Origin of the sequence: Tenacibaculum sp. Ill (genome assembly GCF_051938915.1) — a bacterium.
Classification (GTDB): Bacteria; Bacteroidota; Bacteroidia; order Flavobacteriales; family Flavobacteriaceae; genus Polaribacter; species Polaribacter larymnensis.
Genome location: NZ_JBPSCW010000002.1, coordinates 62,672 through 120,342, shown reverse-complemented (window position 1 = coordinate 120,342; position 57,671 = coordinate 62,672). Strand labels below are relative to the sequence as shown.

Here is a 57,671-nt window from a genome sequence, read left to right as displayed (position 1 = left end):
ATAACTTTAGTCTTAGGTTTAGGTTTTGTATGGTATCAATATGTAGGTTTTAATGAGTTAAAGGCTGTAGGGCTTTATTTTACAGGACCTGAAAGTACAGTGTCTACATCGTTTATTATAGGAATTACATTTATGCACATTTTGCACCTATTAGCAGGTGTAATAGTGCTTTTAGTCGTTATTTATAATCATTTTAAAAAGAAGTATTCTTCAGCCGATATGCTTGGGTTTGAACTCGGTGCAATCTTTTGGCATTTCGTTGATGTACTGTGGATTTATCTATTTTTCTTTTTCTATTTTATTAGATGATGAAAAATGCGTAATTTTGGCGCACTGATTTAACAAAAATTAACAATAAGAGATTTATGGGAGCAAATATTGCTGTAAATTCTGACAACAAGGAGACCTGGGGCGGAGGTGGTGTGAAACCATTTGGCGCTAGTTATGGTAAAATGATGATGTGGTTTTTCATCGTATCAGATGCATTAACTTTTTCGGGCTTTTTAGCAGCGTATGGTTTAACACGTTTTAAGTTTATCGATTCTTGGCCTATTGCTGATGAAGTATTTACACACTTTCCAGGATTGCACGGTGTACACGCACCGATGTACTATGTAGCATTAATGACTTTTATATTGATTGTATCATCGGTAACTATGGTGTTAGCGGTAGATGCAGGTCATAAAATGCAACAAAAAAAAGTAGCTTGGTATATGTTTGCTACGATAGTTTTCGGTTTGATTTTCGTTGGATCTCAGGCTTGGGAATGGAAAAACTTTATCAATGGTTCTTATGGAGCTGTTAAAACTACAGACAACCATATTTTACAATTTGTAAAAGACGGTCATCAAATAGCTTTAGCAGATTTTGTTCATAATGATAGAAAAGATGAAAGAGTTCAACATCAAAGAGAAAATGGATTGTGGTTTGAAAAAGAAGCAACGATTTCTCAATATTCAGTAGCTCAAGTACAGGAAGCTTTTAAAGCAGATCCATCTCTATTAATCAGAATTGAAAAAGTTAACCCTGAAACCAAACAAAAAATAATTTTATCAAGAGAAGAGAGTTTAGCTCAACTAGGAAAAGCTAAAATGGTTGTAGAAGGAGCAAACTTGCATGTAAACGAATATGGTAATCCAATTTTTGCAGACTTCTTTTTCTTTATTACAGGATTCCACGGGTTCCACGTATTCTCAGGGATAGTAATCAATATTATCATTTTCTTTAATGTTGTGTTAGGTACGTATGAGCGTAGAGGACACTATGAAATGGTAGAAAAAGTAGGTTTATATTGGCACTTTGTAGATTTAGTTTGGGTATTTGTATTTACCTTCTTCTACTTAGTATAATCAAAAAACAATAGTAAAAATGGGTCACGCACACGAATCAAATACAAAAAGAATTTGGATTGTTTTAGCAATCTTAACAATAGTAACAACAGTAGAGGTAGCTTTAGGTATTGTGAAGCCAGCAAGTTTACACTTGCATGGATGGGGTACTAGTTGGTTAAACTGGATATTTATTATCTTAACAATTGTAAAGGCATACTATATTGCATGGGCTTTTATGCACTTAGAAGGAGAAAAGCCTTGGTTTAGACGTGCTATCGTTTGGACAGCTGTCTTCCTAATATGTTACTTAGTAACCTTAGTGTTAATAGAAGGTGGTTACTTATACGATACATTAGCACCATTAGTAAAATGGTAATCATATAAAATAAAAATTAAAGGTGGTGTTATAACCACCTTTTTTTATACTTAAATTTATAATAAAATGGATAAAACAAAAAGAAATATAGTATTGTTTGCACTATTTATTGTGCCATTATTGTTTTATATATTTTTATCATTAGGAATCAATAACTTTGCAAAGTTACCTGTACTTACAGAAAATGTAATTGATATTTCTTCAATAAGTAAAAAGCATCAGTTTGATAAAAGAATATCAATAGTTACCTTTTTAGGAAGTAATGTAGGAGAGGCAAAAGGTGAATTGTTTAACCTTAATGAAAAGATTTACAAACCATTTTATGGATTTAAAGACTTCCAGTTAATTGTTATTGCTTCAAGTAAGTCTAAGGAAGATGTAGAGAAACTTCAGAAAGAAATAGGAGCTTTTACAAACATGATAAAATGGAACTTTGTTTATGCTAGTGATACAGAAATAGAAGTATTGTATGATAGCTTTAAAACAAATCAGTCTTTAGATAAAAACCTACATTCTTCAAAGGCTTTTATAATTGATAAAAGTGGGAGTTTAAGAGGAAGAACAGATGATGAGGATAGTACAGGAGGTAAGTTGTTTGGTTATAATATGAAGTCTGTAGCTGAATTAAACAATAAAATGAAAGATGATGTTAAGGTTGTATTGGCTGAATATCGTTTGGCATTAAAAAAGAATAACGCAGATAGAGAAATTTAAGGAAGACTCACATGAAAAAACAAAATTATTCATATATAGGTATTTCACTAATAGTATTGCTTTTTGGTATTTATGCAATTCCTAAAATTGTAGCACACTTCCAAACAGCTAATTTGCATAAATTCAATAAAGTACCAGACTTTGAATTTATCAATCAAGACGGTGAAACAATCACTAATAAGGACTACGAAGGAAAAGTGTATGTAGTTGAGTTCTTTTTTGCCACTTGTCCTACTATCTGTCCTTTAATGAATGCACAAATGGTGGAAATTCAAAATGAATTTATGGGAAATCCGAATTTTGGGATAGCATCATTTTCAATTACACCTGAAATTGATACACCACATCAATTGAAAGAATATGCAAAGAATAACGGAATAAATCATAAAAATTGGCATTTATTAACAGGGAAGTCAGAGGATGTTGTATATGATTTATCAAATGAAGGTTTCAAGCTATATGCTGGTAAAGGAGAAGCGAGCCATGGTGGTTTTGAGCATTCAGGATTATTTGCATTGGTAGATAAAGATGGATATATCCGTTCTCGATATGACGAACACGGAAACCCAATTATGTATTATCGTGCTTTAGATGAGCATAATTTTGGAAACCAAATTAGTGAGTTAAAAGAAGATATTAAGTTATTACTTAAAGAATAATATGAGTACAGCAGAAGAAAAAAAATATAAAAAGTTTATTACTATAGTTTCTATTGTAATTCCTATTGCAGTAGCTGCTTTATTTGGGATTAAAATACCTAATGTAGAGCCATTGTCTTTTTTACCTCCCATTTATGCTAGTATAAATGGATTAACAGCAGTATTGCTTGTTGCTTCGGTAGTGGCAATTAAAAACGGTAAGAGAAAATTGCATGAACAATTAAATACTACTGCTATAATTTGCTCAGCATTATTCTTAGTAATGTATGTAGCGTACCATATGACTTCAGATTCTACTAAATTTGGAGGAGAAGGGATAATTAAATATGTATACTTTTTTATTTTAATAACTCATATATTATTATCAATAATCATTATCCCATTTGTCTTAATAACCTTTATGAGAGCTCGTTTGGGTAACTTTCCAGAGCATAGGAAAATTGCTAAAATTACATTTCCGTTATGGTTATATGTAGCGGTTACAGGAGTAGTTGTTTATTTAATGATATCACCTTATTATGTTTAAAAAGATTATACTTTTAATGTTTATTGCATTTTCGTTTGATGCTTCTGCACAATGTGCAATGTGTAAGGCAGTGATTGAAGGTGGTAATGAAACTATTGCTGAAGGAGTAAATAATGGAATTACTTATTTAATGGTGTTTCCATATATATTAGTCGGACTTTTATTTTACTTTATTTACCGTCATAAAAAGAAAGCTCAAAACTAGTATTCTTAAGTTAAGAATATTTTTTGTAACATTTCTCAGTTTTAGTCGTCATATAGTCGCAGTAAAAAATAACTTATCGTTTTACACGCTAGGTTACAAAATTGTTTGCTAGTTTTTCTAATTAATAGAAAAGCAATATATTTCTACTTTTAGAAATATAAACTAACTGAGTTTAAATAAAAAAATATTGATCTTTTGAAAACTAAAATTGCATTATTTGCAGCTATTTTCAGTTCTATAGCTGTTTTTTCACAAAAACAATGGACACTTAAAGAGTGTGTAGATTACGCTCTAAAAAATAACATTACAGTTAAGCAAAACCGCTTAAGCGTTCAATTAGCTGAAAAGGACGTTGAAATATCTAAAGGAAATTTTTTACCTGATTTAAACGCTTCTTCAAGTGCTGGTTTTAGTTCTGGTTTATCACCAGATCAAACAGGAGTTTTAAAGAATACACAAAATTTTAATTCTTCATTCAGTCTGTCAAGTAGAGGAACTATTTTTAACGGTTTCAGAAATCTTAACCAAAAAAAACAGGCAGAATTGAGTGTTAAAGGAAGTGAGTTGGATTTAGCAAAAATAGAAAATGATATTTCTTTAAATGTAGTAAATGAATACTTAAATGTGTTGTTTGCTAAAGAAAATTTAGAGGTTGCAACAGTTCAAGCTGAGATTAGTAAAAAGCAAATAGAAAGAGCTAGAGCTCAGTTTGAAGGAGGAGTAATACCAAAAGGAGACTTATTAAATGTGGAGTCTACTGCTGCGAATGATGTTCAAAGTGTAGTATTACAAGAAAATACTTTGAGCATAGCTTTACTAAGGTTAAGTCAATTATTACAAATACCTTCTAAAGACTTTGATGTAGCTGATATTGAAGTTGGCTCACCTTCAGCAGCATTATTATATGATAACTCAGATGTAGTATATGAAAAAGCACTAACTGCTTGGCCAGATATAGAAAGAGCAAAGTTAGATGTAAGCAACGCTGACTTAAATATTAAGTTAGAAAAAGGAGCTTACTTACCCAACTTGTCTTATTCTATAGGAGCAAGTAGTTCTTATTTTCACCAGTTTAATAACCTATTCCCAGGCCAAACTAATGAGTACTTTTTTAAGCAAACAAAAGATAGAATTAGATATAATATAGGTTTATCACTAAATATTCCAATCTTTAATCGTTTTCAAACAAAAAATAAGGTTACTAAATCTGTAATAAATAAAGAGGTTTCTCAACTAGCTCTTGAAAATCAGAAATTACAATTACAACAAGAAATAGAAAGTGCTTATTTAGACGCAAAAGCAGCTGCTAAAACATATGAAGCAGCACAAGTATCATTAGAGGCTCAAAAGGAAGCCTTTAAAAATGCTCAAGTTAGCTATGACTATGGGTCAATGACTCAATTTGATTTCGATCAAGTACGTAATAGATTAGTGAATGCAGAAGGAGCAATGATTAGAGCTAAATACGATTATGTATTTAAAACGAAAGTATTGAAGTTTTACTACGGAGAGTCAATCGTTGACTAACTAAGAAAGATATATTTATTGTTCGAAGAGCCTTGTTAGAATTTTACTAATGAGGTTTTTCTTTATAATGTATCTTTGCCAAAAATAAATTTTCAGATTTGGCAACAATCTTACATATAGAAACTGCAACTAAAAACTGTTCGGTAAGCGTAGCAGATAAAGGTGAACTTTTAGCAATACAAGAGTTAAATGATGGAAATTATTCACATGCTGAAAAACTTCATCCATTTATTCAGCAAGTTATGGAAGAAGTAAAACTTTCTTTTAATGATATTGATGCTGTTGCAGTAAGTAAAGGTCCCGGTTCTTATACAGGATTACGTATAGGGGTTTCAGCAGCAAAAGGTTTGTGTTTTGCATTTGATAAACCTTTAATATCTATTGAAACCTTGCAATCTTTGGCTTATAAAGTTTCTATGGAAGAAGGAGTAATTATTCCAATGTTAGATGCTCGTCGTATGGAAGTATATGCAGCTGTATATAATTCTAAACACGAACGAGTAAGAGATATAAAAGCTGAAATTATAGACGAAAATTCTTTTCAAGAGTACTTGTTAAAAGGAAAAGTATATTTTTTAGGTGATGGAGCAGAAAAGTGCAAAGAAGTTATTACGCACGAAAATGCAGTTTTTATTGATGGAGAGTTTCCATCTGCGAAAGAAATGGTAAAATTGAGTTTTGATAAATACAAAAAAAACGACATCGAAGATGTCGCTTATTTTGAACCTTTTTATTTAAAAGATTTTGTGGTAACGTCTGAAAGAAAAAAATTATAAAATCTCGTAGAATTTTAAAACCTTTTTAACATCGTCCAGTTTTTTTATATTTAATCTGTTTTGTTTAATGTAATTTTTAATTTTAACAGAGTTGTTTCCAAATAAATTGATAAATTGTTTCTTGCTTTTAGGTAGTTCTGAAGCCGAATTATTTCTTTTAAAGTGGATAAAGAAAACATCTTTTTTTCTTTTAAAGTTAGCAGGTTTAAATTTATCATATCCAGTTTTTGGTTCAACAGCTTCTATTAATTCTACTTCTTCTTTCACCATAAGAGTTATTTTTTTTCCACTAAAAGTAATTAAAAAAAAGCCAATTTTTCCGTCACTGTGTTTAAAAGCTTTATATACTTTCTTGTTTAAGAAAACTTCTCTATTTAGCGCATTTTCATTAGGTAAAAATGATTTTATACTATTGCCTGTCCTTATTTCAAAATAATCCCTATGGGCATTATACCTACCAGTTAACAAATCGTCCTTAAAGTCTGAAATTTTAAGAGGTAAATATCCATCAGTTATAAAAGGAGTTCCTTTTATCTTGGAATAATCAAAACTATTGAAGGTGCTCAAAGTACTAACACCTCTGTTATTGTAGACGTCACCATCTTGCTGAGCAACAAGATTACAAGTGATAAAAAAACTAAATACTAAAAAAGAAAATTTTTTTTTAAATTTCATAATAATTTATTTAGATAAATAATAATAGATGTACAAAGTACAAATTATTTATGAATTTCCACAGAGTGAGGGTAAGGAATTTCAATTCCAGCTTTATCTAAGGCAATTTTAGTGTTTTCAGTTATATCAAAGTATACAGCCCAATAATCTTCTGTTTTAGACCAAGGTCTCACAGCAAAGTTCACAGAACTATCTGCTAATTCAGATACATTTACAGTAGGTGCAGGGTCTTTTAATACTTTAGGGTGAGATGTAATAACATTCATTAGTATTTCTTTAGTTTGTTTAATATCTGCATCATATGAAACACCAAAAGTTAAATCCACTCTACGAGTTCCTTCCGAAGAATAATTAACAATATTTCCATTAGATAAAGAACCGTTAGGAATAATTATTTCTTTATTAGATAATCCTGTAAGCTTGGTAGTAAAGATTTCAATCTCCTTTACAACACCGATCTCACCTTGAGCTTCAATTAAATCACCCACTTTAAAAGGTTTAAAAAGCATAATTAAAACACCGCCAGCAAAATTACCTAAAGAACCTTGTAAAGCTAAACCAACAGCTAAACCAGCTGAGGCTAAAATAGCAGCAAAAGAAGTAGTTTCAACACCCAGTTTTGCTATTACTGTAATAATTAAAAGAATTTTTAAAGACCAGTTTAAAAGATTGGCTAAGAACTTTTGTAACGTAATATCTACATCTCTTTTAGACATTACTTTTTTAGCTGCTCTAAGAATTAAGTTGATAATGTAAGAACCTACAATGTAAATAATAATAGCAACAATAGCTTTTGGAGCATATGTAACTATGAGGTCCTGAAATTTTTCTAAATACTTTTCCATTTCTTATGGTAAATTTTAGTTATTAATAAATGATTTTAGTTAGTAGTGGTTAGGTTTTATAGCATTAAACTAATCAATCCTAATAAAGCAGGTATAGACTGAATGACAAAAATACGAGGTTTTTTTGTAGAATAAGAACCATAAAGCCCTGCAATAAAAACACAGGTCATAAAAAATATCCCTACATCAATTTTTTGTGATACTATGGACCAAATTAAACCAGCAGCAAGAAAGCCATTGTATAAACCTTGATTGGCGGCCATAACTTTGGTTTCTTCAGCAAATGTTTTTGATTTTAGACCAAAAGTTTTCATTCCTTTAGGCTTGTTCCATAAGAGCATTTCTAGTACAAGAATGTATAAATGAATAAAAGCTACTAGAGCTAAAAGAGAATATTGTATAATGTTCATGATAATTAAAAGATAAAATATGCGGTTCAGGTAACTACCAAAACCGCACATAGTAAGTAGTTAGTTTATATTGAGGTTAATTTACTTCAAAAGTTACCTTTAGGTTTACTCTAAATTCAGTTATCTCATCATCATTAACAACCACACTTTGTGATTGTACAAAGGCGGATTTAATACCTTTAACTGATTTTGAAGCTTGTTTAATAGCTTTCCTTGTGGCATCTTCCCAACTTTTATCAGAATTAGCTAAAATTTCAATAACTTTCATTACTGCCATAATAATTTTTTTTAAAGATTAATACATGTAAATATAAGGTTTTTAAAAAGCTTTTAAATTGACAATTAGATCTTAAAAACTTCTAATGTTAATTTAATGTTATGTAAATGTTTCAAATATGTAAATTTTTTGTATATTTGTGTTAACAGGTATTAACTTTAAAAGATTTAGATTATGAAAAAATTAATAATAGTAGCTTGCGTGTTATCAGTATCGTTTTTACAAGCTCAAGATGTAGAACCAAAATATGAAGTTGAAGGTAATTTGGTGAAAGCCACTTATTTTTATGAAGATGGTACTATTAAAGAGCAAGGTTTTTTCAAAGATAAAAAGTTAACAGGTACTTGGACTTCTTTTGATAAGAAAGGAAACAAAGTGGCTATTGGTCATTATGAAGCAGGAAAAAAAGTAGGTAAGTGGTTTATGTGGAAAGAAGATGGATTGAAAGAAATCGATTTTAAAGATAATGCCATAGCAAGCGTACAAACTTGGAAGGAAGAGACCAAAATGGCAGTGAAATAAGTTAATATTTTGCAGAATAAGAGAATTAGACCGAGTGTTTTATATACTCGGTTTTTTATTTTCTGCCAAAATCAGCAGGAATTTCGCCCCAGGCTTTAGTTTCCCACTTTAACAAAGGGTTTTTAAATGAGTTTTGCTGTAACCAAGTTTCAGCACGTTTAATTAAGTCTAAAATCTCTTTATTAGAGCTATCAAATGTAATGTTAGTTCTACACTGTTTCTTTTTAACCCAACTCATAGCTATCTTAGAATCTGAATAAATAGGTAGAGAGTTCATATTTTTACTCTTCAACAAAGCAATTCCATGTACAAGAGCTAAGAACTCACCAATATTATTAGTACCATTCTTAAATGGTCCCATTTTAAATACCTCCTTCTTGTTATGAGTTAAAACACCTCGATATTCCATTAAGCCAGGGTTTCCAGCACAAGCTGCATCAACAGAAATACTTTCTAAAATAGGAGAGCCATATTTGGCTTTTTCTTCTGAAGAAAGACTTATTTTCTTAGTGTCTTTTCCTTTATAGTCATTATAGCTTTTCTTTAAAGCTAATTCAGCTTCGTTTTTATCAGCAAAAGCTTTGTATTGTGCACCTGTAAAACCATCAATTTGCTTTTTACAAGCATCCCAAGATGAAAAAACACCTGTTTTTTTTCCTTTCCAGACTACATAATATTTTTTCTTCTTACTCATTCTGTAATATTACCTCTTCAATAATCTTAGGAAAATGCTCATATTCTAGTTCGTGAACTTTTTGAGCTATAGTTTCTGGAGTATCATCAGAAGAAATTGAGGTTTTAGCTTGGAAAATAATAGCTCCTTCATCGTAATTTTCATTTACATAATGAATGGTAATACCAGTTTCAGTTTCATTGTTTTCTTTAACAGCATTGTGTACATTCATGCCATACATTCCTTTTCCTCCATATTTTGGTAATAGAGCAGGGTGTATGTTTATTATTTTATTAGGAAAAGCATCAACAATTTTAGAAGGAATACGCCATAAAAAACCCGCTAATACAATAATATCAGCTTCAGCGAGTAAAAAATTCAATACAGTATTATCTTTACTAAAGCTATCTCTATCAAATAATGATGCATCAACGTTTAGCTTTTCACAACGGTCAAAAACTTTGGCATGTTGGTTGTTAGAAAGCACATGAGTAACAATTGCAGTTTTAGTAGAATTGAAGTATTTTATGATGTTTTCGGCATTAGAACCAGAACCAGAAGCAAAAATTACGATGCGTTTCATGTTAAAATTTAGTTGTTTTGTTACTACAAAAAAAAGAATAATTATTAACAATGGTGGTGTTTGTAGCAAAATATTCAGGTATTTTTTTTATTTTAGACATCACATTTTTGAGCAAAAGTTAGAATTAATAACTAAGATTTGTATTTTTGCCTCGATTTTAAATTTTAAAACAAACAAATTATGTCAGACATTGCATCAAGAGTAAAAGCAATTATCGTAGACAAATTAGGAGTAGACGATAACGAAGTAACTAACGAAGCAAGCTTCACAAACGATTTAGGAGCAGATTCTTTAGATACAGTTGAGTTAATCATGGAATTCGAGAAAGAATTTGATATTCAAATTCCAGATGATCAAGCAGAAAACATTGGTACTGTAGGTCAAGCGATTAGCTATATTGAAGACGCAAAAAAATAAGATTATATGCAATTAAAACGAGTTGTAGTAACTGGACTTGGCGCATTAACGCCAATAGGAAACAATAAAGAAGAGTATTGGAATAGCTTGGTTAACGGAGTTAGCGGAGCAGCACCTATAACGTATTTTGATGCTGCCAAGTTCAAAACTCGTTTCGCATGTGAGCTTAAAGATTTCAACGCGACTGATTTTATTAACAGAAAAGAGGCGCGTAAAATGGATAGATTTACGCAGTATGCAATGGTTGCTTCTGATGAGGCAATTGCTGATGCTAAATTAAACCTTGATGACGTTAATAAATTAAGAGTTGGCGTTATTTGGGGAGCAGGTATTGGAGGCTTAGAAACATTTCAAAATGAGATGTTAAATTATGCTGAAGGAGATGGTTCTCCTCGTTTCAATCCGTTCTTTATCCCAAAAATGATTGCAGATATTGCTCCAGGAAATATTTCTATAAAAAATGGATTTATGGGGCCGAACTATACTACAGTATCTGCTTGTGCATCATCAGCTAATGCAATGATTGATGCTTTAAACTATATTCGACTAGGTCATTGTGATGTAGTTGTAACTGGTGGTAGTGAAGCTGCTGTTACAATTGCAGGTATGGGTGGTTTTAATGCTATGCATGCCTTATCAACTAGAAATGAAAGCCCAGAAACAGCTTCAAGACCTTTTGATGCTGAACGTGATGGATTTGTTTTAGGAGAAGGAGCAGGTGCAATAGTCTTAGAAGAATACGAACATGCAAAAGCTCGTGGAGCTAAAATTTATGCAGAAGTTATTGGTGGAGGGTTATCTTCAGATGCTTACCACATGACAGCACCACATCCTGATGGAATTGGTGTAATTGCAGTAATGAAAAACTGTCTTGAAAACGCTGGAATAAAACCAGAAGACGTAGACCATATCAACACTCACGGTACTTCAACCCCCCTAGGAGATGTTGCAGAATTAAAAGCAATCTCTGAGGTTTTTGGAGATCATGCTAAAAACATTAATATCAACTCAACAAAGTCTATGACAGGACATTTGTTAGGTGCTGCTGGTGCTATTGAAGCAATCGCTTCTTTATTAGCAATGGAGCACGGTGTTGTTCCCCCAACAATTAATCACACAAACGTTGATGAAAACATCAACCCAGAGTTAAACTTAACGTTAAACAAAGCTCAAAAAAGAGAGATTAAAGTTGCAATGAGCAATACATTTGGTTTTGGTGGTCATAATGCTTGTGTAGCCTTTAGAAAACTAGATTAATCTTTTATGAACTTTCTTCGTAGAATTGTTAAACCCCAAAACAAAGCGGATGAAAACTTCTACTACGAATTAAAAGAACTGCTTAATTTTAAACCAATTAAGTTATCGTATTATAAAAAAGCTTTTACGCATAGATCTTTAAAATTAGTAGATAGTAACGGTCGTCCTATTAACTACGAACGTTTAGAGTTTTTAGGAGATGCTATTTTAGGAACTGTAATTGCTTCTTATTTGTTTAAAAAAGTACCTGAGGGAGATGAAGGGTATTTAACTCAAATGCGATCTAAAATTGTAAGTAGAGAGCATTTAAATAACTTAGGAAAAGATTTAGAGTTAATAAGGTTTGTAAAAAGTAATATTTCTAAAGAGCATGTTAGTAATAACATTCATGGAAATATTTTTGAAGCTTTAATAGGAGCAATATACTTAGATAGAGGTTACAATTATTGTCATCAGTTTATTTATGAACAAGTAATAATGCCTTATGTAGATATCGAGCGATTAGAAGGTAAAATATCTAGCTACAAAGGTTTTGTTATAGAATGGTGTCAAAAGCAGAAGAAGAAGTACAAATTTGAATCATACGAGGATTCAGGTAACCAAAGTAAAAAGCACTTCAGTGTACGTGTTAGTATTGATGGAAACATCATAGCTAAAGGTAGAGCAACATCTAAGAAAAAGGCAGAAGAAATTGCTGCCAAAAGAGTATATTTTGCTATGCAAAATCAAATGCTAAAATCTTAACACGTAAACAAAAACGTTTTCGTAAATTTTACATAGAATTTTCTATACATTCATTAATTTAGCAAAAACAAATAATTGTTTAGATGCCAATTTATGAGGTGAATATAAATGAATTTTCCAATGATGATTATACATTGATTGGAATTCATACTACTTTAAACGAGTATAAATTAGCATACCTATTAAACGAACATTTACAAATTAAGTTTAATAGAGCAGGTTACGATTTAGACTTTATTAAAAAAGGTAGTCAATCATCTTATACAGTATACGAATATACTAATGCAAAACTATGTCAAGATTGGTTTTTAATAGCAAATGTATTTAAGTCAACTCTTGAAGCAGAATCAATAAGTCTTTTTAATCAAAGTGATTCAATTACACGTTTGATACCAGAAAAGAAAAAAGTTGATTTTTTTTTAAAGTTAGAAGGAGATTTTGATTACGAATCAATTGTAAAAATTATAGAAGTAATAAAACAAATCCCTCAAATAATAACCTCTTATGAAATAGAGGTAAACTCATTAAAATCGAAAGATTTTTTAATTTTTTAATTATATGCCACACAACAAGAAAACAAAAATTGTAGCAACATTAGGTCCAGCAACAAACACGAAAGAAATTTTAGCTGATATGGCCGCAGCTGGTGTAAATGTTTTTAGAATTAATTTTTCACATGCCGACTATGAAGTAGTTAAAGAGCGTGTACGTCAAATACGTGAAATAAATGAAGAAAGAGGTTATAATGTAGCCATTTTAGCCGATTTGCAAGGACCAAAACTAAGAGTAGGTGTAATGCAAGAAGGAGTAGAATTAAAAGCGGGAGATACTTTTACTTTTACTACAGAAAAATGTGAAGGAACACAAGAGAAAGCATATATGACTTACCAGCGTTTTCCAAAAGACGTAAAGGTAGGAGAGAAGATTTTAGTTGATGATGGCAAGTTACTATTTGAAGTAACAGCAACTGATAAAGAAAGTGAAGTTGTTACTAAAGTAGTTGTTGGTGGAGCTTTAAAGTCGAAAAAAGGAGTAAACCTACCAAATACTAAGATTTCATTACCAGCTTTAACTGAAAAAGATAAAAAGGATGTTGTTTTTGCGCTAGAGCAGGAGGTAGATTGGATTGCCCTTTCATTTGTAAGAACGCCTGAAGACTTACGTATTTTACGTGATATAATTAAACAGAAATCACGTTATAGAGTTCCTGTAATAGCAAAAATAGAAAAACCAGAAGCTGTTGAAAATATAGATGCTTTAATTCCGTATTGCGATGGATTAATGGTAGCTCGTGGAGATTTAGGAGTGGAGGTGCCTATGCAAGATGTACCTTTAATTCAAAAAAGTTTAGTTCGTAGAGCAAAGCAAGCAAGAATACCTGTTATAATTGCTACGCAGATGATGGAAACTATGATTGAAAACTCTGTACCAACAAGAGCAGAGGTAAATGATGTAGCAAACTCTATTATGGATGGAGCAGATGCTGTAATGCTTTCAGGAGAAACTTCTGTAGGGAAACATCCTGTAAGAGTTATTCAAAAAATGACTGAAATTATTGGTAGTGTTGAGTTTTCAGATTTAATTGAAGTTCCGCAAGAGCCACCTCACATACGTACTAAAAGATTTATAACAAAATCAGTATGTCATCATGCAGCTTTAATGGCTGATGATATTGATGCAGCTGCTATCTCAACTTTAACAAATAGTGGGTACACAGCCTTTCAAATTTCTGCATGGAGACCAAAATCACATGTATTAGCATTTTCATCAGAAAAGAGAATTCTAGGAAAGTTAAATCTTTTATGGGGTGTAAGAGCTTATTTCTACGACAGAGAATTAAGTACCGATGATACTATTGAAGATATTAACGAAATAGCTAAGGAAAAAGGATATGTAAAATCTGGAGATTTTATAATAAACCTTTCTTCAATGCCAGTAAAAGCAAAAGGTATGGTAAACACGTTACGTGTTTCTCATATTGACTAAATAAAGACAACAAAATATAAAAAAGCTCAACTTTTAAAGTTGAGCTTTTTTGTTTTATAGTTTAAGCTTTCGGGTACAAATAATAGCATCATTAACCACAAAAGGCATCGGCATCATTATTTCACTTCTAGGTCGTATAGTAAACTTAGGATGCGATAATAGATCGTTTGATATCTCATTAATCACAATATCAGGTTGTGTGTTTTTATCAATTGTAAAAGAGATAGTCAAGTCTTTATCGGTATTTGCCATTTGGTAAATTAATAAGGTTCCTTTATCAGCTGTAAAAGCTTCTCCGTTATCGTACAAAGTTCCGTTAACAGTAAAATTAGTTAACTCTATTTGAGTGTTTGTATATAACTCATATTTATCAATGTTACGAGTAGGAGTAATTGTAAATGAAATACTTCGCTGGTTATTAATAATTGTATCTTGATTAACTTTGATGTTAGAAATACGGATATTTTTATTTTCAGCTTTTTGATAATAATTAAAAGAAGTGTTGTATTTACTTTTTCCAGCCATTAAATCAGTACCACCTTGTTTAGAATCATCGCTAAAATACTGTTTTGTATACCCGTCCAATGTTTTATTGTGGCTTGCCCAATACGAAGTGTTTGTATCAGAATTTTGAATAAAAACTAAGCTATTAGGCTTTTTCTTCTCAATTGAAAAACCACTATTAAACGTTGCATATCCAAAAAATAATAATGCAAGAAAACCTGTCAATGTTTGCCATCCGTTTTTAGTTTTTTCCTGATAAAAAACAGGAAGCATTAACCCGAAAAGAAATACCAAAAGTATGGCAGAAATAAATAATGTTTTTAAACCTAAGGCTACAGGAAATAATTGAATCATAGGAGCAATCATATATACTGTTGGAATAGATATAATTGCAAATAACGTAGCTCTAGATGCTTTGTTAATATTCATGAAGAGTAAGATTGCTAAAATCAATAAAGAAGCAAAAACAGGAATAATAAAGAAACCTGCTCCTGGTAAATTCATGTAAATTATAATATTTATAACCAATCCAAAAGTTATAGGAGCGACTAGTAAATCTATAGCTTTAGCTTCTTTTAGTTTATTATATACTTTAAAAAGAATCCAAAGATTTAAAAGTACAAAAGCAATAATGTATTGATATCCATTATAGGTAAAACCATGAAGCATGTCGGTATATTGTGGATGGATAATCAACAATAATTGCCATAATCCGTATGAAATACTTATACATAATACTAAAGATAGTACGTAAGGAATAAAACCTTTTAATACACCTATTACTGTCATCTTCTTCTTATATATGCCTACTGCAATCAGCGCTATAAATAACAAAAAGGCAATGATAAGCATTGGTAACACCCAAGAAAACGGGTATGTTAGCAATTTAGTAAAAGGAAAGTTTACATAAATATAATCTGTATCGCTATTTAAGTTCGTTAGATCAGCATTAGCAAAGTAATTTAATGAAGTGGTAAAGTAATCAGCTTGATGTAATAATGTTTCCCTATTTAATCTTTCGTATGAATCTTGTTCAGTATGGTAATCAAAGTGATCATCAATAAAGGCAAAATTAAATCCGTTAATATTGCCTTTTTCTCTAAAAACAGTTAAATCGGTATCGTTAGGAAGCTTTTTATATACACCATACATTAAAGAGTTGGCTGCTGGGTAATTTGGGTTAGCATTTAAAAATTCGGTTAATAATGTTTTATTTTTTCCATTAGTCTCCATCAACATATAACTAGAACCACCGCTACCACGAGCTTCAAAGTTCAGTACTAAACTAATATCTTTAGCCCAAGGATGATTTTCAACAAAAGCCTGTGCTCCTAAAAGTCCTAGTTCTTCAGCATCCGAAAAAAGTATGATAATATCGTTTTTAGGTGTTTTATTTGCAGCCAAGTAAGCTCTTATACCCTCTAAAATAGTTACGACACCAGAACCCGCATCACTTGCTCCTAATGATGAATGTGGATTGGAATCGTAGTGAGTTAAAAGCAGTAAAGCTTTGCCGCTTTCAGTTCCTTTAATTTTAGCTATAATATTTTCAGTAGTAGTAGCTGCCCTCCACTTTTTATTAATAGCAGTTTGGTATTGAATTTCTGGCTCTAAATTTAGTTTTTGTAATTCTTGAACCAGATAATCTTGTACTTTTTTGTGTTCTTCAGATCCAGTATGATGTGGCTTTTGAGAAATGTTTTTTAAATGATACAGTGCATTATCAATTGAAAATTCAGTAGCACTAATTTCTTTTTTTGAAGAGGTTACACTTGGAAGTATATCGTTAAAGCTCCAATAAACAGTTAAAATAATGATGAGAACTGCAAGGTAATTTCTTGATGATTTCATAGTTGGATTTTAGTACTTATAAAAGTAAGTAATTTATTTTTTAAGAGGGGTTAATTGTAATCGGTTAAAAATCAGTATATTTAAAAGTAAAATTTAAGATTATGGCAATTAAAAGTTTTCAAGGAAAGAGGACGAATACTCCTCAAGAAGAGAATGTACCAATTTTGGTATCTGATTATATGACCAAAAAATTAATAACATTTAGAGAAGAACAACCTATTGAGGACGCAATAGATATACTTATTAAACATAAAATATCTGGTGGACCTGTTGTTAATGAAAAAAATGAATTAATAGGAATTATTTCTGAAGGTGATTGTATAAAACAAATATCAGAAAATAGGTATTATAACTCAACAATTGGTAAGAGTAACACGGTTGGAAAAGCGATGGTTAGAGAAGTTGAGACAATTGATGGAAATATGAATATTTTAGATGCTGCTAATAAATTTTTAAAATCACGTAGAAGACGTTTCCCAATAGTTCAAAATGGTAAGTTAGCAGGACAAATCAGTCAAAAAGATGTACTCATTGCAGCCATGAAGTTAAAAGGGAATACGTGGAAATAGTTAATCTTGTTTTACCAATAAATAAATTTCGATGTCTAGCTCTAAATATCCTTGGTCATACACATAAAAATAGGTGCTACCTGCTTTTGTGGTGTAGAAAGACGTGATGAATTTAAAGTCAAAACCTCTATCAAATAACTTACGACGAGTTACTTTAGTTTTACCAGAAGTATTTAACTCAGAAAGAATTTTATAATTCTTTCGTAAGCGGTTGTTGGTATTTCTAATTAGGTTTTTACTCTCTTTGTTAACTTTGTTATTATATGCATTTCTACAATAATCAGAACAAAATTTTTTGTCAACTCTACCAATAACCTTATCTCCACACTCCAAACATTTTTTATTGTTCATAATCTGATTTTTTAAGTTCGTACCAGTTTACATCAATTCCCTTATAATCAAATTCATTTATAAAGTGTAGCCCTATTTTTTGTAGAATTTTGTTAGAACCAATGTTTTCTACATCGGCAGCACCATAAATAAAATCATAATTCATTTTTTTAAAACCAAAATCTAAACAAGCAAAAGCAGATTCTGAAGCATAACCTTTGCCCCAAAAGCGTGGAATTAAACGATAACCAATATCAATAAAATTAGTAAAACCGTTTAAGGTCTCTTTTTCTCCTTGATTAAGCTTTAATCCAGACCAACCAATAAAGTCACCAGAAGCTTTTTCTATACAAGCAAACCTACCAATACCCCTTTCTTTATACTGTTCTTGTATAAAAGCGATACTGTCCTCGGCTTGTTTGTGCGTCGTAATAGGATTGTTCCCCAAATATTTATGAACCTCTGGATTTGAATCTAATTCAAACATACCTTCCAAATCACTTTCTTGGAATTCTCTTAAAATTAGACGTTCGGTTTCTAAATAAAATTTCATGCTATAGGAGTTTAAAATCAAAGATATTAAAAATAATTAAACGATTACATTCATTTACAAACGAAAACAAATGATTACTAACCGTTTTTAATTTGCATACTGTTTCATCTTTGCAGTGTCAATTCGATTGAATGACAAAGTCTTAACTGTTTAACAATAAAAATAAATATTATGAACGCACTAAAAAACAGAGTACAGTTAATTGGAAACTTAGGAAATACCCCAGAAATCATCACTTTAGAAAGTGGGAAAAAACTTGCAAAGTTTTCCATTGCAACTAATGAAACGTATAAAAATGCTCAAGGCGAAAAGGTAACTGATACACAATGGCACAATGTAGTTGCTTGGAATAAAACAGCAGAAATTATTGAAAAATATTTAGAAAAAGGAAAAGAAGTTATGATAGAAGGTAAGTTAACTTCTCGCTCTTTTGACGATAATGAAGGCAATAAACGTTATATAACAGAAGTAATTTGTAACGAATTACTAATGTTAGGAAACAAATAAGTGGGGATTTAGCTAAGAAAAAGATTTGAAAAAGAACGAGTTAATGTGTTAACTCGTTTTTTTTAATAATTATTTTCTATATGTTAAAATTTTTATAAATTCGCGCCACCAAACTTTTAACCTCAAACTAATTACTAGATAACTAAATTATACGTATATGAAAAATAATTTCTTTCTAGTAGTATTTTTATTTTACTTCTTTAATTCTTTTGCTCAGCAGGAAGTATGTGAATCTCCTGATGAGTCTGTATTAGATGTTAATAGTATAACAAAATGTACTATTGAGCCTGTAAAAAATTCAAAGAAAAAAGCAGATAGACAAATTAAAGTTAAAATATCTGCAAGTAAGAGGTATCTTAAGAAGAGAGTTGTCAAGAAAAAAGCAGCTCAAGCCTTAAGTTCAGTTAGTACTTTGAATGTTAACGATGTTTCAGCTTCTGAAGAGGTTAAGATAGAAAAAGTAAAAGAAGTTAAGGAAGAAATAGGTTATAAAGATAACTTAACAAGAATTACTGAGAAACTATCAAAAGAAGAACTATCAAAAGCAAAAAAGCTTTACTATGTAGAAAAAGTACCCTCTTTTGATAAATGTAAAAACTCAAAGAAAAAAGAAAGGCTTGATTGTTTTAACTTAGAAATGGTTAAGCATATTAATAAACATTTCCGTTATCCAGGAGAAGCAGTAAGAAATCATATTGAAGGAGAAGTATGGATTCGATTTGTGATAGACCGAGATGGTTATGTAACTAATATTAAAACTTTAGGTCCTGACGGAGGGGAAATCCTTAATGAAGAAGCTAGAAGAGTAGTATCTAAGCTACCACGCTTTGAGCCAGGTAAAAATAAAGGAAAACGAGTGCCTGTAAAGTATGGTTTTCCAATTAACTTTTCACTAGAAGAATAAAAATCAATTAAATTTAAAATGTTAAAAAAACAATTAGTAATGATTGTTTTTACCTTAGCTGCTATAACAAGTTATGCGCAGGTAAAAATATCAGGTTCTGTATACGATGAATATTTAGAGCCGTTTTACAATGCAAAAATTTCAAGTGGTGATAACTTTGCCGTTTCGGACGAGGAAGGAAATTTTACAATCGTTTTATCAAGCAATACGTTACCTCAAACATTAACAGTTTCTGCTTTTGGTTTTAAAACAGAAGAGGTATCGGTTATATCTTTTGAAAAAAGGGTAAACGTAGTTCTAAAAGAAAACTTGTTATTAGATCAAGTAATTATTTCTGCTTCAAGAGTTCCTGAAAGAATCATAGAATCTCCAGTAACAGTTGAAAGATTAGGTCTGGCTGATATAAGAAAGAACACTTCTAACTCTTTTTACGATGGGTTAACTAATTTAAAAGGAATTAATTCTAGAGAAGGTAGTTATGGTTTTAAATCAATAAATACTAGAGGGTTTGCTGATTTTGCTAACACACGTTTTGTGCAAATGATTGACGGAATGGATACAGCAGCACAAGCATTGAGTTATAGTACAGGGAATTTTTCTGGAGTTTCTGAACTGGATATCCAAAGTGTTGAAATTTTACCAGGAGCATCTTCTGCATTATATGGAGCCAATGCCTATAATGGTATCATGCTTATGAATACCAAAAACCCTTTTAATCATACAGGAATAACGACGATGTTTAAAAGTGGTTACACAAGTCAAGAGGCTGGAGGAAACAATCCTTTTTATGATGTTGCAGTAAGAATGGGATATAAGTTTAACGAGGTTTTTGCCGCAAAAGTTAACTTTTCATACTATGAAGCTGAAGAATGGCATGCTAATGATTTAAGAAATAAAGAAATTGATACCAATGAATTAATAGACGGGACAATAAACTCAACTGTTAATTATAATGGGGTTAATACTTATGGAGATGAGAGTTACCGTGACTTAAACTTCTATGACAGTGATAATATAGCTTGGGGTACACTTTTAAGAAGAACAGGGTATACAGAAGCTGAGCTTGTTAGAAATAATTTTAAATCTAAAAATGCTAGATTTTCTGGGTCTTTATATTTTAGACCTTTTAAAGATGAATCATTAGAGATTCAACTTACCTCAAGATTATCATTACGAGATAACCTTTTTCAAGGAACAAGTAGGTTAGTTCAACGTGATTACTTTATTGGACAACATAAATTAGAAGTAAAAGGTAATGATTTTTATATAAGAGGTTATTATACGAGTAATGATTCTGGGAATTCTTATGATTTAACAAGAACAGGAAATGCTTTAAATGATGCAGTTAAATCAATGGGAGTTTATACTGATGAGTTTTACGATCAGAGATATGTACAAGGAAAGTCATTAGAAGAAGCAAGAGCATATGTAGATAGGGATAGATTAATGCCAAATACTAGTGGGTTTAATAGAGAGTTTAACAGAATAACAGGAACATTGATATCTGATGGAGGAAGTAAACTTTACGAGAAAAGTTCTTATACCCATTTAGATGGTAACTATAATTTTAAAAGATTGTTAAACGATTGGGCAGATGTACAAATTGGAGCTTCTTACCGTGAATATAACCCAAACTCTAAAGGAACTTTATTTAATGATAAAGAAGAAAAAGTTAGTATAGAGGAGTATGGAATTTATACACAAATTCAAAAAAAGCTTTTTGAAGAAAGATTAAAGTTGACAGGGTCTATTCGTTATGATGAATCAGATAATTTTGAAGGGAATTACTCTCCTAGATTAGCTGTAAATTATGCGTTGGGAGAAGAGAAGAATCATGTGTTAAGAGCATCATACCAAACAGGTTTCCGTAACCCAAGTATACAAGAACAATATATGTTTTTTGATTCTCAAGTAAAAACTAATGTAGGAGCAATAGGAGATAATTTAAGTCGTATTTCTTATCCAGATAGTTTCTTTATAAGATGGGATGATCAACAAAACCAATACGTTTACGATACTAGAACAGTAACAGGAGAGGAGATTCTAGAAAACTCATTATTAACCAGAAGTGTTTATTATGATGAAGCTACATATAATGGAGACACCTATATAGAATCTCAATATGATGAGTTAGTACCAGAAGTAGTAAAAACAATTGAGTTAGGATATAGAAGTATGTTTCGTTTAAATAACGAAACAAATGTAGATGTAGATATAAATGCTTTTTACAGTACACATGATAATTTTGTGTTTTTACAAGACGTAACAGTACCTAATGCAGGTAAAGTATACCCTTATGGAAATAGAAAAGCAACGGAAGCTGAGTTAGAAGAACCACAAAACAAGTATGGATTTATTAGAGATGGTGTAGTTATACTAGATGAGGAAGCTAATCAGGCTTTTAGTTCAGGATTAGTAAGAGATTTCACAATAACAACAAATGCAAACTCACAAGTAGAATCATACGGTTTTGGTTTTGGAATGCATACAAAATTATTTAGCAATTTTGATTTTGGTCTTAACTATAACTTTATTGATTTTACATATGAGGATAAAGATTATGGTTTATTTGAGCCTAACTTTAATACACCAAAGCATACTGTAAAGGCTCAGTTTGGTAACGAAAACCTTTTTAATAATTTTGGTTTTGGAGTAAGTGCAAGATGGCAAGACAAATATAGATGGGTTTCAAATTTTGTAAAAGGAGATGTTGCTGAAAGAACAGTAATAGATGCTCAATTAAATTATAGAATTCCATCAATTAAATCTAGAATTAAAGTTGGAGGAACAAACTTATTTGGAAAAGACTATTATGTTGCACCTGGATCAGGAAAAGTAGGACAACTATACTATATATCTTGGGTAATTAATAACTAAGAAGTTATTCATATAAAACAAAAGCGAGCTAATAATTAATTAGCTCGCTTTTGTTATTTAATAATTCATACTTAATTGAATACGCTTCCTTGTAACATCAACCTCTAATACTTTAACTTGTACATGTTGATGCAAGCTTACATGCTCATTAACATCTTGTACGAATGTATTAGCAAGATTAGAAACATGTACTAAACCACTTTCTTTAATTCCAATATCAACAAAACAACCAAAATTGGTAATATTATTTACAATTCCGGGTAGTAGCATACCTGTACGTACATCATCAATCGTTTTAATATGTTCGTTAAAGCTAAAAGCTTTGGCTTTTTCTCGAGGGTCTAATCCTGGTTTTTCCAATTCTTTTACAATATCTTGGAGGGTAGGTAGTCCGTAAGAATCAGTTACGTATTGTTGTAATTTAATTTGTTTTAATACAGAAGAGTTTCCAATTAAATCATCCACTTTTTTACCTACATCTTTTGCTATTTGTTTTACTAAATTATAGCGTTCTGGGTGTACAGCTGAATCATCTAAAGGATTGTCTCCATTCTTAATTCGCAAAAATCCTGCAGATTGCTCAAAGGCTTTTCCGCCTAAACGAGGGACTTTCTTTACCGCTGTTCTATTGGTAAATGCCCCATTTTCGTTTCTATAATTCACAATATTTTCGGCTAACTTTGGACCAATTCCAGAAACATAACTCAGCAACGAGGCACTAGCAGTATTAATATTAACGCCTACTTTGTTTACACAGTGTTCTACTACAGTATCTAACGATTTTTTTAGTTGTGTTTGATCTACATCGTGTTGATATTGTCCAACTCCGATTGATTTTGCTTCAATCTTTACCAATTCAGCTAAAGGGTCAGCTAATCGACGTCCGATTGATACTGCACCACGAACCGTTACATCATAATTAGGAAATTCATCTCGTGCAATTTTTGAAGCAGAATAAATAGATGCTCCTGCTTCGCTTACTATAAATACTTCTACAGGGTTTTTAAAATACACACGTTTTACTAATTGCTCAGTCTCTCTAGAAGCAGTACCGTTACCAATCGCAATAGCTTCAATTTTATATGCATCAGCCAATGAGCTAAGTTTGTTCATTGCTTCTTTTGATTGATGCTGAGGTGCATGTGGAAAAATAGTTTCATTATGTAATAAATCTCCTTGTTCATTTAAACAAACTATTTTACATCCCGTTCTAAACCCCGGGTCGATAGCTAAAATTCGTTTCTCACCCAAAGGAGAACCTAATAGTAATTGTTGTAGGTTTTTAGCAAATACTTTAATGGCATTTTCATCTGCTTTTTCTTTGGCAATGGATAAAGCTTCGTTTGAAAGTGCAGGGAATAACAAACGTTTGTATGCATCAGAAATAGCCAGTTCAATTTGTTCAGCACATTCGTTATGTGAACGAATAATTCTGTCTTCCATTTTTTGAAGTGCTCGTTCGTCATCTATACTAATTTTGACGCGAATAATACCTTCTTTTTCTGCTCGTAAAATAGCTAATAATCGATGAGAGGGAATTCGACTTAGGTTTTCTTCCCAATCGAAGTAATCTTTAAATTTTTGTGCTGCTTCGTCTTCTTTTTTAGTTTTAACAACTTTAGTCGCAATCGTAGCAAAACGTTCTAATTGATAACGAATGTTATTTCTAATATCAGTTCGCTCATTAATCCATTCTGCAATAATATGGCGAGCACCCTCTAAAGCATCATCAACATGTTCTACTTCGTTTGAAAGGTATTTTGAAGCGGTAAATTCTAAATCGTTTACTCGCTGACTCATAATCATCTTCGCCAACGGTTCTAATCCATTTTTACGAGCCGTTTCTGCTTTGGTTTTACGTTTCTTTTTATACGGAAGATAAATATCTTCCAAAGTGGTTAAATCTTCGGTTTTTTCAATTTTAGCCATCAACTCATCGGTCAAGGCATCTTGTTCTTCAATAGCTTTTAAAATTGCTGCTTTTCGTTTTTCTAAGGCTTCAAATTGTTCTTTGAATTGTACAATTTGACCAATTTCAACTTCATCTAAATTTCCCGTTTTTTCTTTTCGGTAACGAGCAATAAAAGGAATGGTGCAATCTTTATTTAATAGTTCAATAGTACTTTGAATAGCGGTTGAAGAAAGGTTGGTATGAGAACCTATAAAGGATAGTAAATTCATAAAATAAAACAAATATAAATTTTTATTCGGGGGTATACAATCTATATGTTTTTAGACTATCTTTCGCGGTTAGTCTAATTGTAAATTTATTAATGCAAACAACTGTAAATGAATTGCATAAGCGACAGTATGAACGATTGATTACTGGCTTAATTTCCAACGATTTTGGAGTTTGTGATGATTTTTTTTCTGCTGATTTGATAGCAGGACTTCGGAATAATTTAATGAAACATTATGAAGAAGGAACCATGTATAGAGCGGGTATTGGAAAAGACTCCGATTATACAAAAGACAAAGAGATAAGACGGGATGTTATTTGTTGGATAAACGAAAAAACTGAAGATGATTTAGAAAAAAAGTTTATCCAAAAAATGAGTGAGTTTTCCGATTATTTGAACAAAACGTGTTATTCGAGTATCAATGCTTTTGAGTTTCATTATGCGTATTACGATATCGGTAGTTTTTACAAACGTCATATAGACCAATTCCAAACCGATAATGGAAGATTATTTTCATTCGTCATGTATTTAAATGACGAGTGGAATACTGATGACGGAGGAGAGTTAGTACTGTATACTAAAGAAAAGACAGAAACCATTTTACCAATTGGAGGAAGGGTTGCTTTTTTTAAGAGTGATGTAACCGAGCATGAGGTAAAAGTAGCGTTGACAAGACCTCGCTTAAGTATCGTAGGTTGGTTAAAGAATGTGTAAACTAAAAACCTCGCAATTTGCGAGGTTTTAAATATAGTAAAAGGTTAATTTATTTTGTGAATTTTCTTAAGTGATATGTTTTGTCACTAGGGGTATAATCACTTCTGATATAAAAATCTTTATATTTAAAAATAGTGTAACCAATATCACTTTTTTTAAGAGTGCTTTTTATTTTTTGACAAGTCTCTCTGTCTTATTTATTAGAATCAATATTTAATATTTTTTTAGCTACAATATATTTTCCATCTTGGGTAATCCCTTCTATAAAAAGAAGGATGTTTGTATTAGCAGGGTTGTGTATTTTAAAACTTAAATTTCCTTCATTGTCTAACATAACATTAGGAATCCAGTCTATTACACCATATTCTTTGTAAAAAGAAGTGTTGTAAGTCGTGTATTTAGGAGTGTAAAACTTTTTGTTACTTGAAAAGGTTAATGGAAAATCAAACTTCCTATTATTGTCAATTTTTCTTTTTATGTTTGAAGTTTTTCGAGTGTAAATTTTTAAAACTCCATTAGATCCACGCATGCCCTCACCAAATCCATGTCGATTTGCAACCAGATAATCTATGTCATCCATACTGAAATGATGTAAGAAGTCAAGATTTGACTGAATCACATCGTCTAAGTAAACGGTTGGAGGAGCGGAGCTGAAAGATGATTTTCCTGAACTTTTACTTAAAATAAATTGCCCCATATATTCAGTAACTGTAAAACCCATTACATATGAAGTGATATAGTTAGATAATCTTAAATTAAACCTTCTATGAGAGTCATCTATTAAATAAATATCACCCCAATTTTTAGATTGAATCTTATCGATTCTTTGTTGCTTTAAATTTACATTAATAATGGCTTCGTCTAGGTTTTGATATTCATCAAGATTAGAGTATGAAAAAGGGTTAGTCTTAAACTCATAAGAATAATAACCGTTTTTGGGAGGTAAAGATGTTTTTAAATAGTTATTAATTAAAGGAATTTTATTAGGAGAAAATTGAACATATAAATTAGGTTTAATTAGTTTTCCCTTTTTATTTAATACACTTAATTTTAAAGATTCTTCTTCTAATGGATACAAGCCGTCTTCAACAAAATATTTTTTATTTTCTTCGATATTTATAATACTTGGATTATTAAGCTTTAATGGAGAAATAAAAAATTCAGAGTTATTAATATTGTTTTTATTTACTTTAATGGTAATACCATTTTCAAAAGCAAATCGACTTGAAGTGTTGTTTTCAAAAATAGAGTTCCAATTATAACTACTCCAACCTTGGGTGAGGAGTAAATTGTCTAAATGATATTTCTTTTTTCTATTAATATTAGTGAAATAATACCCCGCATTTTCTACATATCCTTTAACATATGGTTGTAGGTGTGTATAAGAAATTATATTATGGTTTTTTTGATAAGATTTAGTTTCTTTTGGTAGTATAGATACACTAAGATGCATATTGTTTTTAAGGCTGTTCGAAAGTTGAGAAAAAGGAATGTCAACTTGCAAAGAATCTTCTTTTTTTAAAAGTTTAGCTTCCTCTAAACGTAATGTTTCAATACCTTTATAATTGAAAAAAAGACGTTCTAAAATAGGATTGTTGTTCTCGTCAAAAAGAGTAAAAATATTTATTCCAGGAAGTAAGTTTTTTTGATCAATTATTTTAATAAAACCAGTTTTGTTAAATTTAACTAGACCTTCTTTTATAATATCTCCATTATGTATAATTAATTTAAAAGGTTTGTTTTTGATGTTTTTTAATGTTTCTTGATTTGTATTTAATTCTACAAAAACTTTGTTGTTTACTTGGCTTAGTTTAATCGAAACCCCTTTGCTTTTAGTTCCTGTAATAATGTACTTATATTCTTTATCTAAATGAGTAATTTTAACTATGTAATTTTGTTTCGTCTTTGGAAGTAAAGAAAAACTACAAATACCTACAGAATTTGTTTTAAAAGAGGTAATAGAGGTGTTGTGGGAATCGTATACTTCGCCTACAACATTCGGAATTCCATATCCGTTATTATTCTTTATAGTAACTCCTACTTTGGTTTTTATATTATTAACAAAGTGACCTCCTTCGGGTAAAAATTGGACATCTATTGAGTTGGAAAGAATACTTCTTTTTAAGTAAGTTTTTTTTTCTGGATCTATAACTTTGAAAGATTCAATAAAAGCATTGGGCTCATCAAAGTTTTTCATCCAGTTTGTGTATGCTTTAAAAGTATATTTTCCACTAGAAAAAAGACTATCGATTTCAAACGAGTTATATGCAATTCCTCGATTAACTTTAATTAATTTACTCTTAATAATTTGGTTGTTTTCATCTGTAATAACACAATACAAGTTTTTAGTTAAGAGTGAAGGTGTTTTTTTAGCTTTATCGACTATATAACTACAAAATCCTAAAGTTTCTCCTTTTATGTAGGTAGATTTATTAAGTTGAGAATAGGCTAGTTCTCTATACTCAGAAGCATAGTTTTGAAAATTATTGATTATTAAATTGCTTTTTTGTTTTTGTGCAAAGGAGGAGGTTTTAATAAAAAGGAGATTAATAAATAAAAATAATTTAAAGATTTTGATTAGCTTTTTTTTGTAGAATAGGACTTCAGTTTTCATGTAATTTTTTTAGCAATGAATTCAGGATTCCTCAAAAATGATGCCTTAAATTAAGTTTGTTATAAGATAAAATTGAATTTAATTAAGCTGTAGCTTTAAAGTGCTTTATAATAGATAGTAAGGAGGTGAATTTTTTTTAACAAAGATATAAACTAAAAAACCTCGCAATATTATTGCGAGGTTGCGAATATAATAAATGTTTTATTTAAGCAATAAACTCTCCGTTATTCACCTTTTCAGAAGGCTGTACAAACGCTAATTTACCATCAGGAGTATCAGTCATTAAAATCATTCCTTGGCTTTCTACACCACGTAATTTTCTTGGAGCTAAATTACATAGTACAGATACTTGCTGACCTATGATATCTTCCGGTTTAAAGCTTTCAGCAATTCCAGAAACAATAGTACGTGTGTCAATGCCTACATCTACGGTAAGTTTTAGTAGTTTTTTTGTTTTAGCTACTTTTTCAGCAGCAACAATAGTTCCTACTCTAATATCCATTTTGGTGAAATCATCAAACTGAATAGTCTCTTTTTGAGGTTCTACTACTTTGTTAGCTGCTTCGTTTGCTTTCTTGGTAGCTTCTAGCTTATCTAATTGTGCTTGAATAGTTTTATCTTCAATTTTAGAAAATAGTAATTCAGCTTTATTAATTTGATGATCTGATGGTAATAAAATGTCTTTTTCAGCAACATCATTCCAAGAAAGATTGTTATCAATATTTAAAATTGACTTTAATTTACTTGAGGTAAACGGTAAAAAAGGTTCTGATACTACTGCTAAACCTGCTGCGATTTGTAAGGCAATATTCATAATGGTTTTGGTTCGCTCTTCATCTTCTTTAATTACTTTCCAAGGCTCTTCATCAGCTAAATATTTATTACCCAAACGAGCTAAATTCATCATTTCTTGAGAAGCTTCTCTAAAACGATAACGTTCTATAGATTTAGCAATTATATCAGGGAACTGTTTTAATTGCTCTAAAGTGTCTTTGTCAATTTCTGAGAATTCCCCTGTAGGTGGTACCTGCCCGTTGTAGTATTTGTTTGTTAATACTACCACACGGTTAATAAAATTCCCCAAAATAGCAACTAGCTCGTTATTGTTTTTTGCTTGAAAATCTTTCCAAGTAAAATCGTTGTCTTTATTTTCAGGAGCATTGGCTGTTAAGGTATAACGCAATACATCTTGCTGATTAGGAAACTCTTCTAAATATTCATGTAACCAAACCGCCCAGTTTTTAGAAGTCGATAGCTTATTTCCTTCTAAATTTAAGAACTCATTTGCTGGTACATTATCTGGTAGAATAAAGTCGCCATGCGCCTTTAGCATTGCAGGGAAAATAATACAGTGAAATACAATATTATCTTTACCAATAAAGTGGACTAATTTAGTGTCGTCTTTTTTCCAATAATCTTCCCAGTTTTTACCTTCTCGTTCTGCCCATTCTTTAGTAGAAGAGATGTAACCAATAGGAGCATCAAACCAAACATATAATACTTTTCCGTCAGCACCTTCAACTGGCACAGGAATTCCCCAATCTAAATCACGGGTTACCGCACGAGGACGTAAGCCGTCATCAATCCAAGATTTACATTGTCCTAATACATTTGGTTTCCAATCATTTTTATGACTTTCTAGTATCCATTCACGTAAAAAAGCTTCGTGTTTATCTAATGGTAAAAACCAGTGTTTAGTTTCTTTTAAGGTAGGAACATTTCCTGTAATGGCTGATTTAGGGTTAATTAAATCAGTAGCATTATGACTTGTACCACATTTTTCACATTGGTCTCCATAACTTTCTTCGTTTCCACATTTAGGGCATGTACCAATCACAAAACGATCTGCTAAAAACTGATTTGCCTCTTCGTCATATAGTTGTTGGGTAACTTCTTCAGTAAACTCACCATCATTGTATAACTTCGTGAAGAAATCAGAAGCCGTTTTATGATGAATTTCAGCTGAAGTACGAGAATAGTTATCGAAAGAAATACCGAAATCTTCAAATGATTTTTTGATGATTCCGTTATACTTATCAATAATATCTTGCGGAGTAACACCTTCTTTTTTAGCACGCATGGGTATTGCAACTCCGTGTTCATCAGAACCACAAATATAGGCTACGTCTTTTCCTTTTTGACGCAGGTAACGTGCATAAATATCTCCAGGAACATATACACCTGCTAAATGTCCAATATGAATTGGTCCATTTGTATAAGGTAATGCTGCTGTAATTGTATATCTTTTTGGTGTACTCATGTTTTTTTCTACTAAAATTAAAGCGCAAAAGTACGAAAAAGCAATTTTTTATACTGTTATAAATTAGGTACATTTGATGGATTTTAAACCTTTAAGATCAAAAAAAGAGACTTGTTTATGGAAAAAAGAATTTTCATCTTATTTTTTTTACTGATAATTACATCAGTCTACGCGCAAAATGAAACTATGAAGTTAACTACACCACCATATTTGCAAAAGGGAGATACTATTGCAATTGTTGCTCCTGCTGGAATTTTAAAGAATCGTAAGCCCACTATTGATAAAGCTAAAAAGTTAGCAGAAAGTTGGGGGCTGAAAGTGGTATATGGTAAACATATGTTTAATCAGAATGATCATTTTGCTGGTACTGATGAAGAACGATGTCAAGATTTTCAAGATGCGTTAGATAATCCTAGTATTAAGGCGATTTGGAGTGCACGTGGAGGATATGGTTCTGTGAGAATTTTAGATAAATTGGATTTTACTAAGTTTAAAAAACACCCTAAATGGGTTATTGGTTATTCTGATATTACGGCATTTCATAACCATATTCATAACTTAGGAGTAGAAACCTTACATGCTATGATGGGTACAAGTATGGAAGAGAGTTCTGATGATATAGTAGAAACCATTGCAACTTTTAAGAAAGCATTGTTTGGAGAAAAATTGCGTTATGAAGTTTCTCCTTCACAAGAGAATAGAGTAGGAGAGGTTTCAGGAGAGTTAGTTGGAGGTAATATTGCTATTTTGGCTTCTATGCTAGGGTCAGACAGTCAACTTTCTACAGATGGGAAAGTTTTATTTATAGAAGAAATAGGTGAATACAAGTATTCAATTGATAGAATGTTACAAAGCTTAAAACGTGCTGGATATTTCACAAAAGTTAAAGCGATTGTTGTTGGTGATATGACTAAAATTAAGAGAAATACAACTCCATGGGGAAGCTCTATAGAACAATTAATTTTAGAGGTTGTTCCTAAAGGTATTCCTGTATTGTTTGATTTTCCTGCAGGTCACGAACCAGATAATAGAGCATTGATAATGGGTAGAGAAGTTAAATTATCGATAAGTAAGAATAAGCAGTGCTTGTTAGAATTTAATTAATTGTTTTTTGTTTTACATGTGTTAATTCCTAATAACTTGTATAACGGGCAAAAATTTATCAAGCTAGTAACTAAAAGTATAATTGCTAGTACAAGTAAGATATTACCAAAAATTCCTGTAATAAATTCAAAGTAAGACAGCGCAGCTATAATTAGAGCGATTAAAGTTCTAATAGCTTTATCGGTGTTTCCCATGTTTTTTTTCATGATAAAAAGATTTAAGGTTACTCAAATATAAGTTTTTAAATGGCACAACACAATGAACTTGGTAAGAAAGGAGAGCAATTAGCAATAGATTCTCTTATAGAGAAAGGGTATACTATTGTTGAAAAAAATTACCGATTTCAAAAAGCTGAGGTTGATATTATTGCTCAAAAGGAAGAAACTTTAGCTGTTGTAGAAGTTAAAACAAGATCAACAGCTTACTTTGGAAACCCACAAGATTTTGTAAATCCGAAGAAAATAAAACTATTAGTAACTGCTATTGATGATTATGTTACAAAAAATGATTTAGATGTAGAGATTCGATTTGACATTATCGCAATTGTTAAACAAGGAAATGAGTTTGTAATAGAACATATTGAAGATGCATTTTTATATTTTTAAAAAGAAAAAGCCCAACAAATTTGTTGGGCTTTTTTTATGTTGTTTATACAAAGTAGTAAACTATTCGTTGTCACCATTAAAGTATTTTTCTACATCTTCTTCATGGTCAGGCATTGCGATAATGTTCTTGTCTTTGTCTAATACAAAATAAGAAGGTGTACCAAGTAAGTTATACTTTTTTACTGTTTCGTTATCAAATTTATACTCAGGATGCGTTCCGATAGCATTATGCCATCCAGGTAAGTTTTTAACAAACTCATCCCATTCGTTTTCTTCATTTTCAATACCAAAAGAAACTACAGATACTTCTTTATGAGTTTGCATAAACTTATAAAGTTCAGGAATTTCTTTTACACAGTGTGGACAACCAGTACTCCAGAATACTAGTAAATACTTATTACCATCGTTTAATGTTGATAATTTATATTCTTGACCATCTTCTTTCCAAGAAAAATCAGGAGCTACTCTACCTACAGTTGCAAGTAAGATGTCTAATTTTTCCTTTTTAAAATCAGCGTCTTGATCTTTAGCTGGAAGTTTGTCATAATATTCAGCAAACATCCAATCCACAGCTGGTCCGTTACGCTTATCAGTAAGTGCGCTAATTAAATAATCAATTACTGCTTTTTCTAATTTGTCAGAAGAAATTTTCTTCATAACGGTGGTAATAGATTCCTTAATAAGTTTTTGTTGAACTTTTTTATCTTCAGAATAGTTTAAATAGAAAACATAATCATTAATTCTATCAATTAAAAAAGAAGAGTTGTATAATTCATCACTTTTAAAGTCAACGTACTCAAAAAAGTTTTCACTAGTAGCAGATAAATAGTCTTGTAGATTATCATGAGGATTGTATGAATTATATCTGCGTGAAGCTTTTATAAAACTATTTACTAACATTCCTTGAGATTTGTTTTCATAAGTTTCTTGTACGTCTTCAAGTTCTTTAAGCTCTTTCTTATAAGCTTTTTTTGCATCTCTTGATTCAGTTTCTATATAAGAAGCTTGTAAAGAATCTATCTTTTTTTGTACAGCATTGTATGCTTGTAAGTATTCATTGTATAGTTTGTTTTCTCTAGAGCTAGTAAAAAGAACTGACTGATCAGGGTATTTTGGATTGAAAACGAACTCAACATTTTCTTTATTGAAGAAAAAATCAACAAAACCAGCACCCGTATTTCTATAGGTAGCTCTGTAGGCTCCAGAAGTTGCTGTGTTAGGTAGTTCAAAACTAAACTTTCCTAAAACTTGTTTTTCACCATTTATTGCAACAGTGTCAAATTTAATGGTAGTATTTGCAAGGAACTTTTGCTTTGCTCCTTCAATTTTATATAAAATAACCCAATCTCCTTTGTCTGGAGGGGTCATAGTACCTTTAACTGTGTACTGAGCATTTACAAGTGATGTGGTGAATATTAATAGAGCCAGTAATTTTTTCATCATAATATTTTAAAGGGTTATTAATAAGGTTTTAAAACTAGTCATTTACGAACTTCTATCCAAGAAGTGTACCACTTTTATTTTTTCTTATGTATTTTACAAACGATTTTTTAATTATTTGAAAACATGAACTTTAAAGAACAAATATTTTGGGTAACTGGCGCTTCTTCAGGAATTGGTAAATCTCTAGCTGTTGCGTTATCTAATTATGGAGCAAAGTTAATTATATCTTCAAGAAATGAAAGCTTTTTAAGAGAAGTGAAAAAACTTTGCAAAGTTCCTGAAAATGTTATGATTTTACCTTTAGATTTAGAAGATTATGAAAACCTACCAGAGAAGGTAACTAAAGCTATTTCATTTTTTGGAAGAGTTGATGTTTTGGTAAATAACGGAGGGATAAGTCAGCGATCATTAGTAAAAGATACATCAATAAAAGTAGATAAACGTTTAATGGATATTAATTATTTAGGAACAGTTTCATTAACAAAAGCTTTACTACCTCATTTTATTGAAAAGAAATCAGGACACTTTGTTGTAACTACAAGTATCGTTGGAAAAATAGGAACTCCATTACGTTCTACTTATGCTGCTACGAAACATGCTTTGCATGGTTTTTTTGATAGTTTGAGAGCAGAACATTATAAAGATAATATTGCTGTTACGTTAGTTTGCCCAGGTTTTGTAACTACGAATGTGTCAAAAAACGCATTAACAGGAAATGGTACTCCACAAAATACCATGGATACAGCCACAGCTAATGGAATACATCCAGATAGGTTTGCTGAATTTATGCTAAAAGCTATAAAAAATAGAAAAGAAGAAGTTTATATAGCAGGGGTGAAAGAAAAGCTAGGTGTATATACCAAGCGATTTTTCCCTAAGTTATTATCGAAAATGATCAGGAAGCTAAGTGTTACCTAATCAAAAAAGTTAATTACTTCAAAATAATTAATAATAGCTTCTTTCATTAAAACTGATTGTTCACCAGGTTTTAAATTAGGTAATTCAGTTAGAGTTTTATAATGAGGCCACCCATCATTATCAAAAAAATCGAATTCATAGTATCCGTAAGGTTCTAATAGCTTACAAATAGCAATATGCATAAGGTTTACCTTTTCGTCTTTTTTAAACTTACGATGTCCTTGTCCTAACTCTTGAACACCAATTAAATAAATAACTCCATCAATATTGAGATCATCTCCATCAGCAAATTGTTGTGATAATTGAGTTATTACAAAATCCCATTTTTCTTTTAAGTTGGCTTCTTTTGTCATTTGTGTTTTTTGAGAAAGCAAAGATACAAATGAGTTATGTATATTTGAGCATAGATTTTACAGTAGAACGCTTTTATATTTATGAATACTTTTGATATTATTATTGCTGCATTACTACTTTTTGGCTTTGTAAGAGGTTTAATGAAAGGGTTGTTTGTAGAGGTTGCTTCTTTGGTTGCTTTGGTTGCAGGAGTTTATGGAGCTATCCACTTTTCATACTTTATTGGAGATTGGTTAAAAGACAGTGTTACATGGGATGAAAAGTATATTTCTTTGGCGGCTTTTGCAGGAACTTTTGTGGTAATAATTGTAGCAATAGCACTATTAGGGAAAATTTTAACCAAAATAGCTGATTTTGCAGCTTTAGGAATTTTGAACAAAATTTTAGGAGGTGTTTTTGGGGTTTTAAAAATTGGATTAATTTTAAGCATAATTTTTATTTTCTTCGGAAAAATGAATGATACTATTCCGTTTGTAAAGGAGGAGAGTTTAGAAGAATCTATTTTATTTAAACCAGTAAAAAAGATTGCTCCAACAATTTTTCCGTCAATCATAAAAGATGAGGAAGAGCAAGAGAATGATAACAGCAAAGAGATACAACTAACAATATAAAAAAGCGGATAATTTTTTATCCGCTTTTTTTTAGTCTAAATGGTAAATCTCCATAATATCTTCTAAAATATGTTCAAAATCGATATTTAAATCGATGAGGTTTCCTGTTTTAATATCAAAAACCCAACCATGTACCTTTAAGCCTCTATCTCTGTAAGCTTTTTGCACAGCGGCAGTTTTAATAAGGTTGACACATTGTTCTTGCACGTTTAAATCTACCAAACGATCGTAACGAGCATCTTCGTCTTCTATTTTATTTAACTCATCTTTATGTAAGCGATATACATCTCTTATATAACGTAACCAAGGGTTTAACAAACCTAAATCGGCAGATTGCATTGCGGCTTTAACTCCACCACAAGAATAGTGGCCACAAACAACAATATGGTTTACTTTTAAATGTTCAACAGCATATTCAATTACTGAAGCAGAATTTAAGTCAATTGCAGGTACCATATTAGCAATGTTTCTATGTACAAAAACTTCACCAGGACTTGAACCCATCAAATCTTCTGCAGAAACTCTACTGTCAGAACAACCTATGTACAGCAAATCAGGACTTTGTCCTTCATTTAATTTTTTAAAATAATCTTTATTGGTAGAGAGTTTGTTTTTTACCCACTCTTTATTGTTTTCAAAAATTTTAGATAGATTCATTAATATATAAATTGTTTGTTGGAAGAATCTTTTACAGTTGCTTTCCGGATTAAGCAATATAATTACCGAAGTTAATAAAAAAAGAGAACCTAAAACTAGATTTAGATTCTCTTTATAATAATAATTATAGAGGATGTTTTTTATTCATAAAAAGTAACAGAGCCGTCTTTGATATCATACATAGCTCCAACAATCATAATTTCACCATTTTTATGCATTTCGGCTAATACATCGCTTTCATTTAATATTCTATCAATAGTTAACTGTACGTTTTTTTCTGCAACGTTATTTACAAATTCTAAATTAGATGAGTTTCTTAAACTTTCATCTTTAGGTTCTGTTACAGCTTCTACAGCTGGCTTAATTTTACTTAACATTTTAGTTAAGTTACCTAATTGAGCATTATCACAAGCTCCTTTAACTGCTCCACAGCTAGTATGCCCTAAGACAACAATTAATTTAGTACCAGCTAATTTACAAGCAAACTCCATACTACCTAAAATATCTTCATTTACAAAGTTACCAGCAATTCTTGCACTAAAAATGTCTCCTAAACCTTGGTCGAAAACTAATTCAGCAGAAACTCTTGAATCGATACAGCTTAAAATTGTAGCAAAAGGGAATTGCCCTTCTCTTGTATCGTTAACTTGTTCTAATAAATTACGATTAGCTTTTAAGTTGTTTTGAAATCTTTGGTTTCCTTCTTTTAAATATTGTAATGACTTTTCAGGAGTCATTGTAGCTTGAGTTTCTTTAGTGTGCGCTTTCATTGTATATATTTTTATAAGTTATTTATATCGTTTTTTATTATTACTAACAATACACATTTAAGAATATTGTTGGTAAAGTATTTTAAGGCTATGCCGCTTTTGGTCTAAGTTTAAAGAACTTAATAAAGCTTTCAGGGTTTTCTACAACACCGCGTTCTGAAATAAGTTTAATATTGATATTTTTTTCTTTTGCTTTGAATGCAAAATCCTCTAAAATTTCAACAATATCATTATCTAAGTACCTAGTTTTTCTTACATCTAATTCTAAATGAGTGTCTTCAGGTAAGCTATCTAACTCTTTTAAAATAGCTCCTTTGTTAAAGAAAGTAACTTCTTCAGCAAGTGTCATTTTTATTTTATGTATCCCGTTACTTTTATCTTCAATATGTAAGAAATGAGAGTTTTGATAACTCTTTATTAAAATAACAAAAACTCCTACTGCTAACCCTAAAGAAATCCCTGTAAGTAAATCGGTGAAAACAATACCTAATACAGTTACGATAAAAGGTACAAATTGTTTCCATCCTAAGGCAAACATTTGTTTAAATAAGCTTGGTTTAGCTAGTTTATAACCAACAACTAATAAAATTGCGGCTAATACAGATAATGGTATTTTATTTAATAGGGTAGGAATTAAAATAACAGATAATAGTAAGAATAACCCGTGAATAATTGCTGACATTTTAGATTTACCTCCTGATTGAATATTGGCAGAACTTCTTACAATTACTTGAGTAATTGGTAAACCTCCGATTAAACCAGATAAAATATTTCCTGTTCCTTGTGCTAATAATTCTCTATTTGTTGGAGTTACATTTTTATCTGGATCTAATTTATCTGTAGCTTCAACACAAAGTAAAGTTTCTAAACTAGCTACTAATGCAATTGTAAATGCAGTTACCCATACCTCGTAGTTGGTAATAGCACTAAAATTAGGGAATGTAAATTGTCCTAAGAAAGAATCAAAACTTTCAGGAATAGGTACACTTACTAAATGAGATGCTTGTATTGCGAATGTTTCATTTCCTTGTGTTAAGGTAAAAAAGATAATTCCCATTACTACAGCTACTAATGGACCTTGAATTAATTGAAATATTTTTCCTTTTTTACTTAAAACTCTATCCCAAAGAATTAAAATAGCTAACCCAATAAAACCGATAACCATTGACCCCATCGTAATATTATCAGTAATACTTAAAATAGCTGAAAAAGTATTTTCTCCTGAAGGCTCTATAAAGCTATCAGCTCCTTCTGGCTCTGCATCATATCCGAAGAAATGAGGAATTTGTTTTAAAATTATAATAATACCAATACCGGTAAGCATTCCTTTAATTACTGATGAAGGAAAGTAGTAACCAATAACTCCAGCTTTAAGAACTCCAAAAAGTATTTGAATAATACCTCCTAATACAACAGCTACTAAGAAGTTTTCATAGCCACCTAAAGCACCAATAGCAGTTAATACAATGGCAGCTAAACCGGCTGCAGGACCACTAACTCCGATTTTAGAACCACTTAAGGCTCCAACAACAGTACCTCCTATAATTCCTGCAATTACACCTGAAAAAAGAGGAGCTCCACTAGCTAAAGCAATACCTAAACATAAAGGTAAAGCAACAAAGAATACGACAATACTTGCGGGTAAGTCGCTTTTAATAGTTTTAAACATAATATATGCGTTTATTTAGACTCCAAATAAAAATTTAGAGCGTATTTAATTTAAATGATTGATTTACTAAGAGAAACTCAAAACGTCTCAATAAAGCAATAGTATTATTACTGCGTATTGAAATATTTTCCGGGTTTTCTATTCAGAACCTCTTGTAGGAGGTATTTACTTAAAAATTATTAAGCAGTAAAAAACTCGGGAGGTGGGGTAAGAATTTTTGGGTATTGTGAAACGTAGTTTTTAGATTGAAAACTAACATTTTTCTTTTTTTGGATTTTCTTATATAAAAAAGAAGTATAATCTTCGTTAGGATGAGCTTTTAGTTCAGCTACCTTAACATGTTTAGTGTTTTCTTCTTCTTCACTTAGATTTAAGAAAATAGTAATATCTTGATCTTTATCAACCAACGTAATCACCGAAGGCGTAACAATAATGCCCGCAAACAAAACGATAAAAAAGATGGCGATTTTAGATTTCAAGATAATTTTTTTATTCATTTAGTGGCAAATGTAATTAATTTTTTAAAGCTAAAATGTTATAGTTCTTTTAAAATTTTAGTTTTAACCCATCCAATTTTTCCATCAGCTAGTTTTATTTTTTTCCAATTGTCTACAGAATCTAATACATTAACCTTGGTTCCTTCATGTAATGTGAAAATTTCATTAGAGTTATCGGTAGGTTCATTGTTAACAGTAACTTCTTCAGTATAAATAATGGCTTCAATATTATTTTTAGCTTGGTTATATTGTGTGTATGTAATAACAAAAGAGGTTATTAAAAGTAAAAAGGATATAATGCTTGTTGTAAAGTAAATCCTTTTTTTACTTGGAGTATAGGCAAAATAAAACAGTAAAAATAAAATAGAAGCAATAAAAGAAAGAGCAATAGTAATTACAGCCCAAGTGTTATAAGTAAATTTTTGTAAGTAGTTTTCATTGAATTTTTGAAATACTGATTTAGGTAACGCTTCAATTCTATCAAGTGTTAAGCGTTTTGCTATAACTAAGTTGTTTTTAGCATCTTCATTCAAAGGGTCTAGTTGCAGTGCTTTTTCGTAATTATAAATAGTAGGAGCTACTTTATTAAGCTTATAGTAACAATTACCCAAGTTGTAATAGACTTCGGATGATGCTAGGTTTTCGTATTCTATTTGCTCATATAGTTTAATAGCTTCTTCGTAATTACCTTCTTTGTACAAAGAATTAGCGTTTGAAAATAAATCGTTGGCGTTTTGTGCTAACGTAATTGTTGACACAAATAAGAATAAATATATAACTAGCTTTCTCATTATAACTGTCTATCTAATTGCGTTATTACTTGTTTTGCTTTTTCATATTCCTCTTTCATTTGCACATTAGTAATTGGAGTATATCTAGCAAAATCACAATCATTAAATACTTCAATAAAACTATTAATGGTTTCCTTATTAACGTTTTTGTCAGCTAATAAATCAGTAATTTTTTCACGACTTATGTCAGATGTTTCCACACCCAGTTTTGCTTTTAAGTAATTGTGTAATGCTCTTTCTAAAGCCTCATAAAAAGCTTCTTTATTGCCTAATTGTTTTTGTGCTTCTGATAAGTATTTCTTAGCAAGTTTGTCTGCTTTTCGCAACTTATTACCCAATACATCACTATCACGTTCTTCTTTCTTTTTTTGAATAACAATTCCAACGGGAATAGCTAAAATAGGAAGTAATAAAAGAATATAAAATAGGGTTGACTTAAAGAAGTCACCTGTTTTTACAGGTTGTAAATTGGTGTTTGTTTGAATATATCTAAAATCGCTACCTGTAACTTTTACCTCTTGTTTGGCTACTGTATTAGCATCAGAGTTTGTTGGAATTTCTTTTCCTTCTAAAACATCAACGTATAAATCATCTGTAGTGATGGTTTGGTATACTTTTTCTTTAGGGTTAAAGTAAGAAAAGCTAGTTTTTGGAATTCTATATTTTCCTTTAAACTCAGGAACAACAGTGTAGTTATCAGTAACGGAACCAGATAATCCTGTTCCAGTAATACGAACGTTTTCTTTTCTTTCAGGTTGATAAACTTCTAGTTCTTTAGGAGTTTCAACTTTTGGTAGTTCAAAAAGTTTTAAATTTCCTTTACCATTTACCGAAACTTTAATTTGTGATGATTCATTTGCTTTTAAGGTATTTTTACTTAAAGAAACATCAAAAGAGAATTCACCAACAGCTCCTGTGAAGTCTTCTGGTTTGTTCTTGAGAGGTAAAGCCTGAGCGTTAACAATCTTCTTAGCAGAAGAAAACTCTTTACGAACTTGACGTGTGATTACGTTTCCGAAAAAGTCGGCTCTTCCGGTAGGAACTGCCACAATTATATCCATTTTCATAGGATCGATTGTCAGTTTACCAGAGGTTGTTGGAATTAACAGGGCTTTATGTAAAACAGCATAACGATAAGTTTCACCGTTGTAAGTGCCTGTTTTAACAGGCATTCCGTTACGTTTAATTTCTTGATTCCAGAAACCATTGTATTGTGGGGCTTCTGTTATGGCATTATCATAAATACCAACATTATCGCTAAAATATAAGCGATATTCTACATAAATTCCCTCGCCAACATAAGGCTTAGATTTAGAAATTTCGGCAACTAAATGAATATTCTGCTCAGCAATATAACTAGGGTCATTTGGGTTTTTAGGAATGTCAACAGCATCTAAAACAATAACTTTTATAGGGTTTGATTTTATTGTTTTTCCATCAATTTCAATACTAGCAGAGGGGATATTAAATTCTCCTTTTCTTTTAGGTTGTAGTATGTAGGTGTAGGATTGATTAAAAGAGACTTTACCGTTAATCCAGGATTGACTTACTGATTGACTAGGACCTCCAACTATTTTAAAATTAGTAAAATTAGGTTCTTTAAAATTATCGGCTCCTTGTTTGTTGATTGAAAACTCAATACGTAATCGTTGGTTTACACCTAACTTATTTTTACTAACGGTAGCCGTTAACGCAGCATCTTGTGCATTAATGGTAAATGTTATAAAACTAACTAATAACGATATGTATACTTTCAACTTCATGTTAATTTTCAAAAATGTCTAAAAATAAATAAGATTTTAAAAATGGTAAAATTACCAGTCTTTCTCTTGTTTTACTTTTCTTCCTTTTGATTTTTTCGCATTCATTTTTTTCTGCGTCTTGTTTTCCTCATTATTTAAACTCTCTAAAAGTTGTTTCATTTGTTCGGGAGTCATTTTACCTTGTTGAGGTTTAGGTTTTTGGTTTTGTTTGTCTTTTTGATCTTGATTAGGTTTTTGTTGATTTTTTTGATCGTCATTTTTCTGATCTTGTTTATCATCCTTTTTGTCCTTATCGTCGCCTTTTTGATCTTTATTTTTGTCGTTCTTTTTGTCTTTGTCGTTTTGTTTTTGTTGATCTTTATTTTTGTCGTTCTTCTTGTCTTTGTTTTTATCCTTATTATCCTTCTGGTTTTGTTGTTGCTTTTTAGCTTCTTTTTGAGCAACAGCTAAATTATAACGAGTTTCATCGTCATTCGGATTTCTACGTAAAGAATTTTTAAAGGCTTCAACAGCTTGTTCATACTGCTTTTGTTCCATCATAGCATTACCTATGTTGTGATAAGCTTCAGCCTGAGCCATTTTGTCTTTTGAAGTCTCAGTAGTTACTTTAAACTGTTCTACAGCTTCTTTGTATTTCTTTTCTTGGTATAAAGTATTACCAAAATTATAGCTTGCTTTTTCATACTTGCTGTTCTTACCTAAGGCTTTTCGGTAGGCAATAGCAGCATCACTAAACTTTTGTTTGTTATATAGTTTGTTTCCTTCTCGTAACAAAGCACGTGCTTCACGTTGTAGTTTAAGTGTGTCTTGTTGCGCATTTGCCATTGCAGAAACTGCAAAAACTAGAATGAATATTAAATTTTGTAAACTTTTCATACTACACTTTAAGATTCTTCGTTAAACAAATCTACTTTCTTCAACCATTTGGTTTTCTTGTCAAATAAAAACATATCTAAAATTAAAAACAACAGCCCAATACCTACAAACCATTGAAATTGGTCTTTATAATCAGAAAATTGTTTTGTCTCAAATTCATTTTTTTGTGCATTTCCAATAATCTTCTCAATGGCTTCTACTGGATTTTCAGTTTTATTACCATCAAAATATTGTCCGTCAGAAGCATCAGCAACACCTTGTAAAACATCAGGTTTCCTTTGAGTGATTACTGTTTCTCCCATTCTATCTTTTTTATAACCAATAAGCGCGCCATTTAATTTAATAGGAATTGGGCCTCCTTTTTCAGTTCCTACACCTACTGTATATACTTTAACACCTTCGTTGGCGATGTTTTGAGCAACTTGCTTAGTTTCTTCTTGATGATCTTCACCATCTGAAATAATGATTAAAAAACGATTAGTTTGCTCATCGTTGTCATAGTAAGTATTTGCCAAATTTAAAGCTTCATTGATGGCAGTACCTTGGCTAGAAACCATATCTGGATTAGCGTTTTGCAAAAACATTTTTGCTGCTGCATGATCAGTGGTAATAGGCAGTAAAGGATAAGCGTTACCTGCATAGATAATAATACCAACTCTATCACTTCCTAGCTTATCAATAGTTTTAGATATAATTTGTTTTGCTTTTTCTAATCTGTTAGGAGCAATATCTTCTGCTAACATACTTTTAGAAACATCTAAGGCAAACACTACATCAACACCTTCTCTTTTAACGGTTTTTAGTTTTGTTCCCATTTTAGGATTAACAAGAGACAGAATTAAAAATGATAATCCTACTAAAAAGAAAACAAGTTTTAATACTGATTTAAAAGTTGATGTGTTCGGTGCTATTTTAGATAAAAGAGATGGATTAGCAAACTTTTTTTGGGTTCGTTTTTTCCACCATAAAACTAATAGGAAAACCACAATTATTACAGGAATAATTGCAAAAAGATAAAAATATATTGGTTCTTCTAATTTGTACATCTTGCTTAAATAAAACTTTTAAATACTGTGTTTTTTAGGGTGAACTCTAAGAGTAAAAATATTCCTGCTAGAAGTACTAAAAAACGATATTTTTCAGAGTAATTATAATACTTAAACTCTTCGATTTTAGTTTTTTCTAACTTGTCAATCTCGTCGTAAATTTCTTTTAATTTGGTGTTGTTAGTTGCTCTAAAATATTTACCGCTAGTTTCATTGGCAATATGCTTTAGTAAATCTTCGTCAATTTCAACAGGTTGATTTTTAAAAGAAATTTTACCAGTTCTTGGGTCTTTAGCCCAAGGGAAAGGAGCCATTCCGTTTGTTCCAATACCAATAGTATAAACCTTAATTCCATTTCCTTTTGCCAAATCAGTAGCAGTCTTAGGGTCAACAAAACCAGCGTTATTTACACCGTCCGTCAATAAGATAATAACTTTACTTTTGGCTTTACTATCCTTAAGTCTGTTAACCGCAGAACCTAAACCCATGCCAATAGCTGTTCCTCCATCTAGTTGTCCCCATTTAATTTCTGAAATGGTTCTTTTTACAATAGATTTATCACTAGTTATTGGAGTTTGTGTAAAACTTTCTCCTGCATAAACTACAATACCAATACGATCATTTGGGCGTCGGTTTATAAAGTCAGTTGCAACTCTTTTTAAAGCTTCCAGGCGGTTTGGTTTAAGGTCTTTTGCTAACATACTGGCCGAAACATCAACAGCCATTACAATATCAATTCCTCTATTCGTCTTTGTTTTTTTACTAACAGCTACATTTCTAGGGCGTGCCAAAGCAACTATTAAGCAGGTTAATGCCAATAATCTTAAGAGTTGTAATAGGGGTTTTAGTTTAGGTAAAATTGAACCTTGCACTTTAAAACCTCTAGTGCTTGGTATTCTAAGCTGAGCACTATCTTTTTTTCGGGTATAAAAACTCCAAAAAGCTAACAAAGGAATTAATATTAGCAACCATAAAAACTCGGGACTATGAAACTCGAAATTATTCCACTTCATCATCTTCTTCTTGTTTTTTAGGTTTTAAATTGTCTATGATAAGCTTAGCATCTTTTCGGTCTTCCTCTATTTCGTGCGATAAAGGCTTAGACTTTGCAAATTTTACTAAGTCAGACTCTTGTAATAGTCCCTTTAATTTGTCAATAATTTCCCTAGAGGTTTCTATTGACTTTGTGTCATTGAAGTCTTTCAAAACATCAATTAATTCATCAGTAGTACTCTCTAAGGCTGGGACACGTAACTCTCGTTCAATATAACCTCTTACAATGTCTGTTAATTCACTGTAATATTTTTTAACCTGATTGTTTTGCCATAACAGTTTTTTGTCAAGTTCCTCCAGTTTTTGTATTGCTTCTTCATATGGAGGCAACAAAGGAATAACAACCTTTTCTTCTTGTTCTTTTTTCTTTTTGAAAACAAAGAAGTAGAGTAGTAGAGCTATAATAATAAAGGCTATTACAACCCACCAGATGTATTGTTTGAAATCGTCAAACTGATATGGTTCTCCCTTAATTCCTTTAATAGGGAACTTTTTAATTTTTGTAGTGTCGATAGGAACAGTAGTTACATTAACTAGTAAACTATCGGTTAAATAAGTTTGGTTTCTAATAAATATTTGTTGCTGAGGAATGTAAAAAGCACCGCTATCAAAACCTGTTAAAATATACTTTCGGATGAGCTTGTTTTCAATAGTGTCGATTTTGAGTGTATCGATAACTTCTAATCCTTTTAGGTTTTCTAGCTTAGGAATGATAACATTTTCAGTTTCATCAACAGATATTTTATATTGAAATTGTTCTCCAATTCTGATGTTTGTTGTATCAATTTCTGCTTTTACCTGAGGTTGTTGTGCAAAGGCAAAAGAAGTTAAAAACAAGCATATGTAAAGTAGTTTGTGTTTCATTGTTTGTTCTTATCCTTTTCGTTTAAAATAACCTAACAATTTTCGTACGTAACTTTCATCAACTCTAGTGCTAATAGTTCCAGCACCACTTTTGGTAAAAGAGGTCTCAAAATAATCAGTTAAACGCAAGGCGTTAGCCTTATAATGAGTTCTAACTGATTTTGAACTCGTATTAACCAATTGAGTTTTTCCTGTTTCAGCATCCATCATAGGAACCATTCCTAAATTAGGGATTTCCTCATCATGTCTGTCATATACACGTATACCGGTTACATCATGTTTATTGCCAACAATTTTTAACGTACGTTCATAACCATCATCCATAAAATCAGAAAGCATAAAAACAATTGCTTTCTTTTTCATGATGTTGGATAAAAATTTGAGAGCTTCACTGATATTAGTTTGTCTACTTTTTGGTTGAAACTCGATAAGCTCACGGATAATTCGTAATACGTGACTTTTCCCTTTTTTAGGAGGAATATACAGTTCAACTTGATCAGAAAACAGAATTAATCCGACTTTATCGTTATTTTGAATAGCAGAAAAAGCCAATGTTGCAGCAATTTCTGTTACAGTATCTTTTTTAAATTGCTCAGAAGTACCAAAAAACTCAGAACCAGAAATGTCTACTACCAACATCATGGTAAGTTCGCGTTCTTCTTCAAAAACTTTTACATAAGGTTCGTTGTAGCGAGCGGTAACGTTCCAATCAATGGCTCTGATATCATCTCCATATTGATATTGACGTACTTCAGAAAAAGTCATACCTCTACCTTTAAAGGTTGAGTGATATTCTCCTCCAAAAATATGATTAGACAGCCTACGTGTCTTTATTTCTATTTTTCGAACTTTTTTTAGTAACTCTTTTGTATCCATGTTTTCAATTGTCAGTTAACAGTTATCAATAATCAGTAAAGTTTTTTTGGCTGATAATTGCTCATTGATAATTGATTAAGGTACTTGTACTTCGTTAATAATAGAATTGATAATATCTATAGATGTAATGTTTTCAGCTTCTGCTTCATATGTAATACCAATTCTGTGGCGTAAAACATCATTTACTATTGCTCTAACATCTTCAGGAATCACGTATCCTCTTCGTTTGATGAAAGCATAACATTTTGCAGCTTTTGCTAAAGCGATACTACCACGAGGAGAAGACCCAAAACTGATAAGAGGTTTTAATTTTTCTAAATTATACTTTTCAGGATAACGAGTTGCGAAAACAATATCTAAGATATATTTTTCGATTTTTTCATCCATATAAACCTCATTAACAACGTTACGAGCTTTTATAATCTGGTCTATAGAAATTACAGGGTTTATTTTTTGAAAACTTCCGTTTAAGTTTTGACGCATAATAAGTTGCTCGTCTTGTAATTTTGGATAGTCAATTACAGTTTTTAACATAAAACGGTCTACCTGTGCTTCAGGAAGCGGGTAAGTTCCTTCTTGTTCTACTGGGTTTTGAGTGGCCATAACCAAGAATGGTTCATCCAATTTAAAAGTTTCATCTCCAATGGTAATTTGACGCTCTTGCATTGCTTCTAATAAAGCAGACTGTACTTTAGCAGGGGCACGGTTAATCTCATCAGCTAACACAAAGTTGGCAAAAATAGGTCCCTTTTTAATAGAGAAATCATTTTCTTTTACATTGTATATCATAGTACCTACCACATCAGCAGGTAATAAATCTGGAGTAAACTGAATACGACTAAAGCTTCCGTCAACTGCTTTTGAAAGTGTGTTAATTGCTAAGGTTTTTGCAAGCCCAGGTACACCTTCTAATAAGATATGTCCATTTCCTAAAAGTCCAATTAGTAATCGCTCAATCATGTGTTTTTGACCCACAATTACTTTGTTCATTTCTGTAGTTAATAAATCTACAAAAGCACTTTCTCTTTCTATTTTTTCATTGATGGCTCTTACATCTATATCCATAGTAATTGAAATAAATTAGAATTTATATGAAACAAAGCTACAATAATAGTGTTTTTTTAGTTGTTAAAAGTTGGTTAAACCTTGTATTTACAAGCAGCAAAGTATCCTTCTTTAAAGTTTAGTTTCTAGTGAGTGTGTTTATTTGGTTGAAAATAAGTTGTTTATAATTTGCTTTTGTAAATAAAAAAAATGAAATTTAGCTTCTACTAACTTTAAACTTAAATTTTATGAAAAAAATGTCATTTAGCAAGACACTGCTAATTAACGCACTTATTTTCTTGTTTTCTAGTTTTATTTACGGACAAACAATAAAAGGGAAAATAGTGGGCGTAAATGGAGAAAGTATTCCTTTTGCAAATATTATAGAAAAAGGAACAACAAATGGAACCACTTCCAATGAGAGTGGTGAATTTAGTTTAAATGTAAAAAAACTTCCGACGGTAGTTACAATATCTTCTTTAGGGTTTGTTACTATAGAAAAAAACGTAGTCAATACAGATACTTTCATACAAGTAACATTACGAGAAGATTCAGATGTTTTAGAAGAAGTAGTAATTTCAGGATTAGCAACAACGACAAAAAGATCTAATTTGGCTAACACAGTTTCGACAATTTCAGCTGCGGAGTTAACACAAGTTACATCGCAATCAGGATTTGATAGTGCACTGTCAGGGAAATTTACAGGAGCAGAAATTAAAGCAAATTCTGGAGCACCAGGAGGAGGGATTTCAATGAGACTTAGAGGGGTTACTTCTATTTTTGGAGATCAACAACCTTTATTTGTGGTAGATGGTGTATATGTTGATAACTCATCTATTTCTTCTGGAAATAATATTGTGAGTGAAGCAGCGGGTGGAGGAAACCCTTCTACAAACCAAGATGATGCTTCCAACAGGATAGCAGATATTGATCCAGAAGATATTGAAACTGTAGAAATATTAAAAGGAGCTTCAGCCGCAGCTCTCTATGGGTCGAGAGCAGCAGGAGGGGTTGTAATTATTACAACAAAAAGAGGAAAAGAAGGGAAACCAAGGATTTCTTTTTCACAAACGGTAGGTTTAAGGAGTCCTACTAGACTTTTAGGATTAAGAGACTGGGATGAAGCAGAAGTAATTGCTTTTGGTGGTCCTGCTAATGCTAAACTAAGAGATTACGAAGCAGAACTATTTGATCATACTAGAATTTCTACAACTACTCGATTTACTACTTCAGGAGGGTCAGAGAGAAGTGATTACTTTTTTGGTGTTACTTATAAAGATGAACCAGGTTTAGTTGAGAATACTGGTTATGAAAAAACTGCGGTTCGTTTGAATATTGGTCAAAAGTTTACTGATTGGATTGATATGTATGTTACATCAAACTACATAAATTCACAAGCAGATAGAGGTTTTTTTAATAATGGTAATGCTAATAGAACAGTAGGTTATGCACTGGCTTTTACATATCCTTGGGAAAATTTATCAGCTGTTGATGGAGTATATCCGTCAGGAGGTGCAGGTTCTAATGTGTTGGAAACAGTTGATTTAACTACGAATAGAGAGAATGTTAATCGTTTTATAGGGAGTGTAACCTCTAATGTTAAAATATTCGATAATGAAAGTAATAGGTTAAAACTAGTATTGCAAGGAGGTTTTGATCAGTATACTCTGAGAACAACAAGTATTTTTCCAAGATCATTATCATACTTCAGAGATCCTTCATCGTTAAGGGGGGCTTCAATTTCTGGAACAACAGTAAATACTAATTATAATTTATCTGCTTTCTTAGTTCATAATTTAAATTTAGAAAACGGTTTGAATTTTACAACTCAAGCAGGAAGCTTTTTCCAAAACTTTGACAGAAATACTGTAATAACAATTGCTACTGGGTTAAATGGGTCTCAAACAAACTTAGGACAGTCAGAAAGTGTATCTACTCAGCAAAATATAAGATTACAAAAAGATAAAGGTTTCTTTGTTCAAGAAGAAATTAATTATGATGATAAAATTATAGGAACCGTTGGTATTCGTGGAGATAAGTCAACAAATAATGGTGATGCTGATAAAATGTATTACTATCCTAAAGGTAACTTAGCTATTAATTTACATAAGTTTGATTTTTGGAAGATTAAAGAGATTAGTTCCTTTAAACCTAGAATTGCTTACGGTGAAGCAGGAAGATTTTCAAATTTTAGAGATAGGTTTACTGCAATGACAGGGCAATTAATCGATGGTAATTCAGGACTTGCACCTGGAAATTTTAAAGGTAATCCAAATATAGGTCCTGAACGTCAAAAAGAGTTAGAGTATGGAGTTGATTTTGGTTTGTTAGACAGCAAAATTAACTTTGAAGTTACTTTTTATAATAAAAAAGTTGAAGATTTATTAATTGAAACTAATAAACAAACTTCTTCAGGATATGTGACTGAGGTTCAAAATGCAGGAGAATTAGAGAATAATGGAATTGAAATAGGATTAAACGCAAGTATTTTTGAACAAGAAGATTTTTCTTGGAGTACAAACTTAAAGTGGTGGAAAAATAAATCAGAAATAACAAAATTAAATGTTCCTGCATTTACAGAGGGGGGATTTGCTTCTTCGTTAGGTACATTCTATATCCAAGAAGGGTTTAGTGCTACTCAAATAGTAGGTACATACAACCCAGCTGATTTTACTGCAGAAGAAATAGCAAGAAGAGATCCTGAAGGAGATGGCTTTTTTGTATATGGTAATGCAGAACCAGATTTTCAATTGTCATGGCAAAACCAATTTAGATATAAGAACTTTGATTTGTCATTTTTATGGCATTGGAAAAAAGGAGGAGATGGAATTAATTTAACAACTTTATTGTATGATTTAGCAGGTACAACTTGGGATTACGATGATACTGATTTAGATCCTTCAGGAACATTGTCTAATGGAGATTATAGGGCTAGTCAGGCATTTGTAAATCCAGAGCCACTTATTGAGGACGCAGGTTACTTGAGGCTGCGTGAAGTAGGGCTTTACTATACTTTTAATGAAGGAGTTTTTAAAGGGTTTGAAAAAGTAAAAGTAGGTATTTCGGGTAGAAATCTTATAAATATATTTGATTATAATAGTTATGATCCAGAAGCTTCGAATTTTGGAAATAATGTTTTAGCTAATAATGTGGAAGTAACCCCCTATCCAGCTTCAAAATTTATAAACTTCCACTTAAACATTAACTTTTAAAACATAGAATATTATGAAAAATATAATTTTAAAAACTATTTTATTATGTTCTGTTATTTTATTTTCTAATTGTGAATTAGAAGATATACCGAACCCTAATGCACCTACCGAGGAGAGTTTTTCTGATGGAGCGAGTCAAGCCGATGTTCAGTTGTTAGCTGTTGGTCTTGAAGCTGTCATGAGAAACGATTTAGAATTTCATTATAATACTGTAAGCCTTTTAGCAAGAGAGTACTATGATTTGTCAGGTACGGATCCTCGTTATACAGGAGAAATTTTAAAAGGCCCGTTAGATAATAATGGTTTTTTAACAACAAGATCATATGCTGCTTGGTATAGAGTTGTTAAATCAGCGAATGTTTTAATCACCGCTGTAGAAAACTCAAATGCAGGATTCTCAGATAGTGTAAAAAACTCTTATTACGGATATGCTAAAACATTAAAAGCATATGCTCTTTTAATGGTTGCTAATCGTCAATATGACAATGGGATTAGAATTGATGTTAATGATCCAGATAATTTAGGGCCATTTATAGGGTATGAAGAGTCTCTAATTTTTATTAAAGACTTATTAAATGAAGCAAGGAGTGATTTATCTAATTCACCAGATGAATTTGATTTTCCTTTAAGTAGTGGTTTTGACGATCTAAGAAAACCAGACCCAGATAAGCCGGGAGAGAAGCTTCCATTATCCCCTAGTGATTTTACAGAGTTTAATAGAGCATTAGTAGCTAGAGTAGCGTTGTATCAAGGGGATAATACATCTGTTTTAAATTTTTTAAATGAGTCTTTTTTTGATTTAAATGGAGGGTTGTTTTATGGAGTTACCCATGTGTTCGGAGCAACAGGGAATGATATTTTAAACAATCAGTTTCATGTATTAGGCCAATCTGGGCAAGAATATGTAATTCATAATTCTTGGATTAATGACGCTGAGTCTGGCGATAATCGGGTAGCTAATAAATCATTTTTACTTTCGACTCCAGCAGCATTTGATGGATTGTCTGCAACCCATCAGATAGCGATTTATAAGAGTAATACGGCACCTGTTTATTTGATAAGGAATGAAGAGCTAATTTTAATGTATGCTGAAGCTAACATTGGAACTAATAATACAGAAGCAATTAATGCAATTGATATTATAAGAAATGCTGCAGGGCTACCCAGTTATTCAGGAGGAACTTCTGATAATGAGTTAGTAGAAGAAGTTTTAAAACAAAGAAGGTATTCTTTATTAGGAGAAGGTCATCGTTGGGTTGATTTAAGACGTTTAAATAGGTTAAACGCAACCTATGTTCCTTTAGATAGAGCAGGAGATAATATTATTAATGCTTTTCCTACACCATTTAGTGAGAATGCTAATTAATAACATAGCTTGTTTTTATTGTGATATTTGATAACGAAAAAGCACCTTCTTGAGGTGCTTTTTTTATGGTCTATTTCTTTATTGGTATAAGTTTTTTGAATAAAACTAAATAAGTAAAACAACAATTCAATAATTAAAAATTATGCATAGAATCATATGATTACAATGAGTTTGTCAAGTCTTCACAATAGAGTGTTATGAAGTATTGAAAGAATAATATGCTTAAAATAGTTGTAAGTAAATGTGTTTAGAAGAATAGAGTATGAAGAGGTTTTAGATATAAGATACTTTTAAGAGGTCTAATTTTTTTATGAAGTACATAAGATTGTTTTGCTGGTATTGATAAATAGTAGTTTTTGTGTTAATGTGTTGGGCGTGATTTAATTACGAATATGTTTGTTATGAGATTTAAATATTAGTATGTTTATAGTAAATTAACTTTTTTAACATAAAAAATAAAATAGCAATATGATTATGGAACAAAAAACGAAATTATTTGTTTGTGTTTTATTGATGTCGTTCACATCAATGATTGGTCAGACGATAAAAGGGAAAATTACAGATACGAATGGAGTGCCTCTGCCTTTTGTAAATGTAATAGAGAAAGGTACTACTAATGGTGTAACAACTGATGATAATGGAGAATACTTTTTAAAAGTAGGTCAGTTACCTGTTACGGTTATAGTTTCTTCAGTGGGGTTTAGAACGAAAGAAGTAGAAGTAACTGATAGTTCTTATCTTACAATAGTAATTGAAGAATCAAGTGAGTCCTTAGAAGAGGTGGTAATTGTAGGTTCTCGTAATAAAGGTAGAGTCGCAATAGATTCTCCTGTAGCTATTGATGTGTTAGATGTTTCTGAGCTAACTGAGTCAGCACCTCAAGTTACAGTGACAGAAATTTTAAATTATGCAGCGCCGTCTTTTAATTCCAACCCTCAATCAATTTCAGATGGTACGGATCATATCGCACCAGCTGCTTTAAGAGGATTAGGTCCAGATCAAGTATTAGTGTTAATCAATGGGAAAAGACGTCATAAAACTGCTTTGGTAAACGTAAATGGTACTTTTGGTAGAGGTTCAGTGGGAACAGATATGACAACAATTCCATCAATTGCTATTGAAAGAATTGAAATTCTTAGAGATGGTGCAGCTGCTCAATATGGTTCTGATGCTATTGCAGGAATCATAAATATTGTCTTAAAGAAATCTACAAATAAGTTAGAAGTTAACTTAACAACAGGTGCTAATTTTACAAGTAAAAGTAGCCCAGAGAGAGATATAGATGGAGAAAAATTAAATTTAGGGTTAAATTATGGATTACCAATTGGCAAAGATGGAGGGTTTATAAATTTTACTGGAAATTTTGACTTTAGAGGATGGACTAATAGAATGCAAGAATGGGAAGGTTCAATATTTAATGCTTACAACTCTATTGAAAGAGTTGCAGCAGCAGATGGGTACAATATTTCAAATCTATTAGATGATGATTTAGATGATATTTTTAATTACGCAGGTGATGCAGGAATTACATTGAATGGTACTGAAACAAAAGAAGAATTGCGAACAATTTTAGGAGCTGATGTTACCGAAGCAGAATTGTTAGCTCGTGGTTTGAAAAGAAGTGATTTTAATATGAGAGTGGGGCAATCTAGGGTAAGAGGAGCGCAGTTTTTTGCAAACATGGAAATTCCGTTAGGAAATGAAACCTTTATTTATGGGAATGCTGGTTTAAGTTATAAGAATGGTAATGCGGCAGGTTTCTATAGATTGCCAAATCAATCTAGAGCATACACACCAGCATATATGAACGGATTCTTACCAGAGATAAACTCTAATATTCAAGACAAATCGTATGCGATTGGAATAAAAGGAAAGTTAGGTGATTGGAATGTAGATTTTTCAAATACATTTGGTAGAAATGAGTTTACTTATTTGATAAGTAATTCAAGCAATGCATCTTTAGGTAATTCAACGCCTTTTGAAGCGAATTCAGGAGGGTTTTATTCAAGCGAAAACACAACAAATATTGATCTTAGTAAGTTTTACGAAGATGTAATGTCTGGTTTAAATATCGCTTTTGGTGCTGAATATCGTTTAGAAAATTATGGTATTGTAGCAGGAGAGGAAGCGTCGTATGCGAGATATAATACATTGGGTAATGTACATGATCCAACAGATCCTGATTCAATGGTTCCTGAAGATTTTTTTGGTGAACCAAGACCAGGAGGTATTCAAGTGTTTCCTGGGTTTAAACCAGAAAATGAAGTAAACTCATTCAGAAACTCTATAGCTGGTTACATAGATGTAGAAGCAGATTTTACAGAGTCTTTTTTATTAAGTGGAGCTGTACGTTATGAGAATTTCTCAGATTTTGGAGGTACTTTAAATGTAAAAGTAGCATCTAGGGTAAAAGCTTCTAAAAACTTTAATTTAAGAACTAGTTTACAAACAGGGTTTAGAGCACCATCATTGCATCAAATATCTTACAGTTCAACCAGTACCTTGTTTGTAGATGGTATACCAAATGAAGTTGGGGTATTTTCAAACACTTCGAGAGTTGCAAGGATTTTAGGAATAGGTAAATTAAAAGAAGAAACTTCTTTTGGGTTTTCTGCAGGATTTACAGCAAAAGTGCCAAGTGCAAACTTAAAGTTTACGGTTGATGGATATCTTATAAATATTGATGACAGAGTAATATTAACAGGGAGTTTTGATGATAATGGAGATGCTGAGTTGGAAAGATTGTTCCAACAAGCAAATGCTACACAAGCAGCATTTTTTGCAAATGCTGTAGATACTCAAACAAAAGGAGTAGATATTGTTGTAGATCACAAAGCAAATTTTTCTGACAAGATGAGGTTAACTAACACTTTAGCGTTTACATTTTCGAAAACGGATGTAGAAGGTGTGAATATTCCAACAGCTGTAAAAAATGCAGGATTGTCTGATACTTACTTTGACCCAACAAGTAGAATTTATTTAGAGTCTTCGGTTCCTACAACAAAAGGGAATTTATCACACAATTTAAGTGTTAATGACAAATGGAGTATCTTTTTAAGAAATAGTTATTTTGGAGAAGTTGAAGAAGCAACTAACAGTAACGATCCTTCTATAGATACTACTTTTGGAGGAAAAGTAATTACAGATCTTTCTTTTGGATACAACTTTAATAAGAGCTTAAGTTTAACATTAGGAGCAAATAATTTATTTGATGTTTATCCAGATGAGAACGATCCCGCTTTTAGATCTAGTGGACGTTTTATCTACTCAAGACGTTCTGTACAGTTTGGAACTAATGGTAGGCATTTATTTGCAAGATTACGTTTTGTATTAGATTAACATTGGAATAATTCATAAAAAAGCACCTTTTTGAGGTGCTTTTTTTATTGTTTATATTCTTTTAAAAATAGTTTATCGTTTTCAAAAACCGCATAGGTATAATACTGAATCCAATCCCCCGTATTAAGATAAACACTGTTTTCTTTAAGTTGAATTTCTAAAGGAAGATGTCTGTGTCCAAAAACAAAATAATCGTAGTGTTTAGCTTCTAATTTACGTTTACAATATTGTACAAGCCATTCATTGTCTTCGCCTAAAAATTTAGCATCCTCATCACCAGAAATCAATTTGTTTTTAACTGATATGTATTGTCCTAATCGAACACCCAAATCTGGATGTAGCCAACGAAACATCCATTGAAATAACGGGAATGTAAACACTTTTTTCATGCGTTTATATCCTTTATCTCCAGGGCCTAATCCATCACCATGACCTATTAAAAATAATTTATCGTTGATTTTAAATTCTTGAGGTGAATGAAATACAGGGATATCTAATTCCTTTTCAAAATAATCATGCATCCATAAATCATGATTTCCAACAAAAAAGTAAATCGGAATACCACTATCTTTTATTTCAGCAAGTTTACCTAAAACACGAACAAAACCTTTAGGAACAACAGTTTTATATTCAAACCAAAAATCGAATAAATCACCTAGAATAAAAATTGCTTCAGCATCTTTTTTAACTTCGTTTAACCATGTAACAAACTTTTGTTCACGAGGAAAACTAGCTTCAGAAGTTGGAGCTCCTAAATGTTGGTCAGAAGCAAAATAGATTTTTTTATTCTCAGAAGTATTGATTGAAATCAAATCGTAAATTTTGGTAAAAATAAGTATTTTACCTAGAGTTTACACAAACAAATTTTGGCTACATTTGTTTTCGTATTTACAAAAACTCTTGTTGATGAATCCATTTGATGATGCCTACTTTATGAGAAAAGCTTTACAAGAAGCTGAGTTAGCTTTTGATAAAGGAGAGGTTCCTGTTGGTGCAGTTATTGTTTTTAAAGATCAAATAATAGCAAGAGCACATAACTTAACAGAGTTGTTAAATGATGTTACCGCACATGCAGAAATGCAAGCGTTTACTGCAGCAGCAGATTTTTTAGGTGGAAAGTATTTAAAAGACTGTACTTTATATGTTACGCTAGAGCCTTGTCAAATGTGTGCGGGAGCGAGTTACTGGACGCAAATAGGTAAAATAGTGTACGGAGCTAGTGAACCTAAACTTGGTTTTTCTGTTTTACAAACTAAAATACATCCAAAAACAAAAGTAATATCAGGGGTTTTGGAAGAAGAGTGTGGCTTTTTGTTGAAGAAATTCTTTATTGAAAAACGCAACTTAAATTGACGATAGTCATTCCGAACTTGTTTCGAAACCTTATAAAAAGAAATTAAAACAAAGTCTGTTGTTTGGCTCCACTTTCGTGTTCTAATAACCATTTTTTACGCCATACACCACCAGCATATCCTGTTAATGAACCATCAGAACCAATAACTCTATGACATGGAATTACAATCCAAATCGGGTTTTTACCATTGGCAGAAGCTACAGCTCTAATAGCCTTCACGTCGCCTAATTGTTTGGTCTGTTCTAAATAGGTTCTGGTACTTCCAAAAGATATGTTTAATAATTCTTTCCAAACAGATTGTTGAAAAGTTGTTCCTTGTGGGTTCAATTTTAGGTTGAATTCTTTTCTAGTACCAGCAAAATACTCATTTAGTTGGGTAATACATTCTTGTAAGCAAGCTGGAATTTCCTTTGAGGAGCTGATTGTGGTTGAGGTATCATCATCCAATACAGAAATCGATTGGATTCCATTTTCATCGCCATCAATTTTGGCAATTCCTATAGGAGTTTTATAATATGTGGTCTGTAGGTTAGACACCAAAAATGTCTTTAGAGTTCTGTGTTGTAATTTCCGAAATTTCATCGAAAGTCAATCCATAAATATCTACTAACTTACCCACAACATTAGTAATGTAACTACTCTCATTACGTTTTCCTCGGTATGGAGTAGGGGCTAGGTAAGGAGAATCGGTTTCTAAGACAATGTGTTTGATATCAATTTGATTTAAAAACTTGTCAATCTTTCCATTTTTAAAAGTCGCTACACCACCAATCCCTAATTTCATGTTATAAGAAATTGCTTTTTCAGCTTGTTCTAAGGTTCCTGTAAAACAGTGGAAAATTCCGTATAAATCGTCTCCCTTTTCAGTTTCTAAAACTTCAAAAATTTCATCAAAGGCATCACGACAATGAATAACAATCGGTAGTTTTTTCTCTTTTGCCCACTGAATTTGCGTACGAAAAGCTTCTTGTTGTTGCGATAAAAAAGTTTTGTCCCAATACAAATCGATACCAATTTCACCAATCGCATAAAAATCACGCTTGTCTAACCACTCTTTTACATGTGCTAATTCATCTTGATAGTTTTCTTTTAC

The 57,671-nt window shown here is 31.4% G+C and carries 58 protein-coding genes (2 of these 58 running past the window's edge); 28 read left to right on the top strand and 30 right to left on the bottom strand.

All coding sequences use genetic code 11. From position 1 onward, the window contains the following. The 9 genes from ACTPNM_RS00585 to tsaB all read left to right on the top strand — a co-directional run. Positions 1–309: the 3' portion of a cytochrome c oxidase subunit 3 gene (locus tag ACTPNM_RS00585; protein ID WP_330487897.1), read on the top strand. The gene continues 276 nt to the left of window position 1, outside the view; 309 of the gene's 585 nt are visible here — the last part of the coding sequence; its start codon lies beyond the left edge, outside the window; it ends in the stop codon at positions 307–309. A gap of 56 nt (positions 310–365) precedes the next feature. After that, positions 366–1,349: a cytochrome c oxidase subunit 3 gene (locus ACTPNM_RS00580; RefSeq protein ID WP_274638676.1), complete on the top strand. Its 984-nt coding sequence runs from the start codon at positions 366–368 to the stop codon at positions 1,347–1,349. 19 nt (positions 1,350–1,368) lie between these two features. Beyond that, positions 1,369–1,707: a cytochrome C oxidase subunit IV family protein gene (locus ACTPNM_RS00575; protein ID WP_125066519.1), complete on the top strand. Its 339-nt coding sequence runs from the start codon at positions 1,369–1,371 to the stop codon at positions 1,705–1,707. A 66-nt stretch (positions 1,708–1,773) separates the two neighbouring features. Beyond that, entirely contained in the window at positions 1,774–2,421 is a 648-nt protein-coding gene (locus ACTPNM_RS00570) for a hypothetical protein (RefSeq protein WP_440120173.1), read from the top strand. Positions 2,422–2,432: 11 nt separating this feature from the next. Beyond that, positions 2,433–3,080 carry an SCO family protein gene (locus ACTPNM_RS00565; RefSeq protein ID WP_274638674.1) on the top strand — a complete coding sequence of 216 codons (648 nt, stop codon included), beginning with the start codon at positions 2,433–2,435 and terminating at the stop codon, positions 3,078–3,080. A 1-nt stretch (position 3,081) separates the two neighbouring features. Beyond that, on the top strand, positions 3,082–3,606 hold the full coding sequence (locus ACTPNM_RS00560; RefSeq protein ID WP_274638673.1) for a DUF420 domain-containing protein: 525 nt from the start codon (positions 3,082–3,084) through the stop codon (positions 3,604–3,606). A 16-nt stretch (positions 3,607–3,622) separates the two neighbouring features. After that, positions 3,623–3,811, top strand: a complete 189-nt coding sequence (locus tag ACTPNM_RS00555) for a hypothetical protein (RefSeq protein WP_274638672.1) — start codon at positions 3,623–3,625, stop codon at positions 3,809–3,811. 195 nt (positions 3,812–4,006) lie between these two features. After that, positions 4,007–5,338 (top strand): TolC family protein, encoded by a 1,332-nt coding sequence (locus ACTPNM_RS00550; protein WP_440120172.1) that lies wholly within the window; start codon positions 4,007–4,009, stop codon positions 5,336–5,338. A gap of 98 nt (positions 5,339–5,436) precedes the next feature. Continuing rightward, positions 5,437–6,114, top strand: a complete 678-nt coding sequence (tsaB, locus tag ACTPNM_RS00545; protein ID WP_440120171.1) for a tRNA (adenosine(37)-N6)-threonylcarbamoyltransferase complex dimerization subunit type 1 TsaB — start codon at positions 5,437–5,439, stop codon at positions 6,112–6,114. Here tsaB and ACTPNM_RS00540 read toward each other — a convergent pair. The 4 genes from ACTPNM_RS00540 to ACTPNM_RS00525 all read right to left on the bottom strand — a co-directional run bounded on the left by ACTPNM_RS00540 (position 6,109) and on the right by ACTPNM_RS00525 (position 8,321). Continuing rightward, positions 6,109–6,789 carry a hypothetical protein gene (locus ACTPNM_RS00540; RefSeq protein ID WP_440120170.1) on the bottom strand — a complete coding sequence of 227 codons (681 nt, stop codon included), beginning with the start codon at positions 6,787–6,789 and terminating at the stop codon, positions 6,109–6,111. The two genes, tsaB and ACTPNM_RS00540, sit on opposite strands and share 6 nt — an antisense overlap. Positions 6,790–6,833: 44 nt before the next feature. After that, positions 6,834–7,634: a mechanosensitive ion channel family protein gene (locus tag ACTPNM_RS00535; RefSeq protein ID WP_440120169.1), complete on the bottom strand. Its 801-nt coding sequence runs from the start codon at positions 7,632–7,634 to the stop codon at positions 6,834–6,836. Between the two features lie 56 nt (positions 7,635–7,690). After that, complete coding sequence (locus ACTPNM_RS00530; protein ID WP_440120168.1) at positions 7,691–8,044, bottom strand: DUF1304 domain-containing protein; 354 nt, start codon at positions 8,042–8,044, stop codon at positions 7,691–7,693. A gap of 76 nt (positions 8,045–8,120) precedes the next feature. Next, the gene (locus tag ACTPNM_RS00525; RefSeq protein WP_440120167.1) at positions 8,121–8,321 is read right to left on the bottom strand and encodes a dodecin family protein; all 201 of its coding nucleotides are present in this window, start codon (positions 8,319–8,321) and stop codon (positions 8,121–8,123) included. Between the two features lie 174 nt (positions 8,322–8,495). Here ACTPNM_RS00525 and ACTPNM_RS00520 point away from each other — a divergent pair, with 174 nt between their 5' ends. After that, positions 8,496–8,843 carry a toxin-antitoxin system YwqK family antitoxin gene (locus tag ACTPNM_RS00520; protein ID WP_440120166.1) on the top strand — a complete coding sequence of 116 codons (348 nt, stop codon included), beginning with the start codon at positions 8,496–8,498 and terminating at the stop codon, positions 8,841–8,843. Positions 8,844–8,898: 55 nt separating this feature from the next. On the opposite strand, the gene ACTPNM_RS00515 is transcribed toward ACTPNM_RS00520, so the two are convergent. Continuing rightward, positions 8,899–9,537 (bottom strand): ribonuclease H1 domain-containing protein, encoded by a 639-nt coding sequence (locus ACTPNM_RS00515; RefSeq protein ID WP_440120165.1) that lies wholly within the window; start codon positions 9,535–9,537, stop codon positions 8,899–8,901. Continuing rightward, positions 9,530–10,099 carry a phosphoribosylglycinamide formyltransferase gene (gene purN, locus ACTPNM_RS00510; protein WP_440120164.1) on the bottom strand — a complete coding sequence of 190 codons (570 nt, stop codon included), beginning with the start codon at positions 10,097–10,099 and terminating at the stop codon, positions 9,530–9,532. The genes ACTPNM_RS00515 and purN overlap by 8 nt, the downstream gene beginning before the upstream one ends. 180 nt (positions 10,100–10,279) lie before the next feature. Here purN and ACTPNM_RS00505 point away from each other — a divergent pair, with 180 nt between their 5' ends. The 5 genes from ACTPNM_RS00505 (at position 10,280) to pyk (ending at position 14,503) form a co-directional block, all read left to right on the top strand. After that, complete coding sequence (locus tag ACTPNM_RS00505) at positions 10,280–10,516, top strand: acyl carrier protein (protein ID WP_028891431.1); 237 nt, start codon at positions 10,280–10,282, stop codon at positions 10,514–10,516. A gap of 6 nt (positions 10,517–10,522) precedes the next feature. After that, positions 10,523–11,773 carry a beta-ketoacyl-ACP synthase II gene (fabF, locus tag ACTPNM_RS00500; protein WP_274638664.1) on the top strand — a complete coding sequence of 417 codons (1,251 nt, stop codon included), beginning with the start codon at positions 10,523–10,525 and terminating at the stop codon, positions 11,771–11,773. A gap of 6 nt (positions 11,774–11,779) precedes the next feature. After that, positions 11,780–12,517: a ribonuclease III gene (gene rnc, locus ACTPNM_RS00495; protein WP_099215130.1), complete on the top strand. Its 738-nt coding sequence runs from the start codon at positions 11,780–11,782 to the stop codon at positions 12,515–12,517. Between the two features lie 83 nt (positions 12,518–12,600). Beyond that, on the top strand, positions 12,601–13,071 hold the full coding sequence (locus ACTPNM_RS00490; protein WP_099215131.1) for an IPExxxVDY family protein: 471 nt from the start codon (positions 12,601–12,603) through the stop codon (positions 13,069–13,071). A gap of 4 nt (positions 13,072–13,075) precedes the next feature. Beyond that, positions 13,076–14,503, top strand: a complete 1,428-nt coding sequence (pyk, locus tag ACTPNM_RS00485) for a pyruvate kinase (protein ID WP_274638663.1) — start codon at positions 13,076–13,078, stop codon at positions 14,501–14,503. 54 nt (positions 14,504–14,557) lie between these two features. On the opposite strand, the gene ACTPNM_RS00480 is transcribed toward pyk, so the two are convergent. Continuing rightward, positions 14,558–16,858, bottom strand: a complete 2,301-nt coding sequence (locus ACTPNM_RS00480) for a M20/M25/M40 family metallo-hydrolase (protein WP_440120163.1) — start codon at positions 16,856–16,858, stop codon at positions 14,558–14,560. Positions 16,859–16,959: 101 nt separating this feature from the next. On the opposite strand from ACTPNM_RS00480, the gene ACTPNM_RS00475 reads away from it, so the two are divergent. After that, positions 16,960–17,427 (top strand): CBS domain-containing protein, encoded by a 468-nt coding sequence (locus ACTPNM_RS00475; protein ID WP_440120162.1) that lies wholly within the window; start codon positions 16,960–16,962, stop codon positions 17,425–17,427. Here the strand turns inward: ACTPNM_RS00475 and ACTPNM_RS00470 are convergent, their stop codons facing one another. Then, on the bottom strand, positions 17,428–17,778 hold the full coding sequence (locus tag ACTPNM_RS00470; protein ID WP_440120161.1) for a hypothetical protein: 351 nt from the start codon (positions 17,776–17,778) through the stop codon (positions 17,428–17,430). Beyond that, positions 17,768–18,310 carry a GNAT family N-acetyltransferase gene (locus tag ACTPNM_RS00465; RefSeq protein WP_440120160.1) on the bottom strand — a complete coding sequence of 181 codons (543 nt, stop codon included), beginning with the start codon at positions 18,308–18,310 and terminating at the stop codon, positions 17,768–17,770. The genes ACTPNM_RS00470 and ACTPNM_RS00465 overlap by 11 nt, the downstream gene beginning before the upstream one ends. A 171-nt stretch (positions 18,311–18,481) precedes the next feature. On the opposite strand from ACTPNM_RS00465, the gene ACTPNM_RS00460 reads away from it, so the two are divergent. The 3 genes from ACTPNM_RS00460 (at position 18,482) to ACTPNM_RS00450 (ending at position 22,598) form a co-directional block, all read left to right on the top strand. Next, entirely contained in the window at positions 18,482–18,817 is a 336-nt protein-coding gene (locus tag ACTPNM_RS00460) for a single-stranded DNA-binding protein (RefSeq protein ID WP_440120159.1), read from the top strand. A gap of 157 nt (positions 18,818–18,974) precedes the next feature. Next, positions 18,975–19,721: an energy transducer TonB gene (locus ACTPNM_RS00455; protein WP_440120158.1), complete on the top strand. Its 747-nt coding sequence runs from the start codon at positions 18,975–18,977 to the stop codon at positions 19,719–19,721. An 18-nt stretch (positions 19,722–19,739) separates the two neighbouring features. After that, complete coding sequence (locus tag ACTPNM_RS00450) at positions 19,740–22,598, top strand: TonB-dependent receptor domain-containing protein (RefSeq protein WP_440120157.1); 2,859 nt, start codon at positions 19,740–19,742, stop codon at positions 22,596–22,598. Between the two features lie 57 nt (positions 22,599–22,655). Here ACTPNM_RS00450 and ACTPNM_RS00445 read toward each other — a convergent pair whose 3' ends face one another. Then, positions 22,656–24,779: a Tex family protein gene (locus ACTPNM_RS00445; protein WP_440120156.1), complete on the bottom strand. Its 2,124-nt coding sequence runs from the start codon at positions 24,777–24,779 to the stop codon at positions 22,656–22,658. A 92-nt stretch (positions 24,780–24,871) separates the two neighbouring features. On the opposite strand from ACTPNM_RS00445, the gene ACTPNM_RS00440 reads away from it, so the two are divergent. Beyond that, complete coding sequence (locus ACTPNM_RS00440) at positions 24,872–25,492, top strand: 2OG-Fe(II) oxygenase (RefSeq protein WP_440120155.1); 621 nt, start codon at positions 24,872–24,874, stop codon at positions 25,490–25,492. 193 nt (positions 25,493–25,685) lie between these two features. On the opposite strand, the gene ACTPNM_RS00435 is transcribed toward ACTPNM_RS00440, so the two are convergent. Beyond that, a complete protein-coding gene (locus tag ACTPNM_RS00435) occupies positions 25,686–28,106 on the bottom strand; it encodes a hypothetical protein (RefSeq protein ID WP_440120154.1) in 2,421 nt (806 codons plus the stop codon). Positions 28,107–28,311: 205 nt separating this feature from the next. After that, positions 28,312–30,366, bottom strand: coding sequence for a methionine--tRNA ligase (gene metG, locus ACTPNM_RS00430; protein WP_440120153.1), 2,055 nt, complete (start codon positions 30,364–30,366; stop codon positions 28,312–28,314). Between the two features lie 117 nt (positions 30,367–30,483). Between metG and ACTPNM_RS00425 the strand changes: the two genes are divergently transcribed. Beyond that, on the top strand, positions 30,484–31,470 hold the full coding sequence (locus ACTPNM_RS00425; protein ID WP_440120152.1) for a S66 peptidase family protein: 987 nt from the start codon (positions 30,484–30,486) through the stop codon (positions 31,468–31,470). Here the strand turns inward: ACTPNM_RS00425 and ACTPNM_RS00420 are convergent. Beyond that, positions 31,467–31,676, bottom strand: a complete 210-nt coding sequence (locus tag ACTPNM_RS00420; RefSeq protein WP_274638652.1) for a YgaP family membrane protein — start codon at positions 31,674–31,676, stop codon at positions 31,467–31,469. The genes ACTPNM_RS00425 and ACTPNM_RS00420 overlap by 4 nt on opposite strands. Before the next feature lie 39 nt (positions 31,677–31,715). Here ACTPNM_RS00420 and ACTPNM_RS00415 point away from each other — a divergent pair, with 39 nt between their 5' ends. Further along, a complete protein-coding gene (locus ACTPNM_RS00415; protein ID WP_440120151.1) occupies positions 31,716–32,075 on the top strand; it encodes a YraN family protein in 360 nt (119 codons plus the stop codon). Between the two features lie 60 nt (positions 32,076–32,135). On the opposite strand, the gene ACTPNM_RS00410 is transcribed toward ACTPNM_RS00415, so the two are convergent. Further along, the gene (locus ACTPNM_RS00410) at positions 32,136–33,515 is read right to left on the bottom strand and encodes a TlpA disulfide reductase family protein (RefSeq protein WP_274638650.1); all 1,380 of its coding nucleotides are present in this window, start codon (positions 33,513–33,515) and stop codon (positions 32,136–32,138) included. A 126-nt stretch (positions 33,516–33,641) separates the two neighbouring features. Here ACTPNM_RS00410 and ACTPNM_RS00405 point away from each other — a divergent pair, with 126 nt between their 5' ends. Continuing rightward, positions 33,642–34,436: an SDR family oxidoreductase gene (locus ACTPNM_RS00405; RefSeq protein ID WP_274638649.1), complete on the top strand. Its 795-nt coding sequence runs from the start codon at positions 33,642–33,644 to the stop codon at positions 34,434–34,436. Here ACTPNM_RS00405 and ACTPNM_RS00400 read toward each other — a convergent pair. Beyond that, complete coding sequence (locus tag ACTPNM_RS00400) at positions 34,433–34,789, bottom strand: hypothetical protein (RefSeq protein WP_274638648.1); 357 nt, start codon at positions 34,787–34,789, stop codon at positions 34,433–34,435. The genes ACTPNM_RS00405 and ACTPNM_RS00400 overlap by 4 nt on opposite strands. Positions 34,790–34,870: 81 nt before the next feature. Between ACTPNM_RS00400 and ACTPNM_RS00395 the strand changes: the two genes are divergently transcribed. Further along, complete coding sequence (locus tag ACTPNM_RS00395; protein WP_440120150.1) at positions 34,871–35,401, top strand: CvpA family protein; 531 nt, start codon at positions 34,871–34,873, stop codon at positions 35,399–35,401. Positions 35,402–35,431: 30 nt separating this feature from the next. Here ACTPNM_RS00395 and ACTPNM_RS00390 read toward each other — a convergent pair whose 3' ends face one another. From ACTPNM_RS00390 to ACTPNM_RS00335, 12 genes are all read right to left on the bottom strand, one after another. After that, on the bottom strand, positions 35,432–36,058 hold the full coding sequence (locus ACTPNM_RS00390) for a carbonic anhydrase (protein ID WP_274638646.1): 627 nt from the start codon (positions 36,056–36,058) through the stop codon (positions 35,432–35,434). 140 nt (positions 36,059–36,198) lie between these two features. After that, entirely contained in the window at positions 36,199–36,828 is a 630-nt protein-coding gene (locus ACTPNM_RS00385) for a carbonic anhydrase family protein (protein WP_274638645.1), read from the bottom strand. A gap of 88 nt (positions 36,829–36,916) precedes the next feature. Then, positions 36,917–38,497, bottom strand: a complete 1,581-nt coding sequence (locus ACTPNM_RS00380; protein ID WP_440120149.1) for a SulP family inorganic anion transporter — start codon at positions 38,495–38,497, stop codon at positions 36,917–36,919. A 179-nt stretch (positions 38,498–38,676) separates the two neighbouring features. After that, positions 38,677–38,976, bottom strand: a complete 300-nt coding sequence (locus ACTPNM_RS00375) for a hypothetical protein (RefSeq protein WP_274638643.1) — start codon at positions 38,974–38,976, stop codon at positions 38,677–38,679. 56 nt (positions 38,977–39,032) lie between these two features. Further along, the gene (locus ACTPNM_RS00370) at positions 39,033–39,785 is read right to left on the bottom strand and encodes a tetratricopeptide repeat protein (RefSeq protein WP_440120148.1); all 753 of its coding nucleotides are present in this window, start codon (positions 39,783–39,785) and stop codon (positions 39,033–39,035) included. Continuing rightward, complete coding sequence (locus tag ACTPNM_RS00365; RefSeq protein WP_440120147.1) at positions 39,785–41,548, bottom strand: BatD family protein; 1,764 nt, start codon at positions 41,546–41,548, stop codon at positions 39,785–39,787. Before ACTPNM_RS00365 ends, ACTPNM_RS00370 begins: the two co-directional genes overlap by 1 nt. Before the next feature lie 51 nt (positions 41,549–41,599). Continuing rightward, the gene (locus ACTPNM_RS00360; RefSeq protein WP_440120146.1) at positions 41,600–42,424 is read right to left on the bottom strand and encodes a tetratricopeptide repeat protein; all 825 of its coding nucleotides are present in this window, start codon (positions 42,422–42,424) and stop codon (positions 41,600–41,602) included. An 8-nt stretch (positions 42,425–42,432) separates the two neighbouring features. Continuing rightward, on the bottom strand, positions 42,433–43,470 hold the full coding sequence (locus tag ACTPNM_RS00355; protein WP_440120145.1) for a VWA domain-containing protein: 1,038 nt from the start codon (positions 43,468–43,470) through the stop codon (positions 42,433–42,435). Positions 43,471–43,475: 5 nt separating this feature from the next. Beyond that, complete coding sequence (locus ACTPNM_RS00350) at positions 43,476–44,483, bottom strand: vWA domain-containing protein (RefSeq protein ID WP_440122809.1); 1,008 nt, start codon at positions 44,481–44,483, stop codon at positions 43,476–43,478. Beyond that, entirely contained in the window at positions 44,470–45,387 is a 918-nt protein-coding gene (locus ACTPNM_RS00345) for a hypothetical protein (protein ID WP_440120144.1), read from the bottom strand. Before ACTPNM_RS00345 ends, ACTPNM_RS00350 begins: the two co-directional genes overlap by 14 nt. Before the next feature lie 9 nt (positions 45,388–45,396). Beyond that, positions 45,397–46,263 carry a DUF58 domain-containing protein gene (locus ACTPNM_RS00340; protein ID WP_274638636.1) on the bottom strand — a complete coding sequence of 289 codons (867 nt, stop codon included), beginning with the start codon at positions 46,261–46,263 and terminating at the stop codon, positions 45,397–45,399. Positions 46,264–46,338: 75 nt separating this feature from the next. Then, on the bottom strand, positions 46,339–47,328 hold the full coding sequence (locus ACTPNM_RS00335) for an AAA family ATPase (RefSeq protein ID WP_099215163.1): 990 nt from the start codon (positions 47,326–47,328) through the stop codon (positions 46,339–46,341). 227 nt (positions 47,329–47,555) lie between these two features. On the opposite strand from ACTPNM_RS00335, the gene ACTPNM_RS00330 reads away from it, so the two are divergent. From ACTPNM_RS00330 to ACTPNM_RS00320, 3 genes are all read left to right on the top strand, one after another. Then, positions 47,556–50,519 (top strand): SusC/RagA family TonB-linked outer membrane protein, encoded by a 2,964-nt coding sequence (locus ACTPNM_RS00330; RefSeq protein WP_440120143.1) that lies wholly within the window; start codon positions 47,556–47,558, stop codon positions 50,517–50,519. A gap of 13 nt (positions 50,520–50,532) precedes the next feature. Continuing rightward, the gene (locus ACTPNM_RS00325) at positions 50,533–51,885 is read left to right on the top strand and encodes a RagB/SusD family nutrient uptake outer membrane protein (protein ID WP_440120142.1); all 1,353 of its coding nucleotides are present in this window, start codon (positions 50,533–50,535) and stop codon (positions 51,883–51,885) included. Between the two features lie 474 nt (positions 51,886–52,359). Next, positions 52,360–55,224: a TonB-dependent receptor gene (locus ACTPNM_RS00320; protein ID WP_440120141.1), complete on the top strand. Its 2,865-nt coding sequence runs from the start codon at positions 52,360–52,362 to the stop codon at positions 55,222–55,224. 44 nt (positions 55,225–55,268) lie between these two features. Here ACTPNM_RS00320 and ACTPNM_RS00315 read toward each other — a convergent pair whose 3' ends face one another. After that, positions 55,269–56,036: a UDP-2,3-diacylglucosamine diphosphatase gene (locus tag ACTPNM_RS00315; protein WP_440120140.1), complete on the bottom strand. Its 768-nt coding sequence runs from the start codon at positions 56,034–56,036 to the stop codon at positions 55,269–55,271. A gap of 91 nt (positions 56,037–56,127) precedes the next feature. Here ACTPNM_RS00315 and ACTPNM_RS00310 point away from each other — a divergent pair, with 91 nt between their 5' ends. After that, positions 56,128–56,577, top strand: coding sequence for a nucleoside deaminase (locus tag ACTPNM_RS00310; protein WP_099215166.1), 450 nt, complete (start codon positions 56,128–56,130; stop codon positions 56,575–56,577). A gap of 43 nt (positions 56,578–56,620) precedes the next feature. On the opposite strand, the gene ACTPNM_RS00305 is transcribed toward ACTPNM_RS00310, so the two are convergent. Together ACTPNM_RS00305 and ACTPNM_RS00300 are read right to left on the bottom strand one after the other, a co-directional pair. Next, the gene (locus ACTPNM_RS00305; RefSeq protein ID WP_440120139.1) at positions 56,621–57,115 is read right to left on the bottom strand and encodes a methylated-DNA--[protein]-cysteine S-methyltransferase; all 495 of its coding nucleotides are present in this window, start codon (positions 57,113–57,115) and stop codon (positions 56,621–56,623) included. Further along, on the bottom strand, positions 57,108–57,671 hold the 3' portion of the coding sequence (locus ACTPNM_RS00300; protein ID WP_440120138.1) for a TatD family hydrolase. The gene runs 201 nt beyond the window's last position; only the last 564 of its 765 coding nucleotides appear in the window; its start codon lies off the right edge, out of view; the stop codon is at positions 57,108–57,110. The genes ACTPNM_RS00305 and ACTPNM_RS00300 overlap by 8 nt, the downstream gene beginning before the upstream one ends.

Bases quoted from the DNA above. Each gene is read 5' to 3' on its own strand.
- ACTPNM_RS00580 (WP_274638676.1), top strand. From the start codon at position 366: ATGGGAGCAAATATTGCTGTAAATTCTGACAACAAGGAGACCTGGGGC.
- ACTPNM_RS00575 (WP_125066519.1), top strand. From the start codon at position 1,369: ATGGGTCACGCACACGAATCAAATACAAAAAGAATTTGGATTGTTTTA.
- ACTPNM_RS00570 (WP_440120173.1), top strand. From the start codon at position 1,774: ATGGATAAAACAAAAAGAAATATAGTATTGTTTGCACTATTTATTGTG.
- ACTPNM_RS00565 (WP_274638674.1), top strand. From the start codon at position 2,433: ATGAAAAAACAAAATTATTCATATATAGGTATTTCACTAATAGTATTG.
- ACTPNM_RS00560 (WP_274638673.1), top strand. From the start codon at position 3,082: ATGAGTACAGCAGAAGAAAAAAAATATAAAAAGTTTATTACTATAGTT.
- ACTPNM_RS00555 (WP_274638672.1), top strand. From the start codon at position 3,623: ATGTTTATTGCATTTTCGTTTGATGCTTCTGCACAATGTGCAATGTGT.
- ACTPNM_RS00540 (WP_440120170.1), bottom strand. From the start codon at position 6,789: ATGAAATTTAAAAAAAAATTTTCTTTTTTAGTATTTAGTTTTTTTATC.
- ACTPNM_RS00535 (WP_440120169.1), bottom strand. From the start codon at position 7,634: ATGGAAAAGTATTTAGAAAAATTTCAGGACCTCATAGTTACATATGCT.
- ACTPNM_RS00530 (WP_440120168.1), bottom strand. From the start codon at position 8,044: ATGAACATTATACAATATTCTCTTTTAGCTCTAGTAGCTTTTATTCAT.
- ACTPNM_RS00525 (WP_440120167.1), bottom strand. From the start codon at position 8,321: ATGGCAGTAATGAAAGTTATTGAAATTTTAGCTAATTCTGATAAAAGT.
- ACTPNM_RS00520 (WP_440120166.1), top strand. From the start codon at position 8,496: ATGAAAAAATTAATAATAGTAGCTTGCGTGTTATCAGTATCGTTTTTA.
- ACTPNM_RS00515 (WP_440120165.1), bottom strand. From the start codon at position 9,537: ATGAGTAAGAAGAAAAAATATTATGTAGTCTGGAAAGGAAAAAAAACA.
- purN (WP_440120164.1), bottom strand. From the start codon at position 10,099: ATGAAACGCATCGTAATTTTTGCTTCTGGTTCTGGTTCTAATGCCGAA.
- ACTPNM_RS00505 (WP_028891431.1), top strand. From the start codon at position 10,280: ATGTCAGACATTGCATCAAGAGTAAAAGCAATTATCGTAGACAAATTA.
- fabF (WP_274638664.1), top strand. From the start codon at position 10,523: ATGCAATTAAAACGAGTTGTAGTAACTGGACTTGGCGCATTAACGCCA.
- rnc (WP_099215130.1), top strand. From the start codon at position 11,780: ATGAACTTTCTTCGTAGAATTGTTAAACCCCAAAACAAAGCGGATGAA.
- ACTPNM_RS00490 (WP_099215131.1), top strand. From the start codon at position 12,601: ATGCCAATTTATGAGGTGAATATAAATGAATTTTCCAATGATGATTAT.
- pyk (WP_274638663.1), top strand. From the start codon at position 13,076: ATGCCACACAACAAGAAAACAAAAATTGTAGCAACATTAGGTCCAGCA.
- ACTPNM_RS00480 (WP_440120163.1), bottom strand. From the start codon at position 16,858: ATGAAATCATCAAGAAATTACCTTGCAGTTCTCATCATTATTTTAACT.
- ACTPNM_RS00475 (WP_440120162.1), top strand. From the start codon at position 16,960: ATGGCAATTAAAAGTTTTCAAGGAAAGAGGACGAATACTCCTCAAGAA.
- ACTPNM_RS00470 (WP_440120161.1), bottom strand. From the start codon at position 17,778: ATGAACAATAAAAAATGTTTGGAGTGTGGAGATAAGGTTATTGGTAGA.
- ACTPNM_RS00465 (WP_440120160.1), bottom strand. From the start codon at position 18,310: ATGAAATTTTATTTAGAAACCGAACGTCTAATTTTAAGAGAATTCCAA.
- ACTPNM_RS00460 (WP_440120159.1), top strand. From the start codon at position 18,482: ATGAACGCACTAAAAAACAGAGTACAGTTAATTGGAAACTTAGGAAAT.
- ACTPNM_RS00455 (WP_440120158.1), top strand. From the start codon at position 18,975: ATGAAAAATAATTTCTTTCTAGTAGTATTTTTATTTTACTTCTTTAAT.
- ACTPNM_RS00450 (WP_440120157.1), top strand. From the start codon at position 19,740: ATGTTAAAAAAACAATTAGTAATGATTGTTTTTACCTTAGCTGCTATA.
- ACTPNM_RS00445 (WP_440120156.1), bottom strand. From the start codon at position 24,779: ATGAATTTACTATCCTTTATAGGTTCTCATACCAACCTTTCTTCAACC.
- ACTPNM_RS00440 (WP_440120155.1), top strand. From the start codon at position 24,872: ATGCAAACAACTGTAAATGAATTGCATAAGCGACAGTATGAACGATTG.
- ACTPNM_RS00435 (WP_440120154.1), bottom strand. From the start codon at position 28,106: ATGAAAACTGAAGTCCTATTCTACAAAAAAAAGCTAATCAAAATCTTT.
- metG (WP_440120153.1), bottom strand. From the start codon at position 30,366: ATGAGTACACCAAAAAGATATACAATTACAGCAGCATTACCTTATACA.
- ACTPNM_RS00425 (WP_440120152.1), top strand. From the start codon at position 30,484: ATGGAAAAAAGAATTTTCATCTTATTTTTTTTACTGATAATTACATCA.
- ACTPNM_RS00420 (WP_274638652.1), bottom strand. From the start codon at position 31,676: ATGAAAAAAAACATGGGAAACACCGATAAAGCTATTAGAACTTTAATC.
- ACTPNM_RS00415 (WP_440120151.1), top strand. From the start codon at position 31,716: ATGGCACAACACAATGAACTTGGTAAGAAAGGAGAGCAATTAGCAATA.
- ACTPNM_RS00410 (WP_274638650.1), bottom strand. From the start codon at position 33,515: ATGAAAAAATTACTGGCTCTATTAATATTCACCACATCACTTGTAAAT.
- ACTPNM_RS00405 (WP_274638649.1), top strand. From the start codon at position 33,642: ATGAACTTTAAAGAACAAATATTTTGGGTAACTGGCGCTTCTTCAGGA.
- ACTPNM_RS00400 (WP_274638648.1), bottom strand. From the start codon at position 34,789: ATGACAAAAGAAGCCAACTTAAAAGAAAAATGGGATTTTGTAATAACT.
- ACTPNM_RS00395 (WP_440120150.1), top strand. From the start codon at position 34,871: ATGAATACTTTTGATATTATTATTGCTGCATTACTACTTTTTGGCTTT.
- ACTPNM_RS00390 (WP_274638646.1), bottom strand. From the start codon at position 36,058: ATGAATCTATCTAAAATTTTTGAAAACAATAAAGAGTGGGTAAAAAAC.
- ACTPNM_RS00385 (WP_274638645.1), bottom strand. From the start codon at position 36,828: ATGAAAGCGCACACTAAAGAAACTCAAGCTACAATGACTCCTGAAAAG.
- ACTPNM_RS00380 (WP_440120149.1), bottom strand. From the start codon at position 38,497: ATGTTTAAAACTATTAAAAGCGACTTACCCGCAAGTATTGTCGTATTC.
- ACTPNM_RS00370 (WP_440120148.1), bottom strand. From the start codon at position 39,785: ATGAGAAAGCTAGTTATATATTTATTCTTATTTGTGTCAACAATTACG.
- ACTPNM_RS00365 (WP_440120147.1), bottom strand. From the start codon at position 41,548: ATGAAGTTGAAAGTATACATATCGTTATTAGTTAGTTTTATAACATTT.
- ACTPNM_RS00360 (WP_440120146.1), bottom strand. From the start codon at position 42,424: ATGAAAAGTTTACAAAATTTAATATTCATTCTAGTTTTTGCAGTTTCT.
- ACTPNM_RS00355 (WP_440120145.1), bottom strand. From the start codon at position 43,470: ATGTACAAATTAGAAGAACCAATATATTTTTATCTTTTTGCAATTATT.
- ACTPNM_RS00350 (WP_440122809.1), bottom strand. From the start codon at position 44,483: ATGAAGTGGAATAATTTCGAGTTTCATAGTCCCGAGTTTTTATGGTTG.
- ACTPNM_RS00345 (WP_440120144.1), bottom strand. From the start codon at position 45,387: ATGAAACACAAACTACTTTACATATGCTTGTTTTTAACTTCTTTTGCC.
- ACTPNM_RS00340 (WP_274638636.1), bottom strand. From the start codon at position 46,263: ATGGATACAAAAGAGTTACTAAAAAAAGTTCGAAAAATAGAAATAAAG.
- ACTPNM_RS00335 (WP_099215163.1), bottom strand. From the start codon at position 47,328: ATGGATATAGATGTAAGAGCCATCAATGAAAAAATAGAAAGAGAAAGT.
- ACTPNM_RS00330 (WP_440120143.1), top strand. From the start codon at position 47,556: ATGAAAAAAATGTCATTTAGCAAGACACTGCTAATTAACGCACTTATT.
- ACTPNM_RS00325 (WP_440120142.1), top strand. From the start codon at position 50,533: ATGAAAAATATAATTTTAAAAACTATTTTATTATGTTCTGTTATTTTA.
- ACTPNM_RS00320 (WP_440120141.1), top strand. From the start codon at position 52,360: ATGGAACAAAAAACGAAATTATTTGTTTGTGTTTTATTGATGTCGTTC.